48 protein-coding genes and 3 pseudogenes are annotated in these 52,149 nt (G+C 72.9%); 28 read left to right on the top strand and 23 right to left on the bottom strand.

The genetic code is table 11. The annotated features are described in order from the left end of the window. Window positions 1-34 precede the first annotated feature (34 nt). The 5 genes and pseudogenes from ACWEPF_RS29870 (at window position 35) to ACWEPF_RS29850 (ending at window position 7,521) form a co-directional block, all read left to right on the top strand. On the top strand, window positions 35-4,609 hold the full coding sequence (locus ACWEPF_RS29870; RefSeq protein WP_452174999.1) for an amino acid adenylation domain-containing protein: 4,575 nt from the start codon (window positions 35-37) through the stop codon (window positions 4,607-4,609). 112 nt (window positions 4,610-4,721) lie between these two features. After that, on the top strand, window positions 4,722-5,045 hold the full coding sequence (locus tag ACWEPF_RS29865; RefSeq protein WP_452174998.1) for a hypothetical protein: 324 nt from the start codon (window positions 4,722-4,724) through the stop codon (window positions 5,043-5,045). 186 nt (window positions 5,046-5,231) lie between these two features. After that, window positions 5,232-5,531, top strand: a complete 300-nt coding sequence (locus ACWEPF_RS29860; protein ID WP_452174997.1) for a transposase — start codon at window positions 5,232-5,234, stop codon at window positions 5,529-5,531. Between the two features lie 87 nt (window positions 5,532-5,618). Beyond that, window positions 5,619-6,413 (top strand): annotated as a pseudogene (locus tag ACWEPF_RS29855) (IS3 family transposase); the annotation flags it as partial. Window positions 6,414-7,107: 694 nt separating this feature from the next. Beyond that, complete coding sequence (locus tag ACWEPF_RS29850) at window positions 7,108-7,521, top strand: hypothetical protein (protein ID WP_452174996.1); 414 nt, start codon at window positions 7,108-7,110, stop codon at window positions 7,519-7,521. Here ACWEPF_RS29850 and ACWEPF_RS29845 read toward each other — a convergent pair. Together ACWEPF_RS29845 and ACWEPF_RS29840 are read right to left on the bottom strand one after the other, a co-directional pair. Next, the gene (locus ACWEPF_RS29845) at window positions 7,518-7,922 is read right to left on the bottom strand and encodes a hypothetical protein (RefSeq protein WP_452174995.1); all 405 of its coding nucleotides are present in this window, start codon (window positions 7,920-7,922) and stop codon (window positions 7,518-7,520) included. The two genes, ACWEPF_RS29850 and ACWEPF_RS29845, sit on opposite strands and share 4 nt — an antisense overlap. A 224-nt stretch (window positions 7,923-8,146) precedes the next feature. After that, complete coding sequence (locus ACWEPF_RS29840; protein WP_452174994.1) at window positions 8,147-9,301, bottom strand: tyrosine-type recombinase/integrase; 1,155 nt, start codon at window positions 9,299-9,301, stop codon at window positions 8,147-8,149. Between the two features lie 95 nt (window positions 9,302-9,396). On the opposite strand from ACWEPF_RS29840, the pseudogene ACWEPF_RS29835 reads away from it, so the two are divergent. Together ACWEPF_RS29835 and ACWEPF_RS29830 are read left to right on the top strand one after the other, a co-directional pair. Next, window positions 9,397-9,564: pseudogene (locus ACWEPF_RS29835) on the top strand (pirin family protein); the annotation flags it as partial. A gap of 301 nt (window positions 9,565-9,865) precedes the next feature. Beyond that, complete coding sequence (locus ACWEPF_RS29830; RefSeq protein WP_452174993.1) at window positions 9,866-10,408, top strand: carboxymuconolactone decarboxylase family protein; 543 nt, start codon at window positions 9,866-9,868, stop codon at window positions 10,406-10,408. Between the two features lie 126 nt (window positions 10,409-10,534). Here ACWEPF_RS29830 and ACWEPF_RS29825 read toward each other — a convergent pair whose 3' ends face one another. Both ACWEPF_RS29825 and ACWEPF_RS29820 read right to left on the bottom strand, forming a co-directional pair. Then, window positions 10,535-11,494, bottom strand: coding sequence for a sigma-70 family RNA polymerase sigma factor (locus ACWEPF_RS29825; protein ID WP_452174992.1), 960 nt, complete (start codon window positions 11,492-11,494; stop codon window positions 10,535-10,537). 21 nt (window positions 11,495-11,515) lie between these two features. Further along, window positions 11,516-12,730 (bottom strand): NAD(P)/FAD-dependent oxidoreductase, encoded by a 1,215-nt coding sequence (locus ACWEPF_RS29820; RefSeq protein ID WP_452174991.1) that lies wholly within the window; start codon window positions 12,728-12,730, stop codon window positions 11,516-11,518. Between the two features lie 381 nt (window positions 12,731-13,111). Here ACWEPF_RS29820 and ACWEPF_RS29815 point away from each other — a divergent pair, with 381 nt between their 5' ends. From ACWEPF_RS29815 to ACWEPF_RS29800, 4 genes are all read left to right on the top strand, one after another. After that, the gene (locus ACWEPF_RS29815; protein WP_452174990.1) at window positions 13,112-14,521 is read left to right on the top strand and encodes a vanadium-dependent haloperoxidase; all 1,410 of its coding nucleotides are present in this window, start codon (window positions 13,112-13,114) and stop codon (window positions 14,519-14,521) included. 353 nt (window positions 14,522-14,874) lie between these two features. Further along, window positions 14,875-16,110 carry an FAD-dependent oxidoreductase gene (locus ACWEPF_RS29810; protein ID WP_452174989.1) on the top strand — a complete coding sequence of 412 codons (1,236 nt, stop codon included), beginning with the start codon at window positions 14,875-14,877 and terminating at the stop codon, window positions 16,108-16,110. A 75-nt stretch (window positions 16,111-16,185) separates the two neighbouring features. Continuing rightward, complete coding sequence (locus ACWEPF_RS29805; RefSeq protein WP_452174988.1) at window positions 16,186-16,542, top strand: ArsR/SmtB family transcription factor; 357 nt, start codon at window positions 16,186-16,188, stop codon at window positions 16,540-16,542. Window positions 16,543-16,647: 105 nt separating this feature from the next. Further along, window positions 16,648-17,994 carry an MFS transporter gene (locus tag ACWEPF_RS29800; RefSeq protein ID WP_452174987.1) on the top strand — a complete coding sequence of 449 codons (1,347 nt, stop codon included), beginning with the start codon at window positions 16,648-16,650 and terminating at the stop codon, window positions 17,992-17,994. 141 nt (window positions 17,995-18,135) lie between these two features. Here ACWEPF_RS29800 and ACWEPF_RS29795 read toward each other — a convergent pair. Beyond that, a pseudogene (locus tag ACWEPF_RS29795) lies at window positions 18,136-18,448 on the bottom strand (TOBE domain-containing protein). A 312-nt stretch (window positions 18,449-18,760) separates the two neighbouring features. Between ACWEPF_RS29795 and ACWEPF_RS29790 the strand changes: the two are divergent. Beyond that, entirely contained in the window at window positions 18,761-19,177 is a 417-nt protein-coding gene (locus ACWEPF_RS29790; RefSeq protein WP_452174986.1) for a TOBE domain-containing protein, read from the top strand. A 113-nt stretch (window positions 19,178-19,290) separates the two neighbouring features. Here the strand turns inward: ACWEPF_RS29790 and ACWEPF_RS29785 are convergent, their stop codons facing one another. From ACWEPF_RS29785 to ACWEPF_RS29770, 4 genes are all read right to left on the bottom strand, one after another. Further along, window positions 19,291-19,977, bottom strand: a complete 687-nt coding sequence (locus tag ACWEPF_RS29785) for a M24 family metallopeptidase (protein ID WP_452174985.1) — start codon at window positions 19,975-19,977, stop codon at window positions 19,291-19,293. Window positions 19,978-20,015: 38 nt separating this feature from the next. After that, complete coding sequence (locus ACWEPF_RS29780) at window positions 20,016-20,762, bottom strand: methyltransferase domain-containing protein (protein ID WP_452174984.1); 747 nt, start codon at window positions 20,760-20,762, stop codon at window positions 20,016-20,018. Then, a complete protein-coding gene (locus ACWEPF_RS29775; protein WP_452174983.1) occupies window positions 20,759-21,433 on the bottom strand; it encodes a pyridoxine/pyridoxamine 5'-phosphate oxidase in 675 nt (224 codons plus the stop codon). The genes ACWEPF_RS29780 and ACWEPF_RS29775 overlap by 4 nt, the downstream gene beginning before the upstream one ends. A 181-nt stretch (window positions 21,434-21,614) precedes the next feature. Then, window positions 21,615-22,970, bottom strand: coding sequence for an FAD-dependent oxidoreductase (locus tag ACWEPF_RS29770; protein WP_452174982.1), 1,356 nt, complete (start codon window positions 22,968-22,970; stop codon window positions 21,615-21,617). Between the two features lie 108 nt (window positions 22,971-23,078). On the opposite strand from ACWEPF_RS29770, the gene ACWEPF_RS29765 reads away from it, so the two are divergent. Together ACWEPF_RS29765 and ACWEPF_RS29760 are read left to right on the top strand one after the other, a co-directional pair. Further along, window positions 23,079-23,432, top strand: a complete 354-nt coding sequence (locus tag ACWEPF_RS29765) for an ArsR/SmtB family transcription factor (protein WP_452174981.1) — start codon at window positions 23,079-23,081, stop codon at window positions 23,430-23,432. 26 nt (window positions 23,433-23,458) lie between these two features. Next, a complete protein-coding gene (locus ACWEPF_RS29760) occupies window positions 23,459-23,947 on the top strand; it encodes an N-acetyltransferase family protein (protein WP_452174980.1) in 489 nt (162 codons plus the stop codon). 85 nt (window positions 23,948-24,032) lie between these two features. Here the strand turns inward: ACWEPF_RS29760 and ACWEPF_RS29755 are convergent, their stop codons facing one another. From ACWEPF_RS29755 to ACWEPF_RS29745, 3 genes are read right to left on the bottom strand one after another with little or no spacing between them, the layout of a single operon-like run. Continuing rightward, entirely contained in the window at window positions 24,033-25,064 is a 1,032-nt protein-coding gene (locus tag ACWEPF_RS29755; protein ID WP_452174979.1) for an ArsO family NAD(P)H-dependent flavin-containing monooxygenase, read from the bottom strand. Next, the gene (locus ACWEPF_RS29750; RefSeq protein WP_452174978.1) at window positions 25,061-25,822 is read right to left on the bottom strand and encodes an aquaporin; all 762 of its coding nucleotides are present in this window, start codon (window positions 25,820-25,822) and stop codon (window positions 25,061-25,063) included. Before ACWEPF_RS29750 ends, ACWEPF_RS29755 begins: the two co-directional genes overlap by 4 nt. A 26-nt stretch (window positions 25,823-25,848) precedes the next feature. Continuing rightward, window positions 25,849-26,160 (bottom strand): ArsR/SmtB family transcription factor, encoded by a 312-nt coding sequence (locus tag ACWEPF_RS29745; RefSeq protein ID WP_452174977.1) that lies wholly within the window; start codon window positions 26,158-26,160, stop codon window positions 25,849-25,851. A 51-nt stretch (window positions 26,161-26,211) separates the two neighbouring features. On the opposite strand from ACWEPF_RS29745, the gene ACWEPF_RS29740 reads away from it, so the two are divergent. From ACWEPF_RS29740 to ACWEPF_RS29725, 4 genes are all read left to right on the top strand, one after another. Beyond that, window positions 26,212-26,625 (top strand): arsenate reductase ArsC, encoded by a 414-nt coding sequence (locus ACWEPF_RS29740; protein ID WP_452174976.1) that lies wholly within the window; start codon window positions 26,212-26,214, stop codon window positions 26,623-26,625. Continuing rightward, on the top strand, window positions 26,619-27,134 hold the full coding sequence (locus ACWEPF_RS29735; RefSeq protein WP_452174975.1) for a hypothetical protein: 516 nt from the start codon (window positions 26,619-26,621) through the stop codon (window positions 27,132-27,134). Before ACWEPF_RS29740 ends, ACWEPF_RS29735 begins: the two co-directional genes overlap by 7 nt. A gap of 74 nt (window positions 27,135-27,208) precedes the next feature. Continuing rightward, window positions 27,209-28,750 (top strand): alkaline phosphatase D family protein, encoded by a 1,542-nt coding sequence (locus ACWEPF_RS29730; protein WP_452174974.1) that lies wholly within the window; start codon window positions 27,209-27,211, stop codon window positions 28,748-28,750. After that, the gene (locus ACWEPF_RS29725; RefSeq protein WP_452174973.1) at window positions 28,743-30,005 is read left to right on the top strand and encodes a hypothetical protein; all 1,263 of its coding nucleotides are present in this window, start codon (window positions 28,743-28,745) and stop codon (window positions 30,003-30,005) included. The genes ACWEPF_RS29730 and ACWEPF_RS29725 overlap by 8 nt, the downstream gene beginning before the upstream one ends. Before the next feature lie 7 nt (window positions 30,006-30,012). Here ACWEPF_RS29725 and ACWEPF_RS29720 read toward each other — a convergent pair whose 3' ends face one another. Then, a complete protein-coding gene (locus ACWEPF_RS29720; RefSeq protein WP_452174972.1) occupies window positions 30,013-30,195 on the bottom strand; it encodes a hypothetical protein in 183 nt (60 codons plus the stop codon). A 117-nt stretch (window positions 30,196-30,312) separates the two neighbouring features. Continuing rightward, window positions 30,313-31,356: an NlpC/P60 family protein gene (locus ACWEPF_RS29715; protein WP_452174971.1), complete on the bottom strand. Its 1,044-nt coding sequence runs from the start codon at window positions 31,354-31,356 to the stop codon at window positions 30,313-30,315. A gap of 297 nt (window positions 31,357-31,653) precedes the next feature. On the opposite strand from ACWEPF_RS29715, the gene ACWEPF_RS29710 reads away from it, so the two are divergent. From ACWEPF_RS29710 to ACWEPF_RS29690, 5 genes are all read left to right on the top strand, one after another. Next, window positions 31,654-33,150, top strand: coding sequence for an ATP-binding protein (locus ACWEPF_RS29710; RefSeq protein ID WP_452174970.1), 1,497 nt, complete (start codon window positions 31,654-31,656; stop codon window positions 33,148-33,150). 23 nt (window positions 33,151-33,173) lie between these two features. Beyond that, window positions 33,174-33,560, top strand: coding sequence for a roadblock/LC7 domain-containing protein (locus tag ACWEPF_RS29705; RefSeq protein WP_345283163.1), 387 nt, complete (start codon window positions 33,174-33,176; stop codon window positions 33,558-33,560). Window positions 33,561-33,627: 67 nt separating this feature from the next. After that, window positions 33,628-33,987: a DUF742 domain-containing protein gene (locus ACWEPF_RS29700; RefSeq protein ID WP_345283135.1), complete on the top strand. Its 360-nt coding sequence runs from the start codon at window positions 33,628-33,630 to the stop codon at window positions 33,985-33,987. Beyond that, on the top strand, window positions 33,968-34,597 hold the full coding sequence (locus ACWEPF_RS29695) for a GTP-binding protein (RefSeq protein ID WP_449794987.1): 630 nt from the start codon (window positions 33,968-33,970) through the stop codon (window positions 34,595-34,597). The genes ACWEPF_RS29700 and ACWEPF_RS29695 overlap by 20 nt, the downstream gene beginning before the upstream one ends. A gap of 42 nt (window positions 34,598-34,639) precedes the next feature. Continuing rightward, the gene (locus ACWEPF_RS29690; RefSeq protein WP_452174969.1) at window positions 34,640-36,106 is read left to right on the top strand and encodes a cytochrome P450; all 1,467 of its coding nucleotides are present in this window, start codon (window positions 34,640-34,642) and stop codon (window positions 36,104-36,106) included. 73 nt (window positions 36,107-36,179) lie between these two features. Here ACWEPF_RS29690 and ACWEPF_RS29685 read toward each other — a convergent pair whose 3' ends face one another. The 3 genes from ACWEPF_RS29685 to ACWEPF_RS29675 form a co-directional block, all read right to left on the bottom strand. Continuing rightward, window positions 36,180-36,419 carry a hypothetical protein gene (locus tag ACWEPF_RS29685; protein ID WP_452174968.1) on the bottom strand — a complete coding sequence of 80 codons (240 nt, stop codon included), beginning with the start codon at window positions 36,417-36,419 and terminating at the stop codon, window positions 36,180-36,182. 62 nt (window positions 36,420-36,481) lie between these two features. Then, complete coding sequence (locus ACWEPF_RS29680) at window positions 36,482-37,813, bottom strand: diaminopimelate decarboxylase (RefSeq protein WP_452174967.1); 1,332 nt, start codon at window positions 37,811-37,813, stop codon at window positions 36,482-36,484. A gap of 299 nt (window positions 37,814-38,112) precedes the next feature. Further along, entirely contained in the window at window positions 38,113-39,828 is a 1,716-nt protein-coding gene (locus ACWEPF_RS29675) for a helix-turn-helix domain-containing protein (protein WP_452174966.1), read from the bottom strand. 205 nt (window positions 39,829-40,033) lie between these two features. Between ACWEPF_RS29675 and ACWEPF_RS29670 the strand changes: the two genes are divergently transcribed. Next, on the top strand, window positions 40,034-40,906 hold the full coding sequence (locus ACWEPF_RS29670; protein WP_452174965.1) for a D-hexose-6-phosphate mutarotase: 873 nt from the start codon (window positions 40,034-40,036) through the stop codon (window positions 40,904-40,906). A 125-nt stretch (window positions 40,907-41,031) separates the two neighbouring features. Beyond that, entirely contained in the window at window positions 41,032-44,448 is a 3,417-nt protein-coding gene (locus ACWEPF_RS29665; RefSeq protein ID WP_452174964.1) for a molybdopterin-dependent oxidoreductase, read from the top strand. Window positions 44,449-44,470: 22 nt separating this feature from the next. Here the strand turns inward: ACWEPF_RS29665 and ACWEPF_RS29660 are convergent, their stop codons facing one another. The 3 genes from ACWEPF_RS29660 to ACWEPF_RS29650 form a co-directional block, all read right to left on the bottom strand. Beyond that, the gene (locus tag ACWEPF_RS29660; RefSeq protein WP_452174963.1) at window positions 44,471-45,664 is read right to left on the bottom strand and encodes a CapA family protein; all 1,194 of its coding nucleotides are present in this window, start codon (window positions 45,662-45,664) and stop codon (window positions 44,471-44,473) included. Window positions 45,665-45,737: 73 nt separating this feature from the next. Then, entirely contained in the window at window positions 45,738-46,877 is a 1,140-nt protein-coding gene (locus tag ACWEPF_RS29655; RefSeq protein ID WP_452174962.1) for an FAD-dependent oxidoreductase, read from the bottom strand. A gap of 112 nt (window positions 46,878-46,989) precedes the next feature. After that, the gene (locus ACWEPF_RS29650) at window positions 46,990-47,676 is read right to left on the bottom strand and encodes a TetR/AcrR family transcriptional regulator (RefSeq protein ID WP_452174961.1); all 687 of its coding nucleotides are present in this window, start codon (window positions 47,674-47,676) and stop codon (window positions 46,990-46,992) included. 146 nt (window positions 47,677-47,822) lie between these two features. On the opposite strand from ACWEPF_RS29650, the gene ACWEPF_RS29645 reads away from it, so the two are divergent. Next, the gene (locus tag ACWEPF_RS29645) at window positions 47,823-48,341 is read left to right on the top strand and encodes an EF-hand domain-containing protein (protein ID WP_452174960.1); all 519 of its coding nucleotides are present in this window, start codon (window positions 47,823-47,825) and stop codon (window positions 48,339-48,341) included. Window positions 48,342-48,401: 60 nt separating this feature from the next. Here the strand turns inward: ACWEPF_RS29645 and ACWEPF_RS29640 are convergent, their stop codons facing one another. Together ACWEPF_RS29640 and ACWEPF_RS29635 are read right to left on the bottom strand one after the other, a co-directional pair. Continuing rightward, window positions 48,402-48,872 (bottom strand): MarR family winged helix-turn-helix transcriptional regulator, encoded by a 471-nt coding sequence (locus ACWEPF_RS29640; protein ID WP_452174959.1) that lies wholly within the window; start codon window positions 48,870-48,872, stop codon window positions 48,402-48,404. 107 nt (window positions 48,873-48,979) lie between these two features. Beyond that, window positions 48,980-49,120, bottom strand: coding sequence for a hypothetical protein (locus ACWEPF_RS29635; RefSeq protein WP_452174958.1), 141 nt, complete (start codon window positions 49,118-49,120; stop codon window positions 48,980-48,982). Window positions 49,121-49,200: 80 nt separating this feature from the next. On the opposite strand from ACWEPF_RS29635, the gene ACWEPF_RS29630 reads away from it, so the two are divergent. After that, the gene (locus tag ACWEPF_RS29630) at window positions 49,201-49,731 is read left to right on the top strand and encodes a SigE family RNA polymerase sigma factor (protein WP_452174957.1); all 531 of its coding nucleotides are present in this window, start codon (window positions 49,201-49,203) and stop codon (window positions 49,729-49,731) included. A gap of 121 nt (window positions 49,732-49,852) precedes the next feature. Beyond that, the gene (locus tag ACWEPF_RS29625) at window positions 49,853-51,022 is read left to right on the top strand and encodes a hypothetical protein (protein WP_452174956.1); all 1,170 of its coding nucleotides are present in this window, start codon (window positions 49,853-49,855) and stop codon (window positions 51,020-51,022) included. Window positions 51,023-51,100: 78 nt separating this feature from the next. Here ACWEPF_RS29625 and ACWEPF_RS29620 read toward each other — a convergent pair whose 3' ends face one another. Next, window positions 51,101-51,904 carry an endonuclease I family protein gene (locus ACWEPF_RS29620; protein ID WP_452174955.1) on the bottom strand — a complete coding sequence of 268 codons (804 nt, stop codon included), beginning with the start codon at window positions 51,902-51,904 and terminating at the stop codon, window positions 51,101-51,103. Window positions 51,905-52,149 lie beyond the last annotated feature (245 nt).

Raw genomic sequence — 52,149 nt, 5'->3', positions numbered from 1 at the left:
TGAGCAGGTGAAGATCCGGGGTTTCCGGATCGAGTTGGGTGAGGTTCAGGCGGTCGTCGCCGAGCATCCGGGGGTGGCGCAGGTCGCGGTCGTGGTCCGGGAGGACCTGCCGGGCGACAAGCGCCTGGTCGCGTATGTGGTTGCGGCTGGTGAGGCTCTTCTTCCGTCCGAGGTACGGGAGTTCGTTGCTGACAGGTTGCCGGAGTACATGGTGCCCGCGGCGGTGGTGGTGCTGGATGTCCTGCCGTTGACGGTGAACGGGAAGCTGGATCGCAAGGCGTTGCCGGCTCCGGATTACGCGGTGGCGTTGGGCGCGGGTGGTCGTGGCCCGTCCAGTGTGCGTGAGGAGGTGCTGTGCGCGGGCTTCGCTGAGGTGTTGGGCCTGGCGTCGGTTGGTGTGGATGACGACTTCTTCGCGCTTGGCGGGCATTCGCTGCTTGCGGTGCGTCTGGTTGAGTGGTTGCGTTCGCGTGGCGTGGCTGTCTCGGTGCGGGCTCTGTTCCAGTCGCCGACTCCGGCTGGGCTGGCTGCGGTGGCGGGTGTCGAGGCCGTCGTGGTGCCGCCGAACTTGATTCCTGAGGGTGCGCAGGTCATTACCCCGGACATGCTGCCGTTGGTCGAGTTGTCGGCCGAGGAGGTCGGGCGGATCGTCGCCACCGTGGAGGGCGGTGCGGCCAATGTGGCTGATGTGTATCCGCTGGCGCCGCTGCAGGAGGGCTTGCTGTTCCATCACGTGATGGCCGCTGGCGGGGAGGACGCGTATGTCGCGCCGCGGGTCATGCGTTTCGATTCGCGGCGGACGTTGGATGGTTTCCTGGGGGCTTTGCAGCGGGTGGTGGATCGGCATGACATCTACCGCACGGCGATTGTGTGGGAGCAGTTGCCGGAGCCTGTTCAGGTGGTGTGGCGTCGGGCGGGCCTGCCGGTGACGGAGGTCGTGCTGGGTGCGGCCGGTCTGGATCCGGTGGAGGAGTTGCTGGCGGGTGTCGGTTCGTCGATGGATCTTGGCCGGGCGCCGTTGCTGGATGTTCACATCGCCGCGGACCAGGACGGTCCGGGCTGGACCGCGTTGGTGAGGATGCATCACCTGGTGATGGATCACACCGGTATGGACGTGGTGATGGCCGAGGTCCGGGCGTTCTTGGAGGGTCGTGGGGACCAGCTGCCGGCGCCGCTGCCGTTCCGTGATTTCGTGGCGCAGGCCCGGCTCGGGATCTCTCGTGAGGAGCACGAGCGGTACTTCGCGGGGCTGTTGGGGGATGTCACCGAGACCACCGCGCCGTACGGGCTACTGGACGTCTACGGCGACGGCACCGGTACGGTCCGGGAATCGGTGTGGCTCACGGAGGAGCTGTCTGCCCGCGTGCGCCGGGTGGCCCGGGCTGTGGGCGTCAGCCCGGCGACGGTGCTGCACCTCGCCTGGGCGCGCGTTCTGGCGACGCTGGCCGGGCGGGACGACGTGGTCTTCGGCACGGTGCTGTTCGGGCGGATGAACGCCGGCGCCGGCTCGGACCGCGTTGCGGGCCTTTTCATCAACACGCTGCCGGTCCGGGTCCGGATCGACGGCACCGGGGTGCTGGAGGCGCTGGGCGGGGTGCGCCGTCAGCTGGCCGAACTGCTCGTCCACGAGCACGCCCCACTGGCGATCGCCCAACAGGCCAGTGGCCTGTCCGGGACGGCGCCGCTGTTCACCTCGATCTTCAACTACCGGCACAGTGGCGAGGGTGGCGCCCCTGCTAGCCCTGGGGTCGGCCGGGCTGCCACGGACGACCCGGCCGAGCGGCCCGTCGGCGAGATCCGAACGGTGTTCACCCAAGAGCGGACCAACTACCCGCTGTCGGTGTCGATCGAGGATGTCGGCGAGGGCTTCGGGCTGACGGTGGACGCCGTTGCTCCGATAGACGCCCAGGCGGTTGGTCTGCTGCTGAACACGGCGGTCGAGAACCTGGTGCCCTCGCTGGAGACGGCACTGGCCGGCGGTCCGGACCTTCCGCTGAACGCGGTGGACATCCTTGACGCAGCCGCGTCCCGGAAGGTCCTCACCGAGTGGAACGACACGGCGGCGACCGTCCCGAGCCTGACCATGCCGGAGCTGTTCGCCGCGCACGTCGACCGGGCACCGGAGGCACCGGCGATCCTGACGGACTCGGGTGACATCTCCTACGCTGAGCTGGACGCCCGGGCCAACCGGCTCGCTCGGCTGCTGGTGGGCCGCGGGGTGGGCCCGGAGTCGCTGGTGGCGGTCTGCATGGAGCGTGGCGCCGAGCTGATGGTCGCGCTGCTCGCTGTCCTGAAGGCCGGCGGGGCTTATCTGCCGCTCGATCCGGAGTACCCGGTGGAGCGGATTGCGTACATGCTGGCCGACTCGGGCGCGGTGACGGTGCTAGCGTCTGCGGACTGCGTGCCCAGGCTGCCGGAACAGCCCAGCACGCCCGTCCTGGTGATCGATGAGCCGGCGACGGTGGCCAATCTGGCCGCTCTCTCGCCGACCGGCCTGGCCGACGCGGACCGGCTGGCGCCGCTGATGCTCACCCACCCGGCATACGTGATCTACACCTCGGGATCGACTGGGCGGCCGAAGGGTGTCGCTGTCTCGCACGCCGGCGTCTCCAGCATGATCGAGGGCCACGCCCGCTGGTTGGGCGTGGGGCCGGGGGACAGGGTCGCGCAGTTCGCTTCGGCGAGCTTCGACACCTTCGGCTGGGAGTGGTGCATGTCTCTGCTGCTGGGGGCGGCGATGGTGGTGGTGGAAGCCGGACAGAGGTTCGGCGAGGACCTCACCGGGCTTCTCGCCGAGCGGGAGGTTACCCATGCGACCCTGCCGCCCGCCGTTCTGGCAACCCTGCCCGAGGGGTCGATAGCTCCGGAGACGGTGCTGATCGTGGCAGGCGAGGCGTGCCCATCCGAGTTGATGGCGAGCTGGGCCCAGGACCGTCCGATGTTCAACTCCTACGGGCCGACCGAGACCACGGTCGATGCGACCCTGTGGCGCTGGCGTCCCGGCGCCGCCGAGGTGGCGATAGGCGCGCCGGTGCTCAACACCCGGGTCTTCGTGCTCGATGCCATGCTGCGTCCGGTGCCGATCGGGGTGGTCGGCGAGCTGTACGTGGCCGGGGCGGGCCTTGCCCGCGGTTATGTGGGCAGGCCCGGTCTCACTGCCGAGCGATTCGTGGCTTGCCCCTTCGGTGGCTCGGGTGCACGGATGTACCGCACCGGTGACCAGGCCCGCTGGAACGAGAACGGCGAGCTGGTGTTCGCCGGCCGGGCCGACGACCAGGTGAAGATTCGCGGTTTCCGGATCGAACCTGGCGAGATCCAGACGGTGCTCAACGCCCACCCGGCGCTCCGGCAGGCCGCAGTGGTGGTGCGCGAGGACGTGCCGGGTGACAAGCGCCTGGTGGCCTACGTGGTCGCGGATCAGCCTGGTACCGATGCCGACACCCTCTCGGACGCTGTGCGCCGGTTCGCCGAGGAGCGGCTGCCCCGTTACCTGCTGCCATCGGCAGTCGTGGTGTTGGCGGACCGACTTCCGATCACCGTCAACGGCAAGGTCGACCGGCAGGCCCTGCCGGCGCCCGGCTACGTCACCGGGGTGGCAGAGAGCATCGAGGGGGAGTCTGCCAGCGCTCTCCAGAGCCTGATGTGCGAGGCCTTCGCCGAGGTCCTTGGTCTGCCCGGTGTGGGCCTGGACGACGACTTCTTCCGGCTCGGCGGGCACTCGCTGTTGGCCCTCGCCCTGGTCGAGCGGCTGCGCGCTCGGGGCGTTTCGGTCACGGTGCGGACGGTGCTGGCGGCGCCGACGGTGCGCGGGCTGATGGAACGGATGAGCCTGTCCTCCGTCGACGATGCACTTGGTGTCCTGCTGCCGATCCGAACCGAGGGCGACCGCCCGCCGTTCTTCTGCGTGCACCCCGGCGGCGGACTCAGCTGGCCCTACATGCCGCTGGCCCGGTACGTGCCGAAGGACATCCCGCTCTACGGCCTGCAGGCCCGGGGCATCGACGGGACCGGTGAACTCGCTGGCTCCGTCCCGGACATGGCGGCGGACTACGTGAGGCAGATCCGGGCCGTTCAGCCGTCCGGCCCGTACCACCTGCTCGGGTGGTCGTTCGGTGGTGTCGTGGCGCAGGAGATCGCCGTGCAGCTGCAGGTGGCCGGCGAGATGGTTGGAGCCCTGGTCATTCTCGACGCTTACCCGGCGGGCCACGACGTCGAGCCGAACGCGGACGGCGCAGTTCCGTCCGAGGAAGCGGCCGGTACCAGCCAGGAAGCGGGCCTCAACCACCTGATGGACCGTCTCCGCCGCGAGTCCGGTCGCGTCCTCGGCGCGATCTCGGAGGAGGAGCTCGAACTCCTGGCCCGGGTCTTCCGGAACAACGCCACCCTCCAGGACGAGCACAAGCCCCGGCAGTTCGACGGCGACGCCCTGCTGGTGGTGGCAGCTGAAGGCCGTCCGCTGGACACGCCAACCGTCCAGCGCTGGAAGCCTTATGTCTCTGGCGAGATCGCCGAGACCCGCCTGACGTGCGGGCACCTGGAGATGCTTCACACCGAGAACCTGAGCCACGTATGGGCATCGGTGGCGGCATGGCTGGATCGCGAGATGTGATCTCCAGCCGCGGAACAACGGCCGTCGGGTCAGGAATCGCTTCCTAGACCCGACGGCTCCGCGTGCGGTGCACCTGTTCAAGTTCACTTTCCGGCCTGGGAGTTGCCCGACGATGTCCATCACGATCGACATGGCGTTGGTTGCGGCCGACGCACAGCTGTCGAACGGATCTGCGGGCCTTGCCGAGGTCGCGGCCCTCGTGGTGCTCGGCTTACTTGCCATGGGACTCGGAATCCTGTGGGCCATCAACTACCGAGCCATGGTGACCTGTCGTCACTCACGCGAGGAAGCGGATAGAGCCCAGCTGCCTATCCTCCTTCGCCAGATATCGCCGCCACCAGTGCGGCCCGCCATTCAGCGTCTGACGGGCGTGCTCCTCGCCGTCACCGGATGCGTCTTCGTGCTCAGTGGCGCTTACACGCTGGTCCGACTTTGACTCGCTCACTGCGACCACGTTGGGCAGTGGCGCTGCCGGCTGGTCGAGGCCGTGCCGGTGTTGACGCTGTCGGAGGCCCGCCATACCGGACCAAGCCCAGCGGTAAGCACTGGGCAGAGTGAAGCTTCCCCGTGGACCTGGACACCTGGAGACTGGGACGTGAGGTTCCAGAGGAAGTAGAGCCAGGTGAGCAACAAGCAGGGCAAGCGGTATTCGGAGGAGTTCAAGCGGGACGCCGTGAGGCTGGCCCGCTCGTCCAGCAAGACGGTCACGGAGGTGGCCAGGGACTTGGGGGGCAGCCCCGAAGGCCTTCGGAGCTGGGTCAAGCGGGACCAGGTCGACCGTGGTGACGGTGGTCCGGGCGATCTGACCAGTGCCGAACGTGAGGAGCTTCGCTGCCTGCGGCGGCAGAACCTCGAACAGCAGAAGACCATCGAGGTCCTGAAAAAAGCGATGGCCTTCTTCGCGCGGGAGAGCGACCGGTGAGCGACGCCTACCGGTTCATCACGGCGGAGAAGGCCTCCTACCCGGTCACCCTGCTGTGCCGCGTCCTGGGCGTCCCCCCGCTCCTCGTACTACGCCTGGGCCGGCGGCCAGGAAGCACGGCGGGCCCGCGTGCGGGCCGACGACGCTCTCGTCCAGGAGATCACCGTGGTCCACCTCGCCTCCAAGGGCGCCTACGGCGTGCCGCGCGTGCACGCCGAACTCCGGCGCCAGGGAAACGCGGTGAACCACAAGCGGATCGAGCGGCTGATGCGCGAACGCGGCATCGCGGGAATCACCCGCCGCCGCCGGCGCCGCTCGCTGACCCGCCCGGACCAACAGGCCTGCCCCGCACCGGACCTGATCGGCCGTGACCTCACCGCCACCCGGCCCGGAACCCGCCTGGTCGGCGACATCACCTACCTGCCCACCGGCGAGGGCTGGCTCTACCTCGCCTGCTGGCTGGACCTCGCCACCCGCGAGGTCGTCGGCTACGCGATGGCCAGCCACCACCGCGCCGACCTGGTCGTCGACGCCCTGCGCATGGCCCACGCGCGAGGCCGCCTGGAAGCGGGCTGCATCGCGCACAGCGACCGCGGCAGCGAGTACACCTCCACCCAATTCCGCACCACGGCATCAGAATTGGGGATCCGAGCAAGCACCGGACGCACCGGCTCGTGTTACGACAAAGCCGCGGCCGAGAGCTTCTGGGCAGTGCTGAAAGCCGAGATCGGCACCCGAACCTGGCCCGACAGGGCCACCGCACGCGCCGACGTCTTCGCCTACGTCGAGACCTTCTACAACCGCCGACGACTACGCAAACACCCCACCTGGGGTTACCTCACCCCACACGAGACCCGACAACGACACACCCTCGCAGCATGAGAACGAGTGTCCAGGATCATGGGGGAACTTCAGAGCGCGAAAAGCTGGCTGAGTGGGAGGGCCCGGAAGCAGCTCACAGCTGGCAGGATCATCCCCATGCGAATTCTTCTCCTCGGTGGCGGCTGGTTCTTGGGGCCGGCGGTGGTGACTGGGGCGGTCGCTCGTGGTTGGGAGGTCACGACCTTCACCCGGAGTCGATCTGTTGCCGGCGCGCACGCTGTTCACGGTGACCGCGAGCGCCCCGAGGACTTGGCGATGTTGGCCGAGCGCGGTCCGTGGGACGCGATCATCGATACGTCGGCGTCAGAACTCTTCCCACGGGATGTCCTGGCGAGTGCAAGGGCGTTGGAGCAGGCCGCTAGCCGGTACGTATACCTATCCACCGTGGCGGTGTACGAGGGTTGGCCGCTGGAGACACTCACAACCGAGTCCGCGGTATGGCCGTCATCAATCGACGCCGGACCGGAGTCTGAGCGCCTACCGGTGGACGGTGCGGGGGTCAATCCGAACTATGGTGGCAGGCACCGAGTACGCAGTGGTGGAGACCTTCGGCCCAGAACGGACCAGCTTGCTCAGGCCCGGTGTCATCCTTGGTCCGGGAGAGTACGTCGGGCGACTGCCGTGGTGGTTGCACCGTGCCAAGCAAGGGGGGCGAATCCTTGCGTCCGGTGATCCGTCCCAGGGAGTCCAGGCAGTGGACGTGCGAGACGTTGCGGAGTTCGCACTGGACCAGGTGGAGAGCGACAACTACCAGGTGCACAACTTGGCTTCGCCGCTCGGTCGCGATTCGATGGGCGGTCTTCTTCAGGCCTGTCTGGAGGTCACAGGGGGAGTGGGTGACCTGGAATGGGTCCGAGATGAGGTCCTGCTGAGCGCCGGGGTGCAGCAGTGGACTGAACTACCACTGTGGTGGGCCGCCCCAGGGGTCTCCGACATTGACCCTGGTTCGGCGGACAAGGCCGGCTTCCGAAGCCGGCCTCTCGCGGAGACCATCGCCGACATATGGTCGTGGCTGACCGACGGCAACACCCCTGTGCCCCACCGTCGGTGGGCCAAGCACGGGATTGACCCGGTGAAGGAGCGCCAGATCCTGGAGGGCCCGCGCTAGCGCGGCCCGGGGTCGATGCACAGCCTCACAGGAGCCGACCCCAAGATCTGCGGGGCGGACAGCAAGGTGAAATCCTCAATCTGCTCGACCAGTTCACGCGCCAGCGGGGCGTTGCGAAAGGTGGATGAAACCAGCTCGCCGCGGATGGAGTTCACTCGCCCTGCTACGCCAGCGCCGCGCCACTCTCGCGGCAGACTCAAGACGGAGCCGAGCGCCTCGGCCGCCCCGTCCAGCTCGTCTCGCATCAGCAGAGCGGCAGCGAGATCGGCACTCGCTTGTGGAGCGATGACCAGAGGACGCTCTCCGGTGCTCCGGGTGGCGATTAGCTCGAGGCAATGCCGCGCCGACGCTTCTGCGCCCTCGCCGTCGCGTAGCAGCAGCAAGGTGGCACTGTTGCTCATGGCCACCCGCTCCCGGTTGAGTGTGGACGATCGCATGGGTCTATCGGGAAGCGCCCCGGGCTGGTCTCGTTCCGCACAAGTTCGGGGAGGGACGGAACGCCAAGCTTCAGTTCAAGGTTTCCGAGGTGCTGTCGTGGGCGAAGCAGCGGCAAGTGGCAGTTCGCTGAGCTGCCGTTCGCGATGTCGCGGGAGGGCCTGCCCCATGGGGCAGGCCCTCCCGTTGTTCATGCGGCGAGCCCCAGGTTGATGACCTGGGCGGCGTGGCCGATCGAGCCGGGCATCAGGTGACGGTACGTCTTGAACGTGATGTCGACGCTTCGGTGTCCCATCCATTCGGCGACGTCGGTGATGGGCAGGTTGTTGCTGAGGCAGTTCGAGGCGAAGAAGTGCCGGAAGCTGTAGATGACCATGCCGTCCGGAATTTCGAGATGCGCAGTTCGCTTGATGTGCTTCCACTGGGTGTCGATGTGGTGGTGCGGGAACGGCTTGGTGACGTCCCGAGGGTGTCGGAGGAGGTAGCCGTCCACGGTGCCGTAGGTGTCCGCGTACCACTCGATGGTCTGCCTCGTCCGGGCCGGTAGCGGCACGTCCCGGTAGTCGTCGGCCGCGCGGTGCTTGAGCGGTGCGTAGTCCTTGAGCGTCTGGTTGACCTGCTCGGTGACGCGGTACACGTCATCGGCGACGATGTTGTTGATGTTGACGGCGAAGGCCTCGCCGTTGCGCAGGCCGCATCCGCTCATGAGGTCGGCGACGAGGAGGAAGGCGTCGTTGCCGGCGGTGCGGATCTCCTGGAGCTGCGCGGGTGAGGGGATGACCGCGCGCTTCGGGTTGTACTGGGGCGGCTTCACCCCGTCGAAGGGGTTCTCGTCGTACAGGCCGAGCCGGTGTGCGTCGAGGAGGATCGCCCTCAGCTTGTCGAAAGCGTTGGCCTGTGTGGCGAGCCCAACTCCGTTGCGCTCCATGGTCTGGATGAACCCGTCGACGACCTTGTGGTCGAACGTGCCCATCCGGCGGCTGCGGAAGGCGGGGAAGAGGTGGTGCTCCAGCAGTGAGTCGAGGTGTCGTACCGAGGCCGGGCTCAGGTCGCGCTGGCCGGCCTTCCACTCGACAACGTACGGCTCGAACTGCATGACGCCGTACTTCTGGATCCGCTCAGCCTTGTGCTGGCTCTGCGGGGCGTTCTTCCGTGCCTGGTACACCTCGGCGAGCCGGGCCTTCGCCTTGTCCTGGGTGGTGTAGCCGGCCTCCTCGGTCTGCTTGCCCGCCGCGTTGCGGTAGCGGATCTTGTACTCGTGGGGGCACCTGCTCCAGCGGGACTCGGGGTGCTCGCACTCCTTGAAGAAGGACCCCATACCGCGGACGAGTTGGGTGGTTGCCATCGTTCGGTCTCACTCCCGGGCGCATTGCTGACGTTTTGCTGACCCCGGATGGTCGATCAAGCCCCTGAGCTGCGGAGAACCGCTGCATGCGTGATATGTGGTGGAACTTCATCGCCCGCTCCGGCGAGGAGATCGCCCGGGCCCGCGCGGAGTGGACGGCGGGTTCGGCGCTCTTCGGCGAGGTCCACGGCTACGACGGCGCCCGCCTGCCCGCCCCGGAGCTCCCGCCCGTCCCGCTCAAGCCCCGCGGTCGCGTGCGCTGACGTGCCGCCACACGCTGCTCGGATTTCACGTACTCTTTCCGTTCACCTCTCGTTCATTTTCCCTTGTGCCGCTCGCATTCGGCTGAAAATAAGTCGGAATGACCACATCAATGTGGATCGCGGAATTCCGTAAATGTGACGTGACACATTTCATCGTCGGGGGGCTGGCCGATCTCTCCGTGGCAGTACGGTCATCGGGCGTTGGGAGTTGCTCCGCCCCGGGCCTCCGCCCGGGGCGGAGCGGGTCGGACGATTCTCCCGCCCCATTTAACCGTTGCCTTGATCTGAGAGAGGTACCTCCATGTCCCGTCTGCCCCTGATCCAGCCCGAGGACGCCACCGGTGAGGCCGCCGAGCTGCTGGCCGGCGTCCAGAAGGCGCTCGGGGTCACCCCGAACATGACCAAGGCCATGGTCAACAGCCCGGCGGTGCTCAAGGCGTACCTCGGCTTCTCCGGCGCCCTGGGTGGCGGCTCCCTCGGCGCGGCCATCGGCGAGCGGATCGCGCTGCTCACCGCGCAGGAGAACGGCTGCGACTACTGCCTGTCGGCCCACACCTACATCGCGACCAACATCGCCAAGATCGACGGTGACGAGGCCACCGAGGCGCGCTCCGGCCGCTCCACCGAGGCCAGGGCGCAGGCCGCCCTCACCTTCGCCGCCGCGGTGCTGCGCACCCAGGGCGGGGTGGAGGACACCGACGTCAAGGCGGCCAAGGAGGCCGGTCTGACGGACGGTGAGGTCGCCGAGGTGATCGCCCACGTCGCGCTGAACGTCTTCACCAACTACCTCAACAAGGCCGGTGACGTGGCCATCGACTGGCCGGTGGTCCGCGCCGACAGCTGATCCCGTGGCACCGGACGGGTCTCCCTGCCCTCATCCGGAGGACTTGCCCAAGGCCCGCGCGCCGCTCTCCTCGGCGCGCGGGCCGCGGCGTTCCTGCGGTCGGGCCGCCCGTCCGCCGTGGTCCGGTCACCACCGGGCGACGAGCGGTGTGTCCGGCCCGAGACGCTGCCACGTCTCGGTGAGGCGGGCGAGGCGGGTGGGGGCGCCGATGCCGCGCACGGTGGCGATTCCTCGGTCGGTGACGTCGAACGTCACGACGCCGATGATCCGGCCGTCGACCACGAAGAGGACGGCGGGATCCCCGTTGACGGGTGCGTAGTGGATGGCGGGAGTGCCGCCCGCCAGCCGCCGCTTCGCGGGGGTGGGCCGCCAACCGGCCCGCACCATCGCGGCGACCCGCTCCGGGGTGTCGTACCGCAGCAGTGTCGTGGCCGGGCCGGCGGCGTTGGAGTCGGAGACCGCCGTCGCGTCGCCGGTGAGCATCGCCACCAGGAGGTCGGTGCGACCGGAGGAGGCCGCGGCGAGGAACTCCTCGACGATCCTGCGGGCGGTCGCCGGGTCGACCTCACCGCGGCTGCGGCGGGCGGTGGTGAGGTGCTGCCGCGCCCGGTGGAGGTGCTGCTGGCTCGCGGACTCGGTGACCTCGAGGATCCCGGCGATCTCGGCGTGGCCGTAGGAGAACGCCTCGCGCAGGACGTAGACCGCCCGCTCCAGGGGGGAGAGGCGTTCCATGAGGGTGAGTACGGCCAGGGAGACCGATTCGCGCTGTTCGAAGGTGTCGGCCGGGCCGAGCATCGGATCGCCGGCGAGGAGCGGTTCGGGCAGCCAGGCCCCGACGGAGCGTTCGCGGCGCACCTGGGCCGAGCGGAGCCGGTCGAGGCACAGGTTGGTGACGACCTTGGTCAGCCAGGCCTCCGGCACCTTGATCCGCCGGCGGTCGGCGGCCTGCCAGTGCAGGTACGCGTCCTGCACGACGTCCTGGGCATCGGCGGCGGAGCCCAGCATGCGGTAGGCCACCGAGGCCAGCCGGTCGCGGCCGGCCTCGAAGCGGCTGGTGTCGAAGGCGTCGGAGGGGGTGCTGTCCACGGGGTCACCCTAGGGACGTGGTCACGCGACCGTCTTCGCGGGGCGGACGGTCCCCTTCCGCGGGGACGGGCTCGGCGCGGCGGCCAGGCGGTGGCGGCGCCGGGGCAGGCCGAAGGTGGGGTGCGAGGTGGTCCACAGCGACAACCTGAGGATGCCCGCCTTGATCCGTGCCGCCGTGCGGCCGCCGAGGTACTTCGGCGTGGCCCGCGCACCGGCGTCGACCAGCTGCAGGATCCCGTCCCGCCGCCCGAGGCTGATGTGGTTGCCCAGGTACTCCAGCTTGGTGTTCGCGATCTCGCGGCCGGTCAGGCGTCCCACGATCGCGGCCGTGGCTCGCATGCCGGTGTACCCGGCCGAGGCGCAGGACATCGGCAGCGGCAGGCCGTTGTCGCCGGTGGCGCGGGCGCTGTCGCCGACCGCGTAGACCTCGGGGTGCGAGCGTGAGCGCATGGTGTGGTCGACGACGATCCGGCCGTCCTCGTCGACCTCCAGCCCGCCGGCGGCGGCGATGGGGCTGACGGCGAACCCGGCCGTCCACACCGTCGCGTCGCAGGCCAGTGCGGTGCCGTCGGCGCACAGCACCCGCGTCGCTTCGACGGCTTCGACGCCGGTGTGCTCCACGGCGGTGACGCCCAGCCGGTCGCAGGCCTCGCGCAGGTGGACGCGGGCTCCGGCGGAGAGCTGCGCGCCCAGCTCACCGCGGGCGAGCAGCGTCACCGACAGCCCGGGCCGGGACTCGGCGATCTCGGTGGCGGTCTCGATGCCGGTCAGTCCGTCGCCGACGACCAGGACGTTCTTCCGTTCGCGTCCCTCCTCCAGGCGGTCCAGGTGCTCGCGCAGGCGCAGCGCCGCCGGGCGGGTGGCGACGCCGAAGGCGTGCTCGGCCACCCCGGGGACCCCACGGTCGGCGGCGTGGCTGCCCAGGGCGTAGACGAGCGTGTCGTAGCCGAGCTCGCCGCCGTCGCCGGCCAGCGCGACGACCCTGCGCCCGGGGTGGACGGCGCTGACGTGGGCCAGGCGCAGTCGTACGCCGGTGCCCGCGAAGACCTCGGCGAGCTCCGGGGCCTCGATCTCCTGGCCGGCCGCGAGCTGGTGGAGCCGCAGCCGCTGGACGAAGTCCGGCACGGCGTTGACCACGGTGATCTCGGCGTCCGCCGGGGAGAGGCGGCGGGCCAGGGTCCCGGCCACGTAGGCCCCGGCATACCCGGCGCCGAGAACGACGATGCGGTGCTTCATGTCCTGCTCCTGTCGGTTCGCTTGGCTCTCGGGGACTTGAGCGGGGCAGCGGTCCGATCCCTGACAGCACCCGCACGTGACCTGGGTCACAGGAGGAGGTGCGGCAGGGCGGACAAGGGCGCGCGAAAATCCGCAGGGTGAACAATGGGGGAATTCCATGCCCCCGCAAGTCGAGGCCGGAATTCCGATTGCCGTATGCGCCGCCATTCCGTTCCCGATGCCTTCGCGTCCATTTGTGCAGACCTGACTGGGACGCCTCCGTACGGAAAGCCGAACCCTTTCGAAAGCGGCTTCGGAAGATAGCTTTCACCTCGGGCGGTGAGCACGGAAAGGCTCGCTCAACGCTCCGAAATGTACAGGTCAAATCGAAAAGGAAACGGAATGCCGAAGGTCAGTTTCACGGGCGGACGCAAGGCTCTGGTCACCCTTGCCGCCATCGCCACCCTTGCCGTCATGGTCCCCTCGCAGGCCGTCGCGGAGGTGGACGGTGCGGACGAGAAGGTCCACTCGGTCGAGTCCGTGCCGGACGCGGTCGCCAAGAAGCTCGGTCCGGACCACGTGCTGTTCTGGGAGCGCGCGATGCTCCAGGCCACTCGTGAGGCGGGCGGCGTCGCGGGTCCGATCACCCGGGCCGGTGCGATGATGAACATCGCGATCTACGACACCGTCAACTCCATCTACAAGGTCGGCGACCCCTACCTGACCTACACCCCGGAGCTGCGCCGCAAGTACGGTGCGCTGGACTCGGCGATCGACTACGCCGCCTACACCACGCTCAAGGCCTCCTTCCCGACGGTGAACCTGGACGACGACCTGCAGGCCGCGCGTAGCCTGACCTCCTCGGGTTCGGCCGCGGATGTGGCGCTGGGCAAGTACTGGGGCACCAAGAACGCCCAGACGCTGATCGACTTCCGTGCCAACGACGGTTCCGCCGACACCACTCCGTACGTGCCGGTCGACAAGCCGGGTCACTGGCGGCCCACCACCGCGGGTGCCGCGGCCGGTGGTCCGAACTGGGGCCACGTCAAGCCGTGGGTGATCGAGCGCGGTGACATGTTCCGTCCGGCCAAGCCGGGTGGGTTCGAGACCGCCGAGACCCTGCTGCCCTCCAGCATCTACGCGGACGCGGTCAACGAGGTGAAGTCGCTGGGTGCCTGGAACTCCACCACCCGCACCGCCGACCAGACCCAGATCGCCCGCTTCTGGGCCAACGACACCAACGGCACCTACAAGCCGACCGGCCAGCAGTACGACCACACCCTGGTGATCCTCAACAAGTACAAGCCGAACGCGTCCTCGTTCTACACCGCCAAGCTCTTCGGCACCCTGTCCATCGCGCTGGCCGACGCCGCGGTCGTCGCCTGGGACGCCAAGTGGGACACCGACTTCGACCTGTGGCGTCCGCAGTCCGCCGTCACTCTCGCGGACACCGACAACAACCCGGCCACCATCGGTGACCCGAACTGGCTGCCGCTGTCCATGGACGCCAACGGCGTCCACTTCTCGCCGTCGTTCCCGGCCTACCAGTCCGGTCACTCCACCTTCGGCGCGACCTGGGCCCAGATCATGCAGGGCTGGTGGGGCACTGACGTGATGCCGTACGAGGGCACCACCGACGACCCGAACGCGCGTGGCGTCACCCGGCACATCAGCTCCTTCTCCTCCGCCGCGGCCGAGAACGCGATCAGCCGCGTCTACAACGGCGTGCACTACCGCTTCGACACCGTCGCCGGTGTCGCCGGCGGCACCAAGGTCGGCGGCTACGTCTGGAACGCCCACCGCCTCGGCTGACCCGTCGTCAACCCGTGCCGGTGCCCCCGTCCCCGCCGATTCCCGGTGGGGACGGGGGCACCCGTGGTCGTACCGCCGTGCCGGAACGTCCGGAACGCCACCGGCGCCTCGGTGCGCCGACCCCCTGCGTGGACCGACCGGAGGAAGGGTGCGGGGCGGCCGAGATTTGCGGATCGGGCAAATGGTGCAAAGCTGTCCTCTAGGGGGATGTTCGAGGGGCTGCGGCGCTGCCGAGGGGCCGGGTGCGGCACGCGCGTGCGGGGGTAGCAGGGGTAGCAGGGGGTCGAGGCTCTGCCGGGTGCCGGTCGCTGTGGCGGGGCCGATGTGGGGGTCTCCACCGAGGAGGTGCGGCGATGTCCCGCGCTCTTGCCACCCGACGTCCCGTGACGGTCCGCAGGGCGGAGCCGATCGTGGTGATCGGTGCCGGGCCGTACGGTCTGGCCCTCGCGGCGCACCTGCGCCTGCTGGGGATCGAACCACGGGTGTTCGGCCGGCCGATGGACGGCTGGCGCTCGCACATGCCGGCCGGGATGCGGCTGAAGTCCACCCCGCGGGCCTCGGACATCGGGTCGGTCCGCGGCTACGGCTTCAACGACTTCCGGATGCGGCACGGACGCGCGGCGGTCGGTGACCTGTACCCGATCCCGCTGGAGGAGTTCGTCGCGTACGGGGAGTGGTTCCAACGGGAGTTGGTGGCCGGCGTCGAGCCCGAGGACGTGGTCGCGGTCCACCGCGAGGGCGGCGCGTTCCGCCTCGTGCTGTCCGGCGGGGCGGAGTTGACCGCCCGTCAGGTCGTCCTGGCCAACGGGGTCCAGTGCTTCGCCAACACCCCGGACCTCTTCCGGCCGCTGGCCGAGCAGGGGCTCGCCTCCCATCCGGCCCACCACCGTGACCTGCGGGTGTTCGCGGGCCGGACGGTCGCCGTGATCGGCGCCGGCCAGTCGGCGTTGGAGAGCGCGGCCCTGCTGCACGAGTGCGGGGCCCGCCCGGTGCTGGTCGCCCGTACCCGAGAACTGGTCTTCGGCACGATGCCCGAGGCGAACCGGCCCGGCTCGCGCGCGGTCGGCGCGCGGCTGCTCAGGCCCGCCTCCGCACTGGGGCCCGGCTGGCGCCTCCGGGCGTACTGCGCCAACCCGGGCCCGTTCCGGCTGCTGCCGGACGCGGTGCGGGCCGCCAAGGTCCGCACCGTGCTGGGCCCGGCCGGAGCCTGGTGGCTGCTCGAACGTGTCCTGGACGCGTTCCCGGTCGTCACCGGACACACCGTCAGCGAGGCCCGCGCCGTCGACGGGAAGGCGGTGCTCGGCTTCACCGCCTGCGAGTCCCGGCTGGAGGCGGACCACGTACTGGTCGCCACCGGGTACCGGGTGGACCTGAGCCGCCTGGACTTCCTGGAACCGGCGTTGCGCGGCGACATCGAGCGGCTGCCCACCGGCTCGCCCCGGCTCGGCCCGGACTTCGGGTCCTCGGTCGACGGGCTCCACTTCTCCGGCCTGGCCGCGGCCGGCACCTTCGGCCCGCTGATGCGGTTCGTCGCCGGCACCGGCTTCGCCGCCCGGCGCACCGCGAGGGCCCTGCGGGCGCGGGTCTGAAGCGTGGCCGGGAGGCGTGGGCCCGCCCCGGTCGGCCGGGCCGCCGGGAGAGTGTCCGGCCCTACTATGAGCGGCATGAGCACGGGCACTTCAGCGGCAGCTGCACACGAGTCGCACCAGCGGGACGACGGCGAGCGCCTGGACGTCGCCGCGACGATCCTCTCCCTGCTCGCCGACCGCACCCGCCTCGCCCTGCTCCGTGAGCTCGGCCTCGGCGAGGCCGACGTCACCACCCTCACCGAGGCCTGCGGCGCGGCCAGACCCGCCGTCAGCCAGCACCTGGCCAAGCTCCGCCTGGCCGGTCTGGTCACCACCCGCAAGGACGGCCGCCGGGTGGTCTACTCGCTGCGCCACGGCCACCTGCGCCGCCTGGTGGACGAGGCGCTGAGCGCGGCCGACCACCAGATCGGCGCCCTGCCCTCGCACGACTGACGGCCGGGCCGGGGTCGGAGGGGGTGCCCTCCATCTGATACGTGCCTGGATGCGCACATGTGCACTACTCTGAGGGTGTGCCGCCGTCAGAAGGGGCCCGCCCGCATGCTCGCCGTCCTGCGCAACCGCACCTACCGCCGCCTGTTCACCGCCCAGGTCGTGGCCCTGGCGGGGACGGGGCTGGCGACCGTCGCGCTGAGCCTGCTCGCCTACGACCTGGCGGGCTCCAACGCGTCGGCCGTGCTGGGCACGGCGCTGGCGATCAAGATGGTCGCCTACGTCTCCGTCGCCCCCCTGATCGGCGCGATCGCGGACCGGATTCCCCGGCGGACCCTGATGGTGGCGATGGACCTCATCCGGGCCGGCGTCGCACTGACCCTGCCGTTCGTCACCCAGGTCTGGCAGGTCTACCTGATGGTCTTCCTGCTGCAGACCGCCTCCGCCGCCTTCACCCCCACCTTCCAGGCCACCATCCCGCAGGTGCTGCCGGAGGAGAGGGACTACACCCAGGCCCTGTCGATGTCCCGGCTCGCCTACGACCTGGAGTCCCTGGCCAGCCCCGCCCTCGCCGCGCTCCTGCTGACCGTGGTCCCGTACAACTGGCTGTTCACCGGCACCGCCCTGGGCTTCGCCGCCTCCGCAGCCCTGGTCGTCTCGGCCGTGCTGCCGAAGGCGGTGCCCGTCGAGCGCGACGGCGGCGTCTACGCCAAGGCCACCCACGGCACCCGCCTGTTCTGGCGCACCCCGCGCCTGCGGGCCCTGATCGCGCTCGACCTGGCGGTCGCCGCCGCCGGTGCCGTCGTCTACGTCAACACCGTGGTCATCGTCCGCGACCACTTCCAACGCCCGGCCGCAGCCGTCTCGATCGCCCTGGCCGCCTTCGGTGTCGGCTCCATCCTCACCGCCCTCGCGCTGCCCGCCCTGCTGCGCCGCGTCCCCGACCGCGCCGTGATGCTGCCCGCCGCCTTCGCCCTGGCCCCGGTGCTGGTGGGCGTCGTCGTGGTCACGGCCACCCCGGCGGGCACACCGAGCTGGCTCGGGCTCCTTCTCGCCTGGGCCGCCATCGGGGCTGCGACCTCCGCCGTCCTCACCCCCGGCGGGCGGATCATCCGACGCTCCGTCAGCGAGGAGGACCTGCCCGCCGCCTTCGCCGCCCAGTTCTCCCTCTCGCACGGCTGCTGGCTCCTCACCTACCCCCTCGCGGGCTGGCTGGCCGCGGCGGCCGGGCTCCCGGTCACCGCCACCGCCCTCGCGGTGATCGCCCTGGCCGCGGCCGTCACCGCCGCCCGCCTCTGGCCCGCCCGCGACCTGGCCGTGGTCGAGCACCTCCACCCCGAACTCCCCGCCGACCACCCGCACCTCGCCGACGCCCGCGTCACTCCGGGCGGCCTCGGCCACAGTCACCCGTACGTCCTGGACCACCGGCATCGCCACCTGCGCCGCGCCGCGTGACCGGCCCCGCGCGGGCCGCGCCGGCCCGGTTGGCGCTCAGAGTTCGACGAGGGTGATCTCGGCGATCAGGTCGGGGGTCTGAGCGGAGGTCAGCACCTCGGGGTGGTGCAGCGGAACGGCACGTGACGGTGGGCGCGGTGTTCAGGCGAGGTCGACGTGGGCGCTGGTGGACTTCACCCGGCCGGTCGCCCGCATTCCCACGTCCAGCCCCATTTCCTCCACCGCTTCGCGGGTCGGCTGGGAGAACCGGCCGGTGGGGTCGGCACGGAATTCCACCAGGGCCGCCACGTCGCCGAGTTCGACGGCGGTGATGATGCCCGGGAACGAGTTGCGGACTGACCTGTGGACCGGTGCGTCGTCCGCCGGTGCGCGGTGCGCGGTGCGCGGTGCGCCGGGTGGCGAGCTTTCCGGCGTCGGCCGAGCGGCGGGCCGTGTCGGGGCTGACGCCGAGCACGCGTGCGGCCTGGCCCGCGGTTCAGTGCTGCAGGTGTGACGCATGAGGGGGCAAAACCGGGCATTTGCAATGCTGTCGCACATCGGCATATCAGACGCCCGAACCGAGGCGGCCGTCCGAATCTCCGAAATGGTGTGTCGGCCGGCCTGAATTGTTGTGATGTTCTGCCCAGGTGAACATGCGAGGCGCAACCGCTGTCCGTCCTGGCGGATGCGAGGGGCCCGCTGCGTGCGCCGCGCGGCGCGATTAGCGTGGCCGGTGGCGGCCCGAAAGCCGCGGAATCCGCAACCGACCCGAGTGAGGCGTACTTCCATGAGCCTGAGCATCCGCAACCAGATCCCCGGCACCGTCACCTCCGTCACGGCCGGCGAGGCCATGTCCACGGTGAAGGTCCGGCTGACGGGCGGTCAGGACATCACCGCGGCGATCACCACCGACGCCGTGAAGGACCTCGGCATCGCCGAGGGCACCGCCGTGAAGGCCCTGGTGAAGTCCACCGAGGTCTCGCTGGCCACCGCCCCGGTCGCGGGCATCTCGATCCGCAACCAGATCGCGGGCACCGTCACCGACGTGGCCACCGGTGGCGCCATGGGCTCGGTGAAGGTGGACGTCCAGGGCGGCGAGCTGACCGCTGCCATCACCAAGGACGCCGTCGAGGCGCTCGGGCTGGCGGCCGGCACCTCCGTGGTCGCGCTGATCAAGTCGACCGAGATCTCGCTCTCGCTCTGACCCCACCTGCACGGCGGCGCACGCATGTGCACGCACACGTACGCGCCCGTGCGGCCGAGGGCCCCGCTCCCGAGCAGGAGCGGGGCCTTCGGCGTGCCGTCGGGGCGCCGGTGTCAGGCGAGGTCGAGGAGTTGCTCGTGGAAGCCGCCGAAGCCGTGGGACGGGTCGACGAGGTGGACCTCCAGGATCCAGTGGCAGCGCCAGCCGGACCGGTCGGTGCGGCGGAGCGGGGTGTGGTTGTCGGGGGTGACGTAGGACTCGGCCTTGGCGCCGTCGATGGTCTCGTGCGGGAACTCGCCCACCAGGTGCCCGGCGTGCCAGCCGCCGAGGAGCCAGCCGCGATCGGCGGCCAACCGGCTCACCCTGGCGTGGAGTTGCGCGCCGGTGATGTCGGGGGCGGCGTGGAAGGCGGTCCGTCCGGCGGCGAAGACGGTGGAGAGGTCGTCGCGCAGGCGGTGCTTGTCGGGGTCGTCGCCGAAGACGAAGGTGCGGCCGAAGTCGGCCTCGTACTCCTCGAAGATCGGGCCGAAGTCGGCGAAGGCGATGTCGTCCTCGCCGATGACCCGGTCCGGCGGGTTCTCCCGGTAGGGGAACACGGTGTGCGGGCCGGAGCGGACGATCCGCTTGTGCCAGTGCTTGGTGGTGCCGAACATCTCGTTCGCCAAGTCCCGGATCAGGTCGCTGACTTCGCGCTCGCCCCGGCCGGGGGTCACCAGGCCGCGGCCCTCGACCTCGGCGAAGAGCCGTTCCGCCTTGGCCTGGGCCTCGACGAGCCCGAGGGCCCGCAGTTGTTCGTCCATCCGGTCGGGTGTTCCCACGGTGCCGTCTTCCGTTCTGGTCACGGGGTCGCGCGCACGAGGACGAGCGCCCCTTCGTACTGGGGTCGGGTGCGCAGGTGGCCGAAGCGCCGGTCCCAGGCCCCGGAGGCCAGGTCGGCGCGGAGGGTCCGGTCGAACCGCTCGCGGACCGAGTCGCCGACGGAACTCCAAGTCCAGTCGGCCCGGCGGGCGTTGGGGTCCAGCAGGAGTTCCGGGCGGCCGTAGCAGGCCTCGTCCAGACCGTCCGTGCAGTCGAACGGGATCGGCACCGGCCGCACCGTGGACCGGCCGCCCGGGGCGGCCGTCAGCTCGTCGAGCGGCGGGTACCGCCGGGCCTCGGCGGAGACCACCTCGGGCGCGTACTCGTGCAGCCAGAAGTCCCCGACCCGGGCGGGGTCACGGGTCAGGACGAGGACCGGGCCGCAGGTGACCCGGCGCATCTCGCGCAGGCTGAGCCGGACGTCGTCCCACAGGTGGATGTTGAGCAGCGTCATGGCGGCGTCGAACTCGCCGTCGTGGAAGGGGAGTTCTCCGGCCACGGTATCGACGGAGGGTACCGTTCGGGACGGTCGCGAGGGGGCGGCGGGAGCTGACGGGCCGGTGCCGCGTGCGGCCGCACCGACGTTGAGCACCGTCCGGGCGGTGCCGAGCGCCTCGGCGACGAACCGCGCCAGCCGGGGGTCCGGCCGGTGGGCGGCGCCCGCGGAGCGGTTCGGGGCGGCCGGGCCGGGGAGCACGGGCGTGGCGGCGCGGTCGGCCCCCGTCACGACCAGATCCGCAGCCGGTCCCAGCCCTCGACGCCCCGCTCGTAGCGCAATCGGGTGTGCGCGCGGTCCTGCGCGGCCTGCCAGAACTCCACCCGGTCGGCGGCCAGGGTGTAGAGCGTCCAGGCCGGATCGACCAGGGAGGGATCCCGGGCGATCAGGGCGGCCGCCTTCTCCGCCTCCACGTCACGTTCGGCGGGGTCGCGCAGGTACTGGCTCTGACGGCCGATCAGGACCTCGGCGCGGGCGGAGGGCGAGCGCCGCAGGAAGTCGGCCGAGTTCTCCGCCGCGGTGCCGGGCGTCACGGTGCCGCGGATCCGGACCTGGCGGCCCTGCTCGGGCCAGTAGAAGGTCAGGGCCGCGCGCGGATGCCCGGCCAGCTGCTCGCCCTTCGGGCTGAAGGCGTGCCCGGCGAACTGCCAGCCGCCCGCGTCCACGCCCTTCAGGATCAGCACCCGCGCGTCCGGGGCACCCGCCCCGTCGACGGTGGACACCGTCATCGCGTGCGGCTCGCGCACGCCCTCCGCCACCGCCTCCTCCAGCCAGGCCAGGAACAGCCGGACCGGATCGGCCGGCGCGAGCGCCGGGTCGAACACCGGTAGCGGCCCCGCGAAGACCTCCAGATGGCGCAGCCACTGCCGGGTCCTCTGCGCCTCCTCCGAACCCGCTGCCATCTCCGGCTCCTCAGATCTCGGCGAGCATGTTCCAGACATCTTGCATCCGCGAGGGCGGGTTCGTGAAACCCCTGGCAAATGCTTGTCATTTCCACTGATCGGCTGGAAGGTGCGATGCCGAGGGCTTGTGGGAGCCTCCAAGGCGGCCCGGTGCGCCCCGACCCTGCGGGCGGAGGTCCGATCAGGGGTGGGTGGGGGCGGTGCCGAAGGTGACGAGCCGGGGTGCGGCCGGGGCGGAGCAGCAGCCCGCGGCGGCGGCCTGATCCGCTTCGGGCCGGTCGAAGACGCCGGCGCCGCCGCAGACGCCGGTCTCGGGGAGGGTCAACTCGACGCGGGCGGCGGCCTCGTGGTCGCCGGCGAGGTGGGCGGCGACGGAGCGGACCTGCTCGTAGCCGGTGAGGGCGAGGAAGGTGGGGGCGCGGCCGTAGGACTTCTGGCCGACCAGGAAGACGCCCTCCTCGGGGTGGGTGAGCTCGGCCGCGCCGTGCGGGTGGACGGTGCCGCAGGAGTGCTGGTTGGGGTCGATGAGCGGAGCCAGGGCGGTCGGGGCCTGGAGGCGGTGGTCGAGGCCGAGGCGGAGCTCGGAGAGGAAGGAGAGGTCGGGGCGCAGGCCGGTGAGGACGACGACCTCGTCGACGGGCTCGCTGCGGCGGCCGTCCTCGGAGACCAGCGTCAGTCGGTCGCCGTCCGGTTCGATCGCGGCGGTGCGGAAGCCGGTGAGGGCGGTGGCGTGGCCGTGGTCGACGGCGGCCTTGGCGCGCAGGCCGAGCGCGCCGCGCGCGGGCAGCCCGTCGGCCTCGCCGCCGCCGTAGGTGTCGGCGCCGATGCTGCGGCGCAGGACCCAGGTCGCGTGGGTGCCGGGGGCGTCCGCGGCCAGGTCGGCGAGCAGGGCGAGGGCGGTGAAGGCGGAGGCGCCGGAGCCGATGACGGCGGTGCGCTTGCCGGCGTGACGGGCCTGCTGGGCCGGGTCGTCGAGGTCGGGGACGCGGTAGGAGATCCGGGCGGTGTGGGCGTGCTCGCCGAGGGCGGGCAGGCCGTCGGCGCCGGCCGGGCCCGGGGTGGACCAGGTGCCGGAGGCGTCGACGACGGCCCGGGCGGTGAGGCGTTCCTGGCGGCCGTCGGCGAACTGGAGGTGGACGGTGAAGGGCTGTTCGGCGCGGCCGGAGTCGACGACGCGGTCACGCCCGGCGCGGGCGACCCCGGTGACGGTGGTGCCGTAGCGGACGCGGTCGCCGAGGGCGTCGGCGAGGGGCTGGAGGTAGCGCTCGGCCCAGTCGGCGCCGGTGGGGTAGGTGGCGGGATCGGGGGTGGTCCAGCCGGTCGGGGCGAGGAGCCGCGCCGCGGCCCGGTCGACGAGCTCGGACCAGGTGGAGAAGAGGCGGACGTGGCCCCAGGCGCGGACCGCGGTGGCCGCGGCGGGGCCGGCCTCGGCGACGACCACGTCCAGGCCGCGCTCGGTGAGGTGGGCGGCGGCGGCCAGGCTGGCGGGGCCCGCGCCGATGACGAGGACGGGCAGGCCGGTGCTCTCGGACGACATGACGGTCTCCCTGATGGGGCGGCAGCTGCCGCTCGTTGATTCGACAGGCGTCGATGTGTGACGTCCTCGACGTTGGCACCGGGTATCGACAGGTGTCAACATAGACACATGTCGAATCTGGAGCTGACCGTACTGGAGCCCGAGAGCGGGGCCTGCTGCCCGCCGATCACCGCGGGGGAGCTGTCGGTGGCGGACTCCGAGCGGATGGCCGCCATGTTCAAGGCGCTCTCCGATCCGGTGCGGCTGCGGCTGTTCTCGAAGATCGCCTCCCACGAGGGCGGCGAGGCCTGCGTCTGCGACATCCAGGACGTCGGGGTCTCCCAGCCGACCGTCTCGCACCACCTCAAGAAGCTGCGCGAGGCCGGACTGCTCAGCAGCGAACGGCGCGGCACCTGGGTCTACTACCGCGTCGAGCCTTCCGTGCTCGCCTCGATGTCGGCCATGCTCGACCGGCACAGCTGATCCGCCGTCACCCCGAAGGAGCCGCCTTGCACGTCGCCCCGCTGCGCGCCGAGCACGCCGAGCAGGTCCTCGCCATCTACCAGGCCGGTCTCGACGAGGGGAACTCCTCCTTCGAGACCACCGCCCCCGACTGGGCCCGGTTCGACGCCGCCAAGCTCCCCGAGCACCGCTTCGTCGCCCTCGACGAGGACGGCCGGGTCCTCGGCTGGGTGGCGGTGAGCCGGGTGTCCGACCGCTGCGCGTACGCCGGGGTGGTCGAGCACTCCGTCTACGTCCACCCCGAGGCGCGCGGCCGGGGCGTGGGCGGGGTGCTGCTGCGGGCGTTGGCCGAGTCCACTGAGGCCGCCGGGAACTGGACCGTCCAGTCCGGCATCTTCCCGGAGAACGCCGCCAGCCTCGCGGTCCACGCCAAGGCCGGCTTCCGGGTCATCGGCACCCGCGAACGGATCGGCCGCCTCAACGGCGTCTGGCGGGACGTCCTGCTGGTCGAGCGCCGCAGTCCGATGGTCGGCTGAACCAGGGCCCGAACGGCGGACTCCCGTGCGTGGTGCGGCCCTTCGGCAGGCCGGTGGTCCTCCGTGGCGGCGCCCGGGGCGCCGGTCAGCCGAGCTGGGCGCGCAGCTGCTCGACCGCGGTGCGGGCGGTGCGGCCGACGCCGATGAGGGTGGCGGAGGCGGGGCCGGTCCAGTCGCCGTAGCCGAGGAGGTGGATGCGGGGGTCCTCGGTGGAGCGGGTGCCGTCGGTGGTGATGCGGCCGTCGGTGCGGGGGAGGTCGATCGGGGGGAGGTCGGGGCGGAAGCCGGTGCACCAGATGACGGTGTCGCAGTCCCAGGTGGTGCCGTCGGCCCAGGCCGCGCCGGTGGGGGTGAGGCGGTCGAACATCGGACGGTCCGTCAGTCCGGTGGCGCGGGCGGCGCGGACGGGCGGGACGGCGACGATGTCGCCGAGGTCGGAGATGTGGGGCCCGCCGGACTGGACGCGGCGGGTGGCGAGGTCGAAGAGGGCGCGGCCGTCGATCTCGTCGGGCAGGTGGCGGGCCGGGCGCCGGGTGACCCAGTGGACCTCGGCGGTGGAGTGCAGGTCGGCGGCGATCTGGGCACCGGAGTTGGCGCCGCCGACCACGACGACGCGCTGTCCGGTGAAGTCGGCGGCGGTGCGGTACTCGTGGGTGTGGAGCTGACGGCCCGTGAAGTCGGCTCGGCCGGGTACGGCCGGGATGAAGGGACGCTCCCAGTTCCCGGTGGCCAGGACCAGGGCCCGGCTGCGCCAGTCGCCGTCGTCGGTGGTCACGGTGATGCCGTCGAGGTCGCGGGCGATCGCCTCGACCCGGACGGGGCGGTGGACGGGGAGGTCGTAGCGCTTCTCGTAGTCGGTGAGGTACGCGACGACGTGGGCGGCGTCGGGGTACTCCTGGCCGGGCTGCTGCGGCATGGGGCGGCCGGGGAGGGAGGAGTAGCCGGCGGGCGAGAACAGCCGCAGGGTGTCCCAGTAGTGCTGCCACGCGCCGCCGGGCGCCGGGTTGGCGTCCAGGATCGCGAAGTCGAGCCCGGCGCGCCGCAGGTGGTACCCCGCGGCGAGGCCGGCCTGGCCGGCGCCGACCACCAGGACCTGGGCGTGCCGGGCCGCGGTCACTTCTGCCCGGCCGTGCGGCGTCGGTGGTCGAAGACCAGCGCGACCAGGGCCAGTCCCAGTGCACCGCCGATCAGTTGCATGCCGATGAAGCCGGGTACCGACGACGGGGCGATGCCGGCGAAGGTGTCGGTGAAGGCGCGGCCGAGGGTGACGGCGGGGTTGGCGAAGGAGGTGGAGGAGGTGAACCAGTACGCCGCGCCGATGTAGGAGGCGACCGCGGCGGGGGCGAAGCGGAGGTGGCCGGTCCGGCCGAGGCCGAAGACCAGCAGGACCAGTCCGGCGGTGGCGACGACCTCGCCGAGCAGCAGGTGCCCGGCGGAGCGGTCGTGGGTCGACCACGTCACCAGGGCCCGGCCGAACATCGCGTCCGCGAGGGCCGCTCCGGCGATCGCGCCGACCGTCTGGGCGGCGCAGTACGCGGCGACCTCCGCCGGGCGCAGGGCCTCGGGGCCGCGGCGGCCGGTCCACCACTCGGCGAGGGTGACCACCGGGTTGAAGTGCGCACCGGAGACCGGGCCGAGGAGCAGGATCAGCACGCCGAGGCCGAAGACGGTGGCCAGCGAGTTGGCGAGCAACTGGAGGCCGACGTCATGGGTGAGCCCGGTGGCCTGGATGCCGGAGCCGACCACGACGGCCACCAGGGCGGCGGTGCCGAGCAGTTCGGCCGCCGCCCGGTTGAGCAGCGGGACGGCCGGTGGTTCGGCGGTGAGCGGCTCGGCCTCGGTGGTCTCCGGTCTGGCCTCGTCGATGGCGTTCAACGGATGGTGCTCCTCGTGCGGGTGGGTCAGCAGGACCGCTTGAATCCGGCTTCGGCGGTGAGTCGTGCGGTGGAGGCCAGTGCGGCGAACTCGGCCGCCAGGGCCGTGAGCGCGGCGGGGCGGAGCGAGTAGTACGTGAAGCGACCGCACGGCTCGGTGTCCACCAGGCCCGCGTCGCGCAGGATCCTCAGGTGGTTGGAGAGGTTGGTCTGCTTGGCGCCCGTCTCCTCGACGAGGTGGGTGGTGCACAGCGCCTCCCGGGCCAGCAGCTCGACGATCCGCCTCCGCAGCGGGTCGGCCAAGGCCTTCAACACATCACTGTCGACTGACGTCACCATGGGCTGATACGTTAGCCGACGCCCGGGAGGAACCCAAGCCCAAGGACCGCCATGACCACCGCTCCAGCCGCCTCCGTGCTGTTCGTCTGCATCCACAACGCGGGCCGCTCCCAGATGGCCGCCGGGTTCCTGCGCCACCTCGCCGGTGACCGCGTCGAGGTCCGCTCCGCCGGATCGATCCCCGGAGACCAGGTCAACCCCGCCGCGGTCGCGGCGATGGCCGAGCTCGGCATCGACATCTCCGACCAGCGGCCGAAGGTGCTGACCACCGAGGCCGTCCAGGCCTCCGACTACGTGATCACCATGGGCTGCGGCGACGCCTGCCCGTACTTCCCCGGAAAGACCTACCTGGACTGGCAGTTGGAGGACCCGGCCGGCCAGGGCGTCGAGGCCGTCCGCCCGATCCGCGACGCGATCAAGGCCCTGATCGAGGGCCTGGTCGCCGAGATCGACGCCGCGTGCTGATCGGCGCGCGGGACGGCTTCGCGCTGGAGTTCCACGTGGAGCGGGACGCACAACTGCTGTGCGTGGACGTGTTCGTGGGCGGGGCGCACGTGAACGCGTGGGACAACGCGTTCTACCCGCCGTTGCTGGTCAAGAAGTTGGAGGACGAGCTGCGGCGCTTCCGCGAGCCGGCGGAGCTGCCGGAGGGGTTCACCGAGCCGGTCGAGGCGTTCCTGGCGGCCGAGCGGTGGACGTGCGGGGAGGGCGCGGATGACGGCGGGGCCGCGCTCGCGCGGTGCGGGTTCCTGGAGTGGGGCGAGTGCACCGACCAGGTGACGGCGTTCGCGTTCCCGGACGGGGAGTCGCTGCACCTCGCCTGCCGGGTACGGGAGTTGGACGGCGGTGCCCCCGGAGATCCGGTGGCGGTGACGGTGGGCCGCGGGGAGTTCGTCGCGACGCTGGAGCGCGGCCTGGCCGTCGCCGAACGGGAGTGGTCCGCCCGGCGGGCCACGGCAGGGGACTCCAACTAGCTCCGCAGGCGCGTCACCCGGCCTTCCCCTGCGCAGTGACGGGAGTTCACCCGGCTCCCTGAGCATGGACGGTCATGAGCAACCTCAGTCGCCGCATCTTCATCCTTGGCGGGCTCACCACCACGGGCGCCGCCGCGCTCCAGCTCGGTGCGACGGCCCAGCCGTCGGCCGCCGCCTCCACCCCCTTCCCGTTCACGCTCGGCGTCGCCTCCGGGGAACCGGACGACAGCAGCGTGGTGCTCTGGACGCGTCTGGCCCCGTCGCCGACCAACGCGGACGGCCAGGGCGGCATGCCCAACGCCGACGTGACCGTCGACTGGCAGGTGTCGGCCAGTCAGAACTTCACCACCCTGGTGAGCTCCGGCACCGTCACCGCCCGCTACGCGCAGGCCCACGCGGTGCACGTGCTGGCCGGCGGGCTGGCGCCGGACGCGGAGTACTACTACCGCTTCCGGGCCCAGGGCTTCATCTCCCCGGTGGGCCGGACCCGCACCGCGCCGGCGCTCGGCACCGTGGGGCGGGACTTCACCATGGCCTTCGCCTCCTGCGCGCACTACGAGAGCGGCTACTACACCGCCTACCGGCGGATGGCCGACGACCGCCCCGACGTGATCCTGCACCTGGGCGACTACATCTACGAGGGCGGCGCCGGCACCGGCGGCGTGCGGCAGCACCTCGGCAGCGAGATCGTCTCGCTGGCCGACTACCGCCGTCGCTACGCGCTCTACCGCACCGACCCGGACCTGCAGGCCGCGCACGCGATCGCGCCGTGGCTGGTGGTGCCGGACGACCACGAGGTGGAGAACAACTACGCCGGCACGGTCCGGGCCGACAGCAGCCCGGTGCTGACGGCGGCCCAGTGGACCGCGCGGCGCACCGCCGCCTACCAGGCCTACTTCGAGAACATGCCGCTGCGGGCCGCCGCGACGCCGTCCGGCAACGCCATCCAGCTCTACCGCCGGGTCCGCTGGGGCACCCTGGCCACCTTCCACATGCTCGACACCCGGCAGTTCCGCGACGACCAGGCCTGCGGCGACGGGACGAAGGTCTGCGCCGACGCCGACCTGACGAGCCGTTCGATCACCGGCACCGCGCAGGAGTCCTGGCTGCTCGACGGGCTCGGCCAGCGCCTGGGCACCTGGGACCTGATCGGCCAGCAGGTCTTCTTCGCCCGGAACGTGAACGCCGCCGGTGCGATGAACATGGACGCCTGGGACGGCTACCGGGCCAGCCGGGCGCGGATCCAGCAGGGCATCGTCGACCGGGGCGTGCGCAACCCGGTGGTCCTCACCGGCGACGTGCACGCCTCCTGGGGCAACGACCTCAAGGCCGACTACGCGAACCCGAACTCGGCGACCATCGGCACCGAGCTGGTCTGCACCTCCATCACCAGCGGCGGCAACGGCAGCACCACCACGACGATCCCCAACGGGGCGTACAACCCGCACCTGCGCTTCTACTCCAACCAGCGCGGCTACGTCCGCACCTGGGTCACGCCGTCCCGGCTGACCGCCGACTTCCGCTCGGTGGCGACGGTGACCGAGCACGGCGCGGCGGCGACCACCGCCCGGACCTTCATCATCCACGACGGACAGCCGGGGTTGGCCGATGCGTAAGCTCTCCGTGATCGGCGCGGCCCTCGCCGCCTTCGCCGCCGTCCTCGCCCTGTCCGCCCCGGCCTCGGCGGCCGGGCCCTCGTCCTGGACGACCGCGAACAGCGACGCCAGTGGCGACCAGGACTCCTCCTCGATCGCGGCCAATCGGCTCGGGGACGTCGCGGTGGTCTGGGAGGACGACCGCGACTCCACCAACCCGGGGGACGACGCGCACAGCGACGTCTGGGTGCGGCTGTACCGCAACGGCGTCTCGGCGTACGAACAGAAGCTCTCGGCCGGCGGGACGGCGGGTGCGGCCTGGCGGCACGTCCAGCCCGACGTGGGGCTCGACGACCGGGGCAACGCCGTCGTGGTCTGGGCGGAGGACCCGGACGGCAACGGGCTCTACAACATCGTCTACCGGGTGCTCTCCCCGGCCGGCGCGGTGCTCGGCTCCGGCCGGGCCAACGCGAACACCGACGGCCAGCAGGTCCACCCGCGGGTCGCGGTGGACCCGGACGGCGCGCCGGGCAGCACCACGGCGGTGGCGTTCTCGGTGGTCTGGGAGGACGTCCAGGGCACTGCGGCGGCGACGGTGAAGGCGGCCGGGTACACCGGGACCACCACCAAGGCCTACGAGGTGACGGTCAACGCGACCGGCGGTGCGCACCACAACCCGGACGTCGCGACCTCCGCCTCGGGCGACGCGGTGGTGGTCTGGGACGAGGACACCGACGGCAACGGCTACGACCAGATCGGTCTGGTGAAGCTCGCCAAGGCGAACGGCGCCGTCGCCCTGACCCGCCGCAGCGCCAACAGCCTCGGCGGCGGGCAGCAGCAACACCCGTCCGTGGCGGCCGACTTCAACGGCGACTTCGCGGTGGCCTGGGAGTCCGACCACACCGGCACCCGGGGCGTCTGGGCCCGCTCCTTCACCGCGAACGGCGCCCCGGGCGCGGCCGAGGTCGAGGTCTCCTCGGGAGCCGGGGCCGGGCGCCCGACGGTGGGGATCGACGACCAGCGCGACGCGGTGGTCGGCTGGAGCGTCACCGGCGCGGATCCGGCGGTGTGGGCCCGCGGCCTCAACCCCGACGGCACCTTCGCCGGCCGACTGCCGGCCGGGTCCGTCAGCCAGACGGCGACCGGCCGGCAGGAGCAACTCGCGGTGGCCTCATCGCCGTTCGGCACGCTCGCGATGTCGTACACCGACGACAACGACGGCAACACCTTCGACCAGGTGCTGCTGGGCCTGGGCGCGGGCAACTCCGACTGGTGAGGCCTCGTCAGCGGGTCGGCTTCGAGGCGCGTGAGCACTGGGGGTTGCGGCACGGGCCGGGGCCCCACACGTAGCGTCTGATGCCGTCGAAGTCGGGTGCGGTGTCCAGGTACTCGGCTTCGACGGCGGCGTGGCACAGCGGGCACTGCAGCCCCTGGGGCCTGACGGCGGAGAAGATGATCTCTGGCATGGGATGCCTACAGTCAGCGAGCGGGCGACGCCCAACTGTGATGCCGACGACGGGTGTTCACACCGCCGCCCCCGCCCCCCGGTGGCACCGCGTACGCCCCGGACCTCCAGGATAGTGCTAGCCGGGGCGGACGGCCCCCATGTAGTCGGGCATGTACTGCAGGTCGAGGACGGTGACGTTCTTGCCGGTGCGGGGGGCGTGGATCATCTTGTTGTTGCCGATGTAGATGCCCACGTGGTGCAGGTCGGAGTAGAAGAAGACCAGGTCGCCGGGCTGGAGGTTGGCGCGGGGGATGCGGGTGCCGGCGTTCCACTGGTCCTGGGAGACCCGGGGGAGCCGGACGCCGGCCTGTTCCCAGGCGCGCAGGGTGAGGCCGGAGCAGTCGAAGCCGGCCGGGCCCTCGGCGCCCCAGATGTAGGGCTTGCCGAGCTGGGCCTGGGCGAACTTGAGGACGGCGGCGGCGCGGCCACTGGCCGGCACCTGCGGCAGGTCGGTCAGGTCCGTGCGGTCGGCGGCGCCGCGCGAGGCGCGGCCGGCCTCGTCCACGTCGACCTGGGCGCGTTCGGCGGCGGTGAGGGAGTTGAGGATCTTCTTGGCCTCGGCCAGCTTCGTCTGGACCTTGCCCTTCTCCTCGGCCAGCGCCTTGTGGTTGGCGTCCAGGGCGGCGAGGGTGGCGGCGGTCTCGGCGCGCTGCTGGTCCAGCCGCTGCTGCTGCCGCTGGGCCTGGCGCAGCAGGGCGAGCTGGGTGTCGGCCTCCTGGTCGCGGGCGGAGGCCTGGCGGAGGTAGGTGTCCGGGTCGGAGCTGAGCATCAGCTGGAGCGAGGGGTCGACGCCGCCGTTGCGGTACTGGGCCGCGGCCAGGGCGCCGAGCTGGCCCTGAACGGCGTTCAGCTTCTCCTGGCCCTCGGCGAGTTGGGTCTGCAGCTGGTTCGCCTCGGCCTGGAGCTTCTTGGCCTTCTCCTCCGCGCCGTTGAAGCGCTCGATGGAGGCCTCCGCCTCCTCGTACAGCGCGTCGACCTGCTTCTTGACGGTCGCGAGGTCGGGCTTGGGCGCCGCGTAGGCCGTGGTGGAGGAGGCCAGGACCGCTGTGCCCGCCGCCGCGGTGGTCAGGACGGCGAGCTTGGCACGGCTCGGCGGACTCGGCTTGCGGCGCTTTCCCACGGACGGCTCCTCGGTCGACTTCCGGACACTTACTCCTAGGAACCTTAGTAGTTTAGGAGTGGAACGCGGAAGGCGGGGTCGGTGATCGGTGCGATCCGGCCCGGCGGCCGTGACGTAGCACGGACCGTTCGGGGGCGGGGCGGTTCTCCGGGAGGGTCGCCCGCACGGGGGAAACGGGGGCGGAGTCGGGTGTGAGGCGGGCGGGGCGGCGGAAGGCTGGTGCCTGCACCGAGGCGGAGCGGAGGAAGAGCGTGACCGGTGCTCCGCCCGTACCCCTACGACCCTTTGAGGACGCTGATGCTTCGTGCTGGACCGTCACCCATGAGCCGGTGGTCCGGGGCGGCCCTCGGGTGGCTGCTGCCGGTGGTGGTGACGCCGGCCGTGGCGGTGGCGGCCGCGGTGCTGACCGGGGCCGGGGCGCGGGCCGGGGTGGTCTGGTGCGGCGCGGTGGGCACCGGGGCGGTGGCCCTGCTGGCGGCCCAAGTGGTGCGTCGTGGGCGGGAGTTGACCGAGCTGCGGGAGCGGTACGCCCGGCAGGGGCGGGAGCTGCGCGAGCAGTTGCTCCGGCAGGAGGCGGAGACCGTCCGGCTGGCCAGGGTGATCCTGCCGGAGACGGTCGCGCGGCTGCAGCGCGGTGAGTTCACCGAGGACGTGCTGAAGGCCTACGAGACCCACGACGGCGGCGCCGGCCCGGAGTTCAGGGCCGCCCGGCAGGCGGTGCTGCGCACCGTGCTGGAGGCGGTGGACGCGGAGGAGGGTCTGCGCGAGTCCGCGCAGCGGGCGTTCGTGAACATCGCGCGGCGGGTGCAGGCGATCGTGCACCGGCAGGCGCAGGACCTGCGGGAGATGGAGGACCGGCACGGCAACGACCCGGCCGTCTTCGAGGACCTGCTCCGGCTCGACCACGGCAACGCGCTGGTCGGGCGGTTGGCCGACTCGATCGCGGTGCTCGGCGGGGCGCGGCCGGGCCGTCAGTGGAGCCGGGCGGTGCCGCTGTACAGCGTGCTGCGCGGTGGCATCTCGCGGATCCTGGACTACCAGCGGGTGGAGCTGCACCCGGTCTCCGAGGTCGCGGTGGTCGGCCCGGCCGCCGAGCCGCTGATCCACGCGCTGGCCGAACTGCTGGACAACGCGACCCGCTACTCGCCACCGCACACCAACGTGCACCTGACCGCGGTCGAGGTGCAGACCGGCATCGCGATCGAGATCGAGGACGGCGGCCTCAGTCTCAGCGAGGAGGGCCGGGCCCGGGCCGAGCTGATGCTCCGTGAGGCGCAGGAGGGCATCGACCTGAACGACCTCGGCGAGACGCCCCGGCTGGGTCTCGCGGTGGTCGGACGCCTCGCGCAGGCGTACGGCTTCCAGGTCTCGCTCCGGCCGTCCGCGTACGGCGGCGTGCGCGCCGTGCTGATCGTCCCCCAGGAGCTGATCACCACGGCGCGGGCCACCGGCCGGGCGCACGGCATCGGCGTCACCTCCGACTCGCAGGCGCTCCCGGTCCAACCCTCGGCGCAGCAGCGGCCGGTGATCCCGCCGACGGTGCCGGTCGTCCAGCCGTGGACGCCGGGCACCGAGACCCCGACCGGGCTGCCGCAGCGCCGCCGGCACGCCGCACCCTCCGGGAGGACCGCGCCCGCTCCGCCGCCCCCGCCGGCGCAGGACCCCGGCGCGGTGCAGCCCGGCGTCTGGCTGGCCGCGTTCCACGAGGGGGTGAACGGCCAGGCGCCGTCGGCCGGGAGCGGGGCACCGGGCGACCACACCAGCGAATACCCGGCCAGGAAGGGCGACCTGTGACCCAGCATCAGCAACGGACCAACATGGACTGGATGCTCAAGGACCTGGCGGACGGTGTCCCGCACACCCGCCACATCGTGGTGCTCTCCGCCGACGGTCTGAGGATGGCCCAGTACGGCGCCGGCACCGACGCCGCCGACCGGCTGGCCGCCGCCTGCGCGGGGCTGCAGAGCCTGGCGGCCGCGGTGGGGCACGAGTTCCCGCACGGGGACCGCCGGATGCGCCTGGTGGTGATCGAGATGGGCGGCGGCTTCTTCTACCTGATGGCGGCGGGAGCCCGGGCCTTCCTGGCGGTGCTGGCCGACGAGGGCGTGGACGCCGGGCTGATGGGCCAGCGGATGCGTGACCTGGTCGCCAGGATCGGCGAGCACCTCAGCACGCCGCCGCGCCGAGCCGAGCAGGTCGTGTGAACGGGCTTGCCGCCGAGGGGAGTCCGGTGGGTCGAGGGACGGTGGACGGGTGCGGCGCGGACGGCGGATGAACGCGGACGGACAGGACTGGGACGTGGGCCGGCCCGAGCGCCTGTACGTGATCACCAGGGGTCGCAGCGGGGCGGCCGACCGGGCCGTGTTCGACCTGGTGACCCTGATCGTCGCCCGCTCGGAGCCGACGCCGACCATGCAGCCGGAGCACGCGGCGATCCTGCGGGTCTGCGAGTCGCCGCTGTCCGTGGCCGAGATCTCGGCCCACCTCAGGTTGCCGGTGAGCGTGGTCACCGTGCTGCTGGCGGACCTCCTCGCCGAGCGGCGGATCGAGGCCCGCGCCGGAGTACCGAAGGCGATCCTTCCCGACATCGCCCTGTTGGAAGCGGTGATCAATGGACTTCAGAGGCTCTGACCCGGCGCTCCCGGCGCTCCCCGGGCCGCGCGGGGACGACCTGCTGCCGGACTCGGCCGCCACGGCGGTCAAGGTGGTGATCGTGGGCGGCTTCGGCGTCGGCAAGACGACCCTGGTCTCCTCGGTGAGCGAGATCCGCCCGCTGACCACCGAGGAGACGATGACCCAGGCGGGTGCGGACGTCGACGACACCGAGGGCATCGAGCGCAAGACCTCCACCACGGTGGCGATGGACTTCGGCCGGATCAGCATCAACGAGGAGCTGGTGCTGTACGTCTTCGGCACCCCCGGCCAGGAGCGGTTCTGGTTCCTCTGGAACGGCCTGTTCGACGGCGCCCTCGGTGCGGTGGTGCTGGTCGACACCCGCCGGCTGGAGGTCAGCTTCGACGTCATCGGGCGGCTGGAGGACAGCGGGGTGCCCTTCGTGGTCGCCGCCAACACCTTCCCCGAATCGCCGTCCCACCCCGTCGAGGACCTGAGGGCCGCCCTCGACCTTCCCCCCGAGGTCCCGATCGTCAACTGCGATGCCAGGAGCCGTAGTTCGAGTCGTGACGTGCTGATGGCCCTGATGCGCTACCTGTACGACCGCTCGGCCGCCCCCGCGCGCTGACACCCACCACCCGCCGTCCCCCACGAGACCCCCGGAGATGCCGTGACCAACCCGTACAGTGACGACGCGTCAGCCACCCCGCCGCCCGGCTGTCCGGCCCACGGCGCGGGCACCCGCGACTTCGGTGCCCACGGCCTGGGCGCCGAGGGCCTGCGGCGGCTGTACGGCCCCGAGGCGGAGGCGGACCCGGCCGGCCTGTACGAGAAGCTGCGCGCGGAGCACGGCGAGGTGGCGCCGGTGCTGCTGCACGGCGACCTCCCGGCCTGGTTGATCCTCGGCCACTCGGCCAACCTCACCGCGATGCGCACCCCCTCCCGGTTCTCCCGGGACTCCCGCCGCTGGACGGCCTTCCAGGAGGGCCTGGTCGCCGCCGACTCCCCGCTGATGCCGGTGATCGCCTGGCAGCCGCTGTGCGTCTTCGCCGACGGCCCGGAGCACCGCCGCCTGCGCGGCGCCGTCACCGACGGCCTCAACCGCTTCGACCGGCGGGGCATCCGACGCTACGTCACCCGCTTCGCCGACCAGCTGATCGAGGAGTTCGGGCCGACCGGCCGGGCCGAGCTGATCTCCCAGTTCGCCGAGCACCTGCCGATGCTGGTGATGACCCACGTGGTCGGCATGCCCGAGGAGTTCGGGCCCCGGCTGGTCGAGGCGGCACGGGACCTGATGAAGGGCACCGAGACCGCCATCGCCAGCAACGACTACGTGGTGGCCACGCTGCGCCGCACCATGGAGCGCAAGCGGGTGGCCCCCGGGGCCGACCTGGTCTCCTGGCTGATGCAGCACGAGGCCGGACTCACCGACGACGAGGTGCTGGAGCACCTGCGGGTGGTGCTGCTGGCGGCCAACGAGTCGACGGTCAACCTGATCGCGGACACCCTGAAGATGGTCCTCACCGACCGCCGCTTCCGCGCCCACCTGTCGGGCGGTCACATGACGCTGCCGGACGCCCTGGACCAGGTGCTCTGGGACTCCGCGCCGATGTCCCTGGTCGCCGGGCGCTGGGCCACCGGGGACACCGAACTCGGCGGGCAGCAGATCAAGTCCGGCGACATGCTGCTGCTCGGCCTCGCCGCCGGGAACGTCGACCCGGCCGTCCGGCCCGACCTCTCCAAGCCGCTGCACGGCAACCGCGCCCACCTGGCCTTCGGCGGCGGACCGCACGAGTGCCCGGGCCAGGACATCGGGCGGGCCGTCGCGGAGACCGGCATCGACATCCTGCTGGCCCGGCTTCCCGACCTCCAACTCGCGATCGGCGAGGATGAGTTGACCTGGACCTCGGCCTGGCTCTCCCGGCACCTGGTGGAGCTCCCGGTGCGCTTCACACCGCGGTCCCCGGCCCCGAGGGACACGGCCGCCGCCCCCGTCCCCGCGACCCCGCCGCCCGCTCCGCCCGCCCCGCCCGTGGTGCCGCCCGCCGTCGCGGCCGGGCGCGGCCACCGGGGCGCGGCCGTGCCGGGGCAGCGGCGCAGTTGGTGGAGCGTCCTGACCGGCATCTTCCAGCGCTGACCCGGCCGGGCCGGCGGCCCGGCACGGGACTCAGCCGCTCGGTGGCGGTCCGCGCGGTGGACGGCGGCGGGCCTCACCGCGGCCGGTGGCGGGGCCGGGCGTACGCCGGCCGGTACTGCGCGAGGCCCATGGCCACGCCGCCGGCGCCCGTGAGCAGTTCCAGCACGGTCAGGGTGGGGACGCCGGCCAGCGCCAGGCCCGAGGCGAGGACCAGGACGACGACCAGCACGACGACGTGGTCGGCCCGCCGGAAGCGGCGGCCCGGCGGGCGCGGGGCGGACGGTGGCGGCTGACGGCGGCGCGAACGGGGCATGACACTCCTTCGGGACGGACGGGGCGGACGGGGGAGGTACGACCACCGGACCGGGGGAAGGCTCACCCACCGGTGCGGTGCAGCAGGTCCTCGAGGGTCTGCGCGGCGCGCAGCGTCTCGAAGCGCACGGCCCCGTCCGCCGCCACCGTGACCCCGTGGACGGCGGGCTCCAGCAGGCTGTTGTAGGAGAACGGGGTCGAGGTGTAGTAGGCACCGGTGTCGAGCAGCGCGACCAGGTCGCCCGGCTCCAGCAGCGGCAGCGGGCGGGCCCGGGCGACCAGGTCGCCGGCGAAGCAGGCCGGTCCGGCCACGTCCTGCTCGACCGGCGCTCCGCGCTTGGCGGCCCCGGTCGCGTCGTGCGCCGTCACCCGCAGCGGCCAGGAGTCCGGGGCGAAGACCGTCCGGGTGGCCACCTGCGCTCCGGCGTGGGTGATCGCGATCGCCCGGCCGCCGGAGTTCTTGGTGTACTCCACGTAGGCGGCGGTGAAGCCGCTCTTGGCCAGCACCGAGCGGCCGAACTCGGTGACCAGGGCGAACTCGCCGGAGAACAGCGCGGGTACGTGCGCCCGCAGCAGCTCGACGTAGTCCTGGTGGCCGGGGGTGGCCCGGTCGTCGGCGAAGTTGACCGGCAGGCCGCCGCCGATGTCCAGGCCGACCACCTGACGGCGGCCCAGTTCGCCGTTGATCTTCTGGGCGAGGGTGACGGTGGCGGCGACGCCCTCCGCCATCAGGTCCAGCGGGCACCCCTGGCTGCCGACGTGGCAGTGCAGCCAGGTCAGCCAGGGCCGGTCCCGGAAGGCCGCGACCAGCCGCTCGGTGCTGCCCTCGTCCGCGAGCGCGATGCCGAACTTGGAGGTCGCGGTGGCGGTGCTCATCGCCCCGATGGTGCCGCCGCCGATCTGCGGGTTGACCCGCACCCCGATCCGCGAGTCCGTGGTGCCGGATCCGCTCCGGCGGCCCGCCAGCAGTTCGTCGACCCGGGCCAGCTCCTGCCAGCTGTCGATGTTGACCGCCGTCCCGAGTTCGAGCGCCAGGGCCAGCTCGCGGCGGGTCTTGGCGGGGGAGTCGAAGACGATCCGCTCCGGCTCGAACCCGGCGGCGAGCGCCTGCGCGAACTCGCCGGGGCTGGCCACCTCGCAGCCCATGCCCAGGTCCCGCAGCCGCCGCAGCACCGGGACCAGGCTGTTGGCCTTGGCCGCGAAGGCGTGCAGCACCCGCACCGACCCGGGGAAGGCGCGGTGCAGCGCCTCCACGGTCGCGGCCACGGCGTCGAGGTCGAGGAAGCCCGCGAGCGGCGCGTCCTCGGGGGACAGCAGCCCCTGGCGCACCGCCGCCCCCAGGATGAGCTCACGTCGTTCGGGGCCGTGCAGGGCCGCCAGTTGAGGGTTGGTCACGGTGCCGCTCTCCGTCCGGTCGTCTCGGTCGCGCGGCCCGCTCGTTCCGGTGGTCCCGGCGGGCCGTGCGAACAGAGTGCCCGTCGGGCGCCGGGATCGTCTTCAGGCCGCTGACCGGGCTTGCGCCGTCTCCCTCGTGCGGCGCGACGAAGCATGGGCGGCGGCGGTCCCGGCTCCGTGGGCCGCACCGGAAACCTGCGGGAACGGTGGTGCCGCCGGGCGCCGCAGCGGGGGAGACCGGCCCGCTCTCGCGCCGTACGGCGAAGGCGGGGCGGTCTCCTCGCGCGGAGCGCCGAACCTCACCCCTCCCCGGCCACCGAGCCGCGGAGCAGCAGCAGTTGGAGCTGGGCCAGCAGCCGGGCGTCGGGGTCGTCCAGGTCGATCCCGCTCTCCCGCACGACCGTGCTGTCCAGGCGGTAGGCGTACGTGTTGCCGGGCACGCCCAGCGCCTTCGCCGCCCGGGCCTTCTCGCCCGGCTGCGCCAGGAAGGTGCGCAGGGTCTCGACCAGGGAGGCCACGTCCTTGTGCGAGGAGGCGAGCAGCCTGGTCACCGGGGTCTCCACCGGCAGCGGCCCGACCGCCCGCAGGGCCTCGGCGAAGCGCAGCAGCGCGACCGCCCCGGCGACCTCGCCGACCCGGGCGCAGGGCTCCGGGCCGCGCCCGAACAGCAGGCCGCCCAGCGCCAGATCGGCCGTCCGGCGGGAGTCGGGTGCCGCGTCGAGCCGGTCGCTCACCTCGCCGATGCCGACCCGGGCCGTCAGCCCCGACCGCCGCGAGAGCTCCGCGGCCAGCGACTCGGCGGTCAGCCGCACCCGTTCCTGAGCCCGCGTCAGCTCCTTCGGCAGGTCGCCCAGCAGGACGAGCACGCCCTCCTGCGAGGGCACCACCACCGCCACCTCGCCGCGTTCGGTGCAGTGCCGGAACGCGGCCTCGACCATCCGGCCGCGCGTCCGGGCGTCCGCCGGGCCGCCGGAGCCGGAGTCCGAACCGGTGCCGCTGCCGGTGCCCGAGCCGGTGCCCGCGCCCGAGCCGGTGCCCGCGCTGATGCCGACCGACAGGACCGCGCACCGCCGCGCCTGCGGCAGCCCGGTCCGCGCCGCCAGCAGCTCGGCGGACCCGTGGCCCTCCAGCAGCACCCGGACGGCCTCCAGCAGGAGCTGGTCCTGGCCCTCCCGGCGGGCCCGGTCGTGCAGCAGGTGGGCCGCGGCCGACTGCGCCGCGACCCGCAGGGCCTCACGGTTGGCCGGGGTGTCCAACGGCCGGTTCCCCTCCGCCGCCACCCAGATCGAACCCAGTGGGACGTCACCCGCCCGGACCAGCACGATCAGACGCTCGGGGGCCTCGCCCTGGGCCTTGCGGTACAGCACCCGGTCCGAGCGCAGCAGGTCGCGGTCGAAGCCGGCGTTCCGCATGTCGTCGCGCCGGTCGGCCGGCGGGGCCTGGCCGAGGATGGTCCGGATCCGGACCCAGTCCACGTCCTCACCGACGGGCGAGTAGGCGAGCACGTTGAAGGACGTGTCCTCGATCGTCACGGATCCGTTCACCTGGAGCGCGATCGCCTCCGCCAGCCGGGGCAGGTCGCCCAGCGGGACGGTGGCGATCCGGGGCCGCGGCGTGACCGACAGCCCCGCCTGCAGGATGCCGATGACGGTCGGCCAGTCGGTCCACCGGCTGCGGAAGAGCACGGCCGTGCCCGCCGCCGCGGCCGCCTCGCCCAGCGCCCCGTGCCCGGTGCCGGTCTCCACCGGACGGAACAGCACCCCGGCCACCCCGGCCGCACCCATCCGGCGGACCAGGTCCACCGCCCCCTCGGTGTGCGGATCGACCCCGACCGCGACCAGCAGGTCGCCCTGCGAGGCCGGCGGCTCCAGGCCGTCCAGCACCACCAGGCGGCCGACCGGCCGGTCCAGCCCCCCGGCCGCGAAGCCCGGGACGACGAAGTCACCCGCCAGCTGCAACAGGTCCAGCAGGTTCTGTCTCGCCCCGGACCGGTCCGCGCGCTCCGCGTCGGACATGGGCACCCCTCCCCAGGCACACGTGCCGCGCCCGACGGGGCGTCAACTCCCCGGCGGTGCAGGCGATCCGCTCAGCGTAGTGCCGGGTGCGGGCGGTCCGGGGCGCTTCCGGTGGTCCGGTCCGGACCCGACGGAGTGCGGTGATCGGCCGGCGGTTGCCGATAATGACCTCACTGCGCCGACCGAACCCGTGAAGGACCCCATCGTGCCCGAGAACTTCCTCGCCCTGCCCGTCCGCCAGGAGCTGTCCCCGTCCGTGACGCTGCGCCAGAAGGGCGCGATCCCGGTGGTGGTGGTCGACCACCCGGCCGGCCGGGCCGTGGTGAGCCTGCAGGGGGCGCAGCTGGTGACCTGGCAGCCGAGCGGCGAGCAGCCGGTGGTGTGGGTCAGTGACGAGTCGTCATGGACCGAGGGCGTGGCGATCCGCGGCGGGGTGCCGCTCTGCTGGCCGTGGTTCGGCCCGGCGGGCTCGCCCTCGCACGGCTTCGCCCGGGTGGTGGAGTGGGAGCTCGCGGGCACCGAGGAGACGGCGGAGGGCGTGGAGCTGACCCTCGCCCTGAGCGAGGACGAGCGGACGCTGGCGCTCTGGCCGCACGCCTTCACCGCGACGGTGCGGATCCGGCTGGGCCGCGACTGCACGGTGGAGCTGGAGGTGGCCGGTGAGCACCGGAGCACCGGCGCCCTGCACACCTACCTGCACGTCGGCGCCGCCGACCGGACCACCGTCTCCGGCCTGGGCGCCGACTACCACGACCGGGTCGCCGCCGGCGACGGCCGGGGCCCCGGCTCGGTCGTCCTGGACGAGCGGGTCGACCGCACCTACACCGCCCCGGCCGACCTCACCCCGGTCGACGACGCCGGCCTCGGCCGCACGATCGAGGTCCACCACAGCGGCCACAGCGACGTGGTGGTGTGGAACCCGGGCGCGCGGCTCTCCAAGGAGATGGCCGACCTCGCCGACGAGGGCTACCGCGGCTTCGTCTGCGTGGAGACCGGCCGGATCGGCCGCGACCTGGTGGCCGCCCCCGGCACCCCGGACCGTCTGGCCACCACCCTCCGGGTCGTCCGCCCCGCCTGACGGGGCCCTCCGACCCTCCCGTCGGGGACCGTCGGCGGGTGGGCGGGGCGACGGGGCCGCGGTGCAATGGGTGCGAGACGGCAGGGCTCGGCGGGCGACCGCGAGCGGCACCCGGAGGGCCTGGGATGGTCGAGGAGAAGCGCGGATTCTGCACCCTGTGCAAGTCGAGGTGCGCGGCGGTGTACACGGTCGAGGACGGCCGGATCACCGCCGTGCGCCCCGACCCGGACCATCCGAACGGGGCGGCGATGTGCCCCAAGGGCCGCGCCGCACCCGAGATCGCCCACGGCAGCAGGCGCCTGACCACACCGCTGCGCCGCACCACCCCCAAGACCGACCCCGACCCGGGCTGGCGGCCGGTCGGCTGGGACGAGGCGCTGGACGAGATCGCCGGGCGGCTGGCCGCGGTCGCCGCCGAGCACGGCCCCGAGGCGGTCGCCTTCGCGGTCGCCACGCCGAGCGGCACCATGGTGTCGGACGCCACCGAGTGGATCGAGCGCTTCGTGCGCCGCTTCGGCAGCCCCAACACCGTCTACAGCGCCGAGATCTGCAACTGGCACAAGGACGTCGCGCACGCCTTCACCTTCGGCTGCCCGATCCCGCCGCCCGACTACGCGCGCGCGGGCCTCGCCGTGCTCTGGGGGTTCAACCCCGCCAAGACCTGGCTCTCCCAGTCCGCCGCGCTCTCGGCCGCCCAGGCGAACGGCACCGGGCTCGCCGTCGTCGACCCGCGCCGCTCCACCAGCGCGCTGCGCGCCGACCGCTGGCTGCGGGTCCGCCCGGGCGCGGACGCCGCGCTGGCGCTCGGGCTGGCCCACCAGTTGATCGAGAACGCCTGGTACGACGAGGAGTTCGTCCGCGCCTGGACCAACGCCCCGCTGCTGGTGCGGGAGGACGACGGCCGCTTCCTGCGGGCGGGCGAGCTCGCGGAACACCCGGCGGGCGACGGCGGCCAGGCCTTCGTCACCTGGGACCAGGAGGCCCGGGCCGCCGTGCCGTACGACACCCGGCGGGCGGCGGTGTGTCCGGAGCGCTTCGCGCTGAGGGGCCGTCACCCGGTCCGCACCCGCACCGGGGCGGTGGTCCACTGCGGCCCCGCCTTCGAGCACTACGCCCGCGCCTGCGCGCACTGGCCCCTCGACCGGGCCGCGGCCGCCACCTGGCTGACGCCGGAACAGATCCACGACCTGGCGGCCGAGATCGGCGCGCAGGTGCGCGGCGGCGGCTCGGTGACATACTACGGCTGGACCGGCGTCGGCCAGAGCGCCAACGCCGCGCAGACCGAACGCGCCCTCGCCACCCTCTACGCGCTGACCGGCTCCTTCGACGCGCCCGGCGGCAACCTGCTCGCACCCCCGCCGCCGTACCGCCCGGCGAGCACCTTCGCCGACCTCGCCCCCGGACAGCGCGCCAAGGCACTCGGCCTCGACCGGCACCCGCTCGGACCGCCCGCCTCCGGCTACGTCAACGCGGGCGACCTGCGCCGGGCGATCGAGGACGGCGAGCCCTACCCGGTCCGTGCCCTGGTCGGGTTCGGCTCCAACCTGGTGGTGTCCCAGCCCGGTTCGGACGCCACCGCGCGGGCGCTGCGGGCGCTGGACTTCCAGGTCCACCTCGACCTGTTCGAGAACCCCACCAGCGCGAGCGCGGACCTGCTGCTGCCGGTCAACAGCGCCTACGAGCACGAGGCGCTGCGGTTCGGCTTCGAGGTCGGCCACCGGGCCCAGGAGCAGGTGCAGTTGAGGCAGCGGATCGTCGAACCGCTGCCCGGCACCCGCTCCGACACCGAGGTGGTCTTCGAGCTGGCCCGCCGGCTCGGCTTCGGCGACCGGTTCTTCGACGGCGACGTCGAGGCCGCCTGGAACTGGCAGTTGGAGCCGCTCGGCCTGACGGTCGCCCAGCTGCGCGAGCGGCCGGGCGGGGTGCGGGTCCCGGTCGCCGAGGGCGAGCGCCGCTACCGCCGCAGCTCCGGCGACGGCGAGGTCGCCGGCTTCGGCACCCCCACCCGCCGGGTCGAGCTCTACTCGCAGAAGCTGCTGGAGCACGGCTACCCGCCGGTGCCCGAGCACCGCGAGGCCGCCCCGGGCGAGCCCGCCGCCACCGACGCCGACCACCCCCTGCTGCTGACCTGCGCCAAGCACGGCACCTACGTCCACAGCCAGCACCGCGGCGTCAACGCGCTGCGCCGCCGGGCCGCCGAACCGCAGCTCGACCTCCACCCGGAGACCGCCGCCGCACGCGGCATCGCGGAGGGCGACCTGCTGCGGCTGGCCACGCGCACGGGCGCGATCCGGATGCGGGCCCGGTTCGACGGGTCGCTGCACCCCGGCGTCGTGGTCGGCGAGTACGGCTGGTGGCAGGAGGCCGCGGACCTCGCCCTGCCCGGTGCCGATCCGCTCTCCGAGGCGGGCAGCAACTACAACCGCCTGGTCGACCATGCGGTCGTCGACCCGCTCAGCGGCTCGGCGCCGCTGCGCGCGGTGGCCTGCCAGGTCACGGCGGTGGACGGGCAGCCCGGCTGGGCGGGCACCCGGCCGTTCACCGTCGGCGCCCTGGAACGCGAGGGCGCCGACGTGCTGACGCTGCGTCTGACCCCCACCGACGGCGGCCCGCTGCCCGACTTCCGTCCGGGGCAGCACCTCACGGTCGCGGCCGAGGAGCCCGGGACCGCGCGCAGCTACTCGCTCACCGGCGCGGCCGTCGACCCCGGCCGCCGCGCGTACCGGCTGGCGGTGCGACTGCAGCCTGGCGGGGCCTTCTCCACCTTCGTCCACTGGCGGCTGCGGGTGGGCGACGAGCTGCGGGTGGGCAGCCCGAGCGGCGTCTTCTGCGTGCCCACCGACACCGACGCGCCCGTCGTGCTGCTGGCCGGCGGCATCGGCATCACCCCCTTCCTCAGCCACCTGGAGACCCTGGCCGCCCGCGGCGGCACCGTCCCGGAGGTCGTCCTGCACCACGGCGTCGCCCACGGCGGTGACCACCCCTTCCGCGAGCGGCTGCGCGAACTGGAGCTGCTGATACCGCAGTTGCGCGTGGTCACGTACTACGCGCGGCCCCGGCCGGGCCAGGACCTGCGGGGCCGTGACCACGACCGGGAGGGCTTCCCGTCGGCGGACGACATCGAACCGGGCCTGCTCGCCCGCCGGGCCCGGTTCTACCTCTGCGGCCCCGAGCCGATGCTCCGGGCCCTGACCGCCGGGCTGCGCGAGCGCGGCGTGCCGGCCTTCGAGGTGTTCAGCGAGCGGTTCCGCGCGGCCCGCCGCGAGGTGGAGCTGCCCGAGGACGCCCGCTTCACCGTCACCTTCGCGCGCTCGGGCCGCAACGCCGAGTGGACCGCGCGCTCGGGCTCGCTGCTCGACCTCGGCGAGCGGGCCGGGGTCGCGATGGCCAGTGGCTGCCGGGCCGGGCAGTGCGAGAGCTGCGCCTGCACCGTGCTGGAGGGCCGGGTCGGCCACCTGGTGGAGACCTCGGAGGAACTGCCCGAGGGGACCGCGCTCACCTGCCAGGCGGTCCCGTGCGGCGATGTCGTCCTGGACCTGTGAGACCTGCCCCGCGGGCGCCCGGTCAGGGGGCCGTGGTGAGGCCGGCGTCGGCGCCGCCACGGCTGAGGACGACGGTGCGGATGTGGTCGAGCGCCTTGGCCCAGTCGGTGTTCGCCGGGTTCTGCCGGACGGCCTCGGTGAGGTCGAGCACCCGGTTGGTGGTCAGGTCCGTCAGCTGCGGGACGAACTCGGCCTTGCTGACGGTCCACGGCCCGTTCGGACCGGTGGGCGGGGAGAAGGTGAACCGGGCGATCGAGCTCTGGTTGCCCCGGGGGTCGAAGGCGCCGGTGTAGTTGTACATGTCCCCGGCCAGCTGGTCGCCCATCCCGTAGACCACCCAGGTGCCGTTGACCTGCTCGTAGGCCTGCGGGATGTGGGCGTGGGTGCCGAGGATCAGGTCGACGTCGCGCCGTCCGTCGGTCCGGGCGGCCGTCAACTCCTGTGCCAGGGTGAGCTGTTGCTCATTGGGGTCGTCCTGCCACTCGGTGCCCCAGTGCATGCTGACCACCACCACGTCGGCACCGGCCCGGCGGGCGGCGCGGGCGTCGGCGAGGATGCGGTCGCGGTCGATCAGGTTGACCGCCCAGGGGCGCCCCTCGGGGAACGGGATCCCGTTGGTGTCGTAGGTGTAGGCGAGTTGGGCCACGGTCGCGCCGCCGGCCTTGAGCAGGGCGGGGCGCCCCCGCTCCTCCTCGCTGCGGGCCGACCCGGCGTGCCCGAGCCCGACCGCGTCCATCGCCCCGAGCGTGCGGTCGATCCCGGCGGCCCCCGCGTCCAGGGTGTGGTTGGAGGCGGTGGAGCAGGAGTCGTAGCCGGTGTCCCGCAGCGCCCGGGCCACCTCCGGCGGGGACTTGAAGGTCGGGTACCCGGTGAAGGGCCCGCCCTCGGCGCCGTACACCGTCTCCATGTGACAGATCGCCAGGTCGGCGGCCGAGACCACCGGTTCGACCCCGGCCAGCATCTTGGAGAAGTCGTACCCGCTGCCCCCGGCGTCGGCATGGGCCTGGCGGATGATCGAGGCGTGCGGCAGTACGTCCCCGGAGGCGACCAGGGTGAACGGCCGCCGCCCGTCGTCGGCGGGGGCCGGCACGGCTGGAGCGGCCGGTACGGGAGCGGGCTGGGCGCCCTGCTGCGGGGCGGGGCCGGCGCAGGCCGCCGTGGCCGCCAGCAGGACCGCGGCGGGGAGCAGGGCCGTGCGGCGTGAATGACTCATCATCAACTCGTCTCATGGTCGGTATGTCCGACCATGAGACGAGTGCGGCCGCGCGCGGTCGCGCCACGCGAGTCGGTCACCCGTTCGGCGCGGAGGCGAAGAAGGCCGTCATGCGCTCCAGGCCGTGCTCGCCGAACATCGTCTCCAGGCTCTCGGCGGACTCGGCGGCGGAGGCCTCGCTGCGTGGGAAGAGCGCCTGCTCGTAGGTGGCCAGGGCGGCTTCGGGCCGGCCGGGGTGGGCGGCCAGGGCGAGGGCGAGTTCGGCGCCGTCCAGCATGGCGAGGTTGGCGCCCTCGCCGGCGAACGGGGACATCAGGTGGGCCGCGTCGCCGAGCAGGGTGACGCCCGGGACGCGGGCCCAGCGGTGGCCGACGGGGAGGGCGTGGATGCGGCGCGGGACGAGGCTGCCGTCGGCGTCGGAGACGAGGGCGCGCAGGCCCTCGTCCCAGCCCTCGAAGTGGGCGAGGACGGCGGCCTTGGCGGCCGGGGCGTCGGTGAAGTCGACGGTGTCCAGCCAGGCCTCGGGGGCCCGGAGCGCGGTGTAGACGTGCAGGCTGCCGTCCGTCTCGCGGTGGCCGAGGAAGCCGCGGCCGGGGCCGAGGGAGAGGAAGAAGCCGCCGCCGAGCAGGGCCGCGCTGTGCGGGTGGCGGGTGTCGGCCTCCAGCAGGTCGGCCTCCACGAAGGAGATGCCGGTGTAGGCGGGGGCGGCGTCGGAGAGCAGCGGCCGGATCCGGGACCAGGCGCCGTCCGCGCCGACCAGCAGGTCGGTGGTGAGGGTCGAGCCGTCGGCGAAGGCCACCTCGTGCCGCCCGTCGCCGAGCGGGCGGGCCCCGGTGACCTTGCGCCCCCAGTGGACGGTGCCCTCGGGGAGCGAGTCGAGCAGCAGCCGGCGCAGGTCGCTCCGGTCGATCTCGGGGCGGCCGCCGGTGCCGTCGTCCTCGGCCTCGACGTGCACGGTGCCGTCCGGGCCGACCAGCCGCATGGCCTCGCCGCCGGGGTGGACCAGGGCCAGGAACTCCTCGTGCAGCCCGGCCGCGCGCAGTGCCCGCTGGCCGTTCTCCTCGTGGATGTCCAGCATCCCGCCCTGGGTGCGGGCGGCGGCCGACTCCTCCAGGTCGAAGACCGCGGCCTCGATGCCGTGGACGTGCAGGACCCGGGCTGCGACCAGGCCGCCGAGGCCCGCGCCGATGATCGCGATGGGGTGGTGGGTGCTCATGGTGGCCTCCTCGGGGCGTGCGGTCTGACTCCTCCACGGTAACGAACATGTTCGTAGCGAACAAGTTCGTCGACGGGTGTGGCGGAGGAGCGGGCCGCGCGCAGGGGGTCGGTCAGCCGTGCGCCGGCGGGACGGGGGTGCTGATGACGCCGTTGATGAGGGCCTGGACGGACCAGGTCAGCCGGGCCCCGGCGCCGCCGACCAGGGCCGGCATGTGGGCGCGGATCGCCGGGTGGGTGGCCGGGTCGACCGTCTCCAGCGCGTGGGTGAGCGCCTCCCAGTCGCGCTGCCGGGCCGGGTCGCCCGCCCGGGTGGAGTGCTCGGCCGCGGCGGCGGTGGCCTGCTGGAGCAGGACGTCCGCGCCCCAGGCCACCTGCGCCGTGGGTGCGCCGCTGTGCGCCAGGAGCGCGAGCACGCGCTCCACCAACCGGAGGTAGTTCTCCCCGCTGGGCCGGGCCACCAGGGCCGAGCGGGCCAGCTGCGGATGCTCGAACAGGGCCAGGGCGTAGCCGAGCAGAACCGCCGTCAGCTGCCCGTGCCAGTCGCCCTCCTCGGACCGGGGGGCCGTCAGGTCGACCGTGCCGAGCAGGTCGTCGAGCACGGCCGCGTGCAGTTCGGCGGTGTTGGCCACGTAGACGTAGAGCGAGGCCGGGCCGGTGTCCAGCTCCTGCGCCAGCCGGCGCATCGTCACCTTCTCCAGGCCCTCGTCGCGCATGATCCGCACGGCGGTCTCCACGATCCACCGCCGCGACAGGGCGGGCTTGGCGGGGCGCTCCCGGCGGCTCCTCGGCTCAGTCATCCCCCGATCGTAACGAACGCGTTCGTGCCCGCTGGGCTCCGCCGCCGGGCCGTGCCGTTCCAGCGGGTGAGTCGGTGTGGCTGCGGGGGCGGGTGGCCCGGTAGCCTCCCTGCGGACCTGTCCGTTCCGTGTGAGGGAGTGCGACCGTGGGTGCTTCGCAGGACCGTGCCCGTTACCGCTTCGGCCTGTTGGACGCGGACGACAGCGGGGTGCTGGAGCGGGGCGACTTCGAGCTGCTGGCGGACCGGGTGATCGCGGCCAGCGGGATCGAGCCCGGGACGGCCGCCGCCCTGCGGGTGCGGGAGGCGTACCTGACGTACTGGCAGGGACTCTACGAGCAGGCCGACAGCAACGGCGACGGTGTCGTGGACTTCGAGGAGTACTCGGCCGTGGTCCACGACCGGGCGGCCTTCGAGCGCTACGTCCGCCCCTACGCCGAGGCGCTGGTGCGCGCGGCCGACCGGAACGGCGACGGCTGGGTGGAGCGCGAGCAGTACGTGGCCTGCATGGTGGCCACGGGCTTCGCGGTCGCCCGGGCCGAGGCCACCTTCGACGAGCTCGACCCCGCGGGAACCGGCCGGGTCTCGGGCGAGCGCTGGCTGGAGAGCATCGCCGGCTACTACACCGGCGAGGGGCAGCAGGTCACCGACCACCTCCTCGGCTGAGGCTCCCCCCTGACGCTCCGTCGGGCCGCTCGGCAGGGCGGGGCGAGGGCGACGGGTCCCTCAGGAGGCCCGCGGGCGGGCCGAGCCGCGGGACGCCGAGGCGCAGACCTGCCGGAGCATGTAGTGGAGCTGGGCCCGCTCGCCCCGGGTGAGGGAGGCCAGCAGCTGGTCCTGGACCTCCTGCTCGTCGGTGCCGCCGGCCGCCGCGGCGGCCGTGCCCGCCTCGGTGACGGTCACCAGCCGACGGCGCCCGCCGACGTGGACCACGAGGAGGTCCACCAGGCCGTGCGCGGTCAGCTCCTCGACCACGGGGGAGAGGGCCGACTCCTCGACGTCCAGCTGGCGGGCGAGGTCCGGCAGGCCGTGCGGGCCGAGCTCGGTCAGGGCTTCCAGGACGCTCTGGTGCAGGGCCGACAGCCCGCGTTCGGTCAGGCGCGCGGTCAGCATGGCGTCCAGCGACCGGGCCGCCTGGGCCAGGAGCCGGACGGTCCGTTCGGAGGAGTTGGAGGCGCCGCTCCGCCTGTCGTACACACTGCATCCCATCGCCGCGGGGGGAGGACGTCACCCCCGGTCGGGGCCGCGCACGACGGCCCGTGAAGTGAACCGCCCCCACCTTACGGCCGGGGCGGCCCTTCGGTCTACATCGATGTCGTCGACGGGGCGGCCGCATCGGCCGTCAGCAGGCGGCGCGGCACGTCCTCGTCCTCCGCCGGCAGCGAGGAGACGAACCGTTCCGGCACCAGCCCGCACTGCGGCCCGCGGTCCAGCTCGCGCCGCATCCGCCCCCGTCGGCGGCGCCACCGGAAAGAACCCCGGACGGGGGTGTGACACGATCGCGGTCCCATCGCGTTGGAGTGGCATGAGGGACACCACCGCAGACGAGACGGCCCATGACCGGCCCCTGGACTTCCTGGAGTTCGCCGCCGGGCGGGGGCCGCACCTGGTGAGGACGGCGTTCCTGCTCACCGGCGGCGATGCCCACCTCGCCGAGGACCTGGCCCAGGAGGCGCTCGGCCGGATGTTCGTGAAGTGGCGCAAGGTCTCCCGGATGGAGAACCCGGCCGCCTACGCGCAGACCACGCTGGTCAACGCCTTCCTGACGCACAAGCGGCGGCGCAGCAGCGGCGAGCACGTCACCGACACCATCCGGGAGACGCCGTCCGGCGAGACGGACCCGGCCCTGCGGGTCACGCTGCTGGACGCCCTGGCCCGGCTGGCCCCGCAGGACCGGGCGGTGCTGGTGCTGCGCTTCTGGGAGGACCGCAGCGTCGAGGAGACGGCGGCCGCGCTCAGGCTCCGCTCCGGGGCGGTCCGCACCCGCAGCGCCCGGGCGCTGGAGCGCCTGCGCGGGGTGCTCGGCACCGACCTCGCGGAACTGGCCGTCAAGTGACGGCCGTTCAGCTCCCTCCGTCGTCCCTCCGTCCACCGCCCGCCGGGGCCCGCTGCCCTGCACCCTCCCCTTCCCGCCGGCCCGCCGCGCGCCCCGAACCACGCCCGAGGAGGGCCAAGTGATGTCGTACGAGGACGAGTTCGCCCAGGCGCTCCGAGGCGCTGCCGCCTCGGCCCCGCAGTCCGAGCCGACGGCCCTGGCCGCCGGAGCGGCCACCCGCGGCCGGGCGCTGCGCCGCCGGCGCCGTACGGTCCGGCTGGGGGTCTGCGCCGCCGTGGTGGCCTCGGGGCTGGCCACCGCGGCGCTGCTCCCGGGGGCGGGCACCGTGACGCCGGCCGACGACCAGCCGATCTCGGCGGCCTTCATGGAGCGCACGGTGCGTTCGCTGCTGCCGCCCGGCTCGGTCACCGGGATCCACGGCTCCGGGATCGGCACGCGGGGCTTCGGTTCGGTCGGCCCGACGGTGGCGCTGATGCTGGACGTCGGCCACGGGCCGGTCCAGTTCTCGCTGACCACCGAGCGGATGCCGCTCCCGGTGGACGCCGACACGCCGGGCACCGAGTGCCTGACGAGCGGTCAGCCGGCGGTCTGCACCCGCACCGAGGGCGCCGACGGGACGATCGTCCTGCTCCAGCGCACCCAGGACCCGGGCGAGGCGGGTGGCCGGAAGGGCCTCCTCCTGCAGACCACCACCGCCGAGGGCCGCCGGATCCGGCTGGACCTCTCCGGGCAGGATCCGGAGGCCTCCCTGACGGTGGCCCAGCTGACCGCGCTCGCCACCAGCCCGGAGTGGGACCCGGTGTTCAGCGCCCTGGCCGTGCCCGGCTACCCCAAGTCGGCCTTCCAGGGCATGCCGGCCGACCGGATCGCCGCCACCGGCCTCGCGCTGCTGCCCCCGGGGGTGACCGGCAAGGCCGCCGAGGGACGCTTCGGCAACGGCGAGCAGCGGATCGCGCTCACCGGCGACGGCCGGGAGGCCCAGCTGGGCCTGTCGGTCCACCTGCACGACCAGATCACTCCGCAGGCCTTCGAATCCGGAGCCCAGCCGGGCGAGTTGACCCGCGCCGCCGACGGCACGGCGGTGATCGCCCGGCGGGTCCGGGACAACTCGGACGACACCGCACCGGTGAAGAGCTGGTCCGTCGAGGCCCTGCACGCCGACGGCACCCGGGTCGGCCTGGTCCAGACGGGCCCCGGTGTCTGGCCGGACGTGCCGCCGATGGACGGGCGCGAGGTGCTGAGCCTGGACCAGCTGGTGGCGATGGCCGGATCCCCCGCCTGGCGGGGCTGAGAGCGGCGGCCCCGGCCGCCTGCCCCACGGGGGTGGGAAGGCGGCCGGGGCCGCGGACCGCCGTGCCCCGCACGGCCGTCACCAGATCAGGTTGACCCACTCCGGGTGGTCGACGAAGGGGTTCCGGTTCTTCTGGTAGGTGTCGAAGATGATCTGGTTGCGGCGCTCCTCGAAGGCGCTCGGCGGGTCCTGCTGGTTCCACTGCTTGAGCACCGAGAGCCGGCCGTGGAAGCGGACGCTGCCGTTGATCAGGTCGTTGGCCTCCAGGTCCGGGAAGGCGTCGTCGCCCTCGTAGCGCACGGCCATGTAGAGGATCATCCGGGCCACGTCGCCCTTGTCGGCGTCGCGCGGCTCGAAGGAGTCGGAGTCGGTGTAGCTGCCGGGGGCGCCGCTGACCGGGCTGCCGCCCTGGTCGAAGTCCTTGTTGCCCCGGGTGCTGTTGACCTGGACGTCGGCCGCCCGCAGGTGGTGCAGGTCGGTGCCGGGGCCGGCTGTGGTGCCGAAGTCTCCGTGCGACTGCGCCCAGACGTGCTCGCGGTTCCAGTTGCCGACGGCGCCGCCGTTGAGGGACTTGCTGCGGGAGACGCCGCTGTAGAGCAGCAGCACGTTGGCGGTGTTGTTGGGGTCCTGGTCGGTCACCTTGAGGGCGTTCCAGACCGCGTCGTAGGAGATCTTGCCGGTGCCGCTGGAGATGATGCCGTGCAGCGCGGACTTCAGGCTGCTGCCGCTCTTGCCGACCGCGTTCTTGTAGTACGTGCTGTCGTACGCGGTCGTGGTCGCACTGGCGGGGGAGGCGGTGACGCCCGGCAGGGTGAGGCCGACCAGGAGGGCGGCCGCAGCGGCCGCCATCGCCTTCCAACTACCTCTGTGCGCAACGGACATGGGGGTGTCCCTTCCCGGAGGAGAGTGCGCGCGACCGCGCCGGCGGCCCTGCGGCCCCGGTGATCTACGCGTGTTGACGTCATGTCAGGCGAGAGCATGACATGACCACGGGGGAGCCGGAGTTACCGGGAGGAGGCGGTTCCGTGACGTTCTCGCATACGCCGCGGCGGGCGGGTCGCCGTCCGGGCCGCAGAGCGTCGGGTCCAGCGTCGGTCGTCGCCCCGGCCCCGGCGGGCCGGGGCGTC

This window comes from Kitasatospora sp. NPDC004289 (genome assembly GCF_053602875.1).
The sequence above is the reverse complement of the archived record's forward strand: the minus strand, read 5'-3'. Positions and strand labels throughout refer to the sequence as shown.

Excerpts from the sequence above, each read along its gene's own strand:
- ACWEPF_RS29865 (WP_452174998.1), top strand. The coding sequence starts at position 4,722 with ATGTCCATCACGATCGACATGGCGTTGGTTGCGGCCGACGCACAGCTG.
- ACWEPF_RS29845 (WP_452174995.1), bottom strand. The coding sequence starts at position 7,922 with ATGAGCAACAGTGCCACCTTGCTGCTGCTACGCGACGGCGAGGGCGCA.
- ACWEPF_RS29840 (WP_452174994.1), bottom strand. The coding sequence starts at position 9,301 with ATGGCAACCACCCAACTCGTCCGCGGTATGGGGTCCTTCTTCAAGGAG.
- ACWEPF_RS29830 (WP_452174993.1), top strand. The coding sequence starts at position 9,866 with ATGTCCCGTCTGCCCCTGATCCAGCCCGAGGACGCCACCGGTGAGGCC.
- ACWEPF_RS29820 (WP_452174991.1), bottom strand. The coding sequence starts at position 12,730 with ATGAAGCACCGCATCGTCGTTCTCGGCGCCGGGTATGCCGGGGCCTAC.
- ACWEPF_RS29815 (WP_452174990.1), top strand. The coding sequence starts at position 13,112 with ATGCCGAAGGTCAGTTTCACGGGCGGACGCAAGGCTCTGGTCACCCTT.
- ACWEPF_RS29810 (WP_452174989.1), top strand. The coding sequence starts at position 14,875 with ATGTCCCGCGCTCTTGCCACCCGACGTCCCGTGACGGTCCGCAGGGCG.
- ACWEPF_RS29805 (WP_452174988.1), top strand. The coding sequence starts at position 16,186 with ATGAGCACGGGCACTTCAGCGGCAGCTGCACACGAGTCGCACCAGCGG.
- ACWEPF_RS29800 (WP_452174987.1), top strand. The coding sequence starts at position 16,648 with ATGCTCGCCGTCCTGCGCAACCGCACCTACCGCCGCCTGTTCACCGCC.
- ACWEPF_RS29790 (WP_452174986.1), top strand. The coding sequence starts at position 18,761 with ATGAGCCTGAGCATCCGCAACCAGATCCCCGGCACCGTCACCTCCGTC.
- ACWEPF_RS29785 (WP_452174985.1), bottom strand. The coding sequence starts at position 19,977 with ATGGACGAACAACTGCGGGCCCTCGGGCTCGTCGAGGCCCAGGCCAAG.
- ACWEPF_RS29775 (WP_452174983.1), bottom strand. The coding sequence starts at position 21,433 with ATGGCAGCGGGTTCGGAGGAGGCGCAGAGGACCCGGCAGTGGCTGCGC.
- ACWEPF_RS29770 (WP_452174982.1), bottom strand. The coding sequence starts at position 22,970 with ATGTCGTCCGAGAGCACCGGCCTGCCCGTCCTCGTCATCGGCGCGGGC.
- ACWEPF_RS29765 (WP_452174981.1), top strand. The coding sequence starts at position 23,079 with ATGTCGAATCTGGAGCTGACCGTACTGGAGCCCGAGAGCGGGGCCTGC.
- ACWEPF_RS29745 (WP_452174977.1), bottom strand. The coding sequence starts at position 26,160 with ATGGTGACGTCAGTCGACAGTGATGTGTTGAAGGCCTTGGCCGACCCG.
- ACWEPF_RS29740 (WP_452174976.1), top strand. The coding sequence starts at position 26,212 with ATGACCACCGCTCCAGCCGCCTCCGTGCTGTTCGTCTGCATCCACAAC.
- ACWEPF_RS29730 (WP_452174974.1), top strand. The coding sequence starts at position 27,209 with ATGAGCAACCTCAGTCGCCGCATCTTCATCCTTGGCGGGCTCACCACC.
- ACWEPF_RS29725 (WP_452174973.1), top strand. The coding sequence starts at position 28,743 with ATGCGTAAGCTCTCCGTGATCGGCGCGGCCCTCGCCGCCTTCGCCGCC.
- ACWEPF_RS29720 (WP_452174972.1), bottom strand. The coding sequence starts at position 30,195 with ATGCCAGAGATCATCTTCTCCGCCGTCAGGCCCCAGGGGCTGCAGTGC.
- ACWEPF_RS29710 (WP_452174970.1), top strand. The coding sequence starts at position 31,654 with ATGCTTCGTGCTGGACCGTCACCCATGAGCCGGTGGTCCGGGGCGGCC.
- ACWEPF_RS29705 (WP_345283163.1), top strand. The coding sequence starts at position 33,174 with ATGGACTGGATGCTCAAGGACCTGGCGGACGGTGTCCCGCACACCCGC.
- ACWEPF_RS29700 (WP_345283135.1), top strand. The coding sequence starts at position 33,628 with ATGAACGCGGACGGACAGGACTGGGACGTGGGCCGGCCCGAGCGCCTG.
- ACWEPF_RS29695 (WP_449794987.1), top strand. The coding sequence starts at position 33,968 with ATGGACTTCAGAGGCTCTGACCCGGCGCTCCCGGCGCTCCCCGGGCCG.
- ACWEPF_RS29685 (WP_452174968.1), bottom strand. The coding sequence starts at position 36,419 with ATGCCCCGTTCGCGCCGCCGTCAGCCGCCACCGTCCGCCCCGCGCCCG.
- ACWEPF_RS29675 (WP_452174966.1), bottom strand. The coding sequence starts at position 39,828 with ATGTCCGACGCGGAGCGCGCGGACCGGTCCGGGGCGAGACAGAACCTG.
- ACWEPF_RS29665 (WP_452174964.1), top strand. The coding sequence starts at position 41,032 with ATGGTCGAGGAGAAGCGCGGATTCTGCACCCTGTGCAAGTCGAGGTGC.
- ACWEPF_RS29660 (WP_452174963.1), bottom strand. The coding sequence starts at position 45,664 with ATGATGAGTCATTCACGCCGCACGGCCCTGCTCCCCGCCGCGGTCCTG.
- ACWEPF_RS29655 (WP_452174962.1), bottom strand. The coding sequence starts at position 46,877 with ATGAGCACCCACCACCCCATCGCGATCATCGGCGCGGGCCTCGGCGGC.
- ACWEPF_RS29650 (WP_452174961.1), bottom strand. The coding sequence starts at position 47,676 with ATGACTGAGCCGAGGAGCCGCCGGGAGCGCCCCGCCAAGCCCGCCCTG.
- ACWEPF_RS29635 (WP_452174958.1), bottom strand. The coding sequence starts at position 49,120 with ATGCGGCGCGAGCTGGACCGCGGGCCGCAGTGCGGGCTGGTGCCGGAA.
- ACWEPF_RS29630 (WP_452174957.1), top strand. The coding sequence starts at position 49,201 with ATGAGGGACACCACCGCAGACGAGACGGCCCATGACCGGCCCCTGGAC.
- ACWEPF_RS29625 (WP_452174956.1), top strand. The coding sequence starts at position 49,853 with ATGTCGTACGAGGACGAGTTCGCCCAGGCGCTCCGAGGCGCTGCCGCC.
- ACWEPF_RS29620 (WP_452174955.1), bottom strand. The coding sequence starts at position 51,904 with ATGTCCGTTGCGCACAGAGGTAGTTGGAAGGCGATGGCGGCCGCTGCG.